The organism is Kitasatospora sp. NPDC001175, assembly GCF_053598215.1.
The window spans coordinates 38,233-85,403 of the sequence record NZ_JBSFJU010000035.1 but is presented as its reverse complement, the minus strand read 5'-3'; the positions used below and the strand labels follow the sequence as shown (position 1 = coordinate 85,403).

General features: G+C 70.3%; 45 protein-coding genes. 25 read left to right on the top strand and 20 right to left on the bottom strand.

Annotated elements, in window-relative coordinates; all coding sequences use genetic code 11:
• Both ACWDAK_RS24135 and ACWDAK_RS24130 read left to right on the top strand, forming a co-directional pair.
• Positions 1-361: glycosyltransferase (locus tag ACWDAK_RS24135; protein WP_427395525.1), on the top strand; the 361-nt coding region annotated here is incomplete at its 5' end.
• A 10-nt stretch (positions 362-371) separates the two neighbouring features.
• Positions 372-527 carry a hypothetical protein gene (locus ACWDAK_RS24130; protein ID WP_344640332.1) on the top strand — a complete coding sequence of 52 codons (156 nt, stop codon included), beginning with the start codon at positions 372-374 and terminating at the stop codon, positions 525-527.
• A 174-nt stretch (positions 528-701) separates the two neighbouring features.
• Here the strand turns inward: ACWDAK_RS24130 and ACWDAK_RS24125 are convergent, their stop codons facing one another.
• Together ACWDAK_RS24125 and ACWDAK_RS24120 are read right to left on the bottom strand one after the other, a co-directional pair.
• Positions 702-1,298: an acyl-CoA-like ligand-binding transcription factor gene (locus ACWDAK_RS24125; protein ID WP_427395524.1), complete on the bottom strand. Its 597-nt coding sequence runs from the start codon at positions 1,296-1,298 to the stop codon at positions 702-704.
• Positions 1,299-1,302: 4 nt separating this feature from the next.
• Positions 1,303-2,871 carry an MFS transporter gene (locus tag ACWDAK_RS24120; protein WP_427395523.1) on the bottom strand — a complete coding sequence of 523 codons (1,569 nt, stop codon included), beginning with the start codon at positions 2,869-2,871 and terminating at the stop codon, positions 1,303-1,305.
• 54 nt (positions 2,872-2,925) lie between these two features.
• Between ACWDAK_RS24120 and ACWDAK_RS24115 the strand changes: the two genes are divergently transcribed.
• The 5 genes from ACWDAK_RS24115 (at position 2,926) to ACWDAK_RS24095 (ending at position 7,332) form a co-directional block, all read left to right on the top strand.
• Positions 2,926-3,858, top strand: coding sequence for an acyltransferase domain-containing protein (locus tag ACWDAK_RS24115; RefSeq protein WP_427395522.1), 933 nt, complete (start codon positions 2,926-2,928; stop codon positions 3,856-3,858).
• A 323-nt stretch (positions 3,859-4,181) separates the two neighbouring features.
• Positions 4,182-5,309 (top strand): phosphatidylinositol-specific phospholipase C domain-containing protein, encoded by a 1,128-nt coding sequence (locus ACWDAK_RS24110; protein WP_427395521.1) that lies wholly within the window; start codon positions 4,182-4,184, stop codon positions 5,307-5,309.
• A 152-nt stretch (positions 5,310-5,461) separates the two neighbouring features.
• On the top strand, positions 5,462-6,121 hold the full coding sequence (locus tag ACWDAK_RS24105) for a TetR/AcrR family transcriptional regulator (RefSeq protein ID WP_344640337.1): 660 nt from the start codon (positions 5,462-5,464) through the stop codon (positions 6,119-6,121).
• 233 nt (positions 6,122-6,354) lie between these two features.
• Complete coding sequence (locus ACWDAK_RS24100) at positions 6,355-6,561, top strand: DUF1918 domain-containing protein (protein WP_344640338.1); 207 nt, start codon at positions 6,355-6,357, stop codon at positions 6,559-6,561.
• A gap of 39 nt (positions 6,562-6,600) precedes the next feature.
• Positions 6,601-7,332: a DedA family protein gene (locus tag ACWDAK_RS24095; RefSeq protein WP_427395520.1), complete on the top strand. Its 732-nt coding sequence runs from the start codon at positions 6,601-6,603 to the stop codon at positions 7,330-7,332.
• Here the strand turns inward: ACWDAK_RS24095 and ACWDAK_RS24090 are convergent.
• The 4 genes from ACWDAK_RS24090 to ACWDAK_RS24075 all read right to left on the bottom strand — a co-directional run bounded on the left by ACWDAK_RS24090 (position 7,293) and on the right by ACWDAK_RS24075 (position 11,022).
• Positions 7,293-8,036: a PIG-L deacetylase family protein gene (locus ACWDAK_RS24090; protein WP_344640340.1), complete on the bottom strand. Its 744-nt coding sequence runs from the start codon at positions 8,034-8,036 to the stop codon at positions 7,293-7,295. The two genes, ACWDAK_RS24095 and ACWDAK_RS24090, sit on opposite strands and share 40 nt — an antisense overlap.
• Before the next feature lie 13 nt (positions 8,037-8,049).
• Positions 8,050-8,706, bottom strand: coding sequence for an NADPH-dependent F420 reductase (locus tag ACWDAK_RS24085; protein ID WP_344640341.1), 657 nt, complete (start codon positions 8,704-8,706; stop codon positions 8,050-8,052).
• 165 nt (positions 8,707-8,871) lie between these two features.
• Positions 8,872-10,713 (bottom strand): glutamine--fructose-6-phosphate transaminase (isomerizing), encoded by a 1,842-nt coding sequence (gene glmS / locus ACWDAK_RS24080; protein WP_344640342.1) that lies wholly within the window; start codon positions 10,711-10,713, stop codon positions 8,872-8,874.
• 33 nt (positions 10,714-10,746) lie between these two features.
• On the bottom strand, positions 10,747-11,022 hold the full coding sequence (locus ACWDAK_RS24075) for a hypothetical protein (RefSeq protein ID WP_344640343.1): 276 nt from the start codon (positions 11,020-11,022) through the stop codon (positions 10,747-10,749).
• A gap of 175 nt (positions 11,023-11,197) precedes the next feature.
• Here ACWDAK_RS24075 and asnB point away from each other — a divergent pair, with 175 nt between their 5' ends.
• The 12 genes from asnB (at position 11,198) to ACWDAK_RS24015 (ending at position 26,926) form a co-directional block, all read left to right on the top strand.
• On the top strand, positions 11,198-13,054 hold the full coding sequence (asnB, locus tag ACWDAK_RS24070) for an asparagine synthase (glutamine-hydrolyzing) (RefSeq protein WP_344640344.1): 1,857 nt from the start codon (positions 11,198-11,200) through the stop codon (positions 13,052-13,054).
• A gap of 236 nt (positions 13,055-13,290) precedes the next feature.
• Entirely contained in the window at positions 13,291-14,370 is a 1,080-nt protein-coding gene (locus tag ACWDAK_RS24065) for a hypothetical protein (RefSeq protein ID WP_344640345.1), read from the top strand.
• 223 nt (positions 14,371-14,593) lie between these two features.
• On the top strand, positions 14,594-16,108 hold the full coding sequence (locus ACWDAK_RS24060; RefSeq protein ID WP_344640346.1) for a pyridoxal phosphate-dependent decarboxylase family protein: 1,515 nt from the start codon (positions 14,594-14,596) through the stop codon (positions 16,106-16,108).
• A 31-nt stretch (positions 16,109-16,139) separates the two neighbouring features.
• Positions 16,140-17,531 (top strand): GNAT family N-acetyltransferase, encoded by a 1,392-nt coding sequence (locus ACWDAK_RS24055; protein WP_344640347.1) that lies wholly within the window; start codon positions 16,140-16,142, stop codon positions 17,529-17,531.
• Positions 17,532-17,894: 363 nt separating this feature from the next.
• Positions 17,895-19,157, top strand: a complete 1,263-nt coding sequence (locus ACWDAK_RS24050; RefSeq protein ID WP_344640348.1) for a MurT ligase domain-containing protein — start codon at positions 17,895-17,897, stop codon at positions 19,155-19,157.
• 290 nt (positions 19,158-19,447) lie between these two features.
• Positions 19,448-20,176, top strand: coding sequence for a type 1 glutamine amidotransferase (locus ACWDAK_RS24045; RefSeq protein ID WP_344640395.1), 729 nt, complete (start codon positions 19,448-19,450; stop codon positions 20,174-20,176).
• A gap of 362 nt (positions 20,177-20,538) precedes the next feature.
• Positions 20,539-21,564 carry a 6-phosphofructokinase gene (locus tag ACWDAK_RS24040; protein ID WP_344640349.1) on the top strand — a complete coding sequence of 342 codons (1,026 nt, stop codon included), beginning with the start codon at positions 20,539-20,541 and terminating at the stop codon, positions 21,562-21,564.
• A 246-nt stretch (positions 21,565-21,810) separates the two neighbouring features.
• Positions 21,811-22,611 (top strand): thioesterase family protein, encoded by an 801-nt coding sequence (locus ACWDAK_RS24035; protein WP_427395519.1) that lies wholly within the window; start codon positions 21,811-21,813, stop codon positions 22,609-22,611.
• 209 nt (positions 22,612-22,820) lie between these two features.
• On the top strand, positions 22,821-23,555 hold the full coding sequence (locus ACWDAK_RS24030) for an ABC transporter ATP-binding protein (RefSeq protein ID WP_344640351.1): 735 nt from the start codon (positions 22,821-22,823) through the stop codon (positions 23,553-23,555).
• Positions 23,552-25,267, top strand: a complete 1,716-nt coding sequence (locus tag ACWDAK_RS24025) for a hypothetical protein (protein WP_344640352.1) — start codon at positions 23,552-23,554, stop codon at positions 25,265-25,267. Before ACWDAK_RS24030 ends, ACWDAK_RS24025 begins: the two co-directional genes overlap by 4 nt.
• 245 nt (positions 25,268-25,512) lie before the next feature.
• Positions 25,513-26,484, top strand: a complete 972-nt coding sequence (locus ACWDAK_RS24020) for a cytochrome c oxidase assembly protein (protein WP_427395526.1) — start codon at positions 25,513-25,515, stop codon at positions 26,482-26,484.
• A gap of 121 nt (positions 26,485-26,605) precedes the next feature.
• The gene (locus ACWDAK_RS24015; protein ID WP_427395518.1) at positions 26,606-26,926 is read left to right on the top strand and encodes a VOC family protein; all 321 of its coding nucleotides are present in this window, start codon (positions 26,606-26,608) and stop codon (positions 26,924-26,926) included.
• 91 nt (positions 26,927-27,017) lie between these two features.
• Here the strand turns inward: ACWDAK_RS24015 and ACWDAK_RS24010 are convergent, their stop codons facing one another.
• From ACWDAK_RS24010 to ACWDAK_RS24000, 3 genes are all read right to left on the bottom strand, one after another.
• Positions 27,018-27,563 (bottom strand): NUDIX hydrolase, encoded by a 546-nt coding sequence (locus ACWDAK_RS24010; protein WP_427395517.1) that lies wholly within the window; start codon positions 27,561-27,563, stop codon positions 27,018-27,020.
• Between the two features lie 4 nt (positions 27,564-27,567).
• Positions 27,568-28,689 (bottom strand): adenosylhomocysteinase, encoded by a 1,122-nt coding sequence (locus ACWDAK_RS24005; RefSeq protein ID WP_427395516.1) that lies wholly within the window; start codon positions 28,687-28,689, stop codon positions 27,568-27,570.
• Positions 28,690-29,121: 432 nt separating this feature from the next.
• Positions 29,122-29,361, bottom strand: coding sequence for a hypothetical protein (locus ACWDAK_RS24000; RefSeq protein ID WP_427395515.1), 240 nt, complete (start codon positions 29,359-29,361; stop codon positions 29,122-29,124).
• 556 nt (positions 29,362-29,917) lie between these two features.
• Between ACWDAK_RS24000 and ACWDAK_RS23995 the strand changes: the two genes are divergently transcribed.
• Positions 29,918-31,138, top strand: coding sequence for a helix-turn-helix transcriptional regulator (locus tag ACWDAK_RS23995; RefSeq protein WP_427395514.1), 1,221 nt, complete (start codon positions 29,918-29,920; stop codon positions 31,136-31,138).
• 221 nt (positions 31,139-31,359) lie between these two features.
• On the opposite strand, the gene ACWDAK_RS23990 is transcribed toward ACWDAK_RS23995, so the two are convergent.
• The 5 genes from ACWDAK_RS23990 to ACWDAK_RS23970 all read right to left on the bottom strand — a co-directional run bounded on the left by ACWDAK_RS23990 (position 31,360) and on the right by ACWDAK_RS23970 (position 36,208).
• Positions 31,360-31,515, bottom strand: coding sequence for a hypothetical protein (locus tag ACWDAK_RS23990; protein ID WP_427395513.1), 156 nt, complete (start codon positions 31,513-31,515; stop codon positions 31,360-31,362).
• 107 nt (positions 31,516-31,622) lie between these two features.
• On the bottom strand, positions 31,623-31,979 hold the full coding sequence (locus ACWDAK_RS23985) for a hypothetical protein (protein WP_427395512.1): 357 nt from the start codon (positions 31,977-31,979) through the stop codon (positions 31,623-31,625).
• A gap of 337 nt (positions 31,980-32,316) precedes the next feature.
• Positions 32,317-33,717 (bottom strand): phage major capsid protein, encoded by a 1,401-nt coding sequence (locus tag ACWDAK_RS23980; protein ID WP_427395511.1) that lies wholly within the window; start codon positions 33,715-33,717, stop codon positions 32,317-32,319.
• 3 nt (positions 33,718-33,720) lie between these two features.
• Entirely contained in the window at positions 33,721-33,966 is a 246-nt protein-coding gene (locus tag ACWDAK_RS23975) for a hypothetical protein (protein ID WP_427395510.1), read from the bottom strand.
• A gap of 637 nt (positions 33,967-34,603) precedes the next feature.
• Complete coding sequence (locus tag ACWDAK_RS23970; RefSeq protein WP_427395509.1) at positions 34,604-36,208, bottom strand: recombinase family protein; 1,605 nt, start codon at positions 36,206-36,208, stop codon at positions 34,604-34,606.
• A 313-nt stretch (positions 36,209-36,521) separates the two neighbouring features.
• Here ACWDAK_RS23970 and ACWDAK_RS23965 point away from each other — a divergent pair, with 313 nt between their 5' ends.
• Entirely contained in the window at positions 36,522-37,145 is a 624-nt protein-coding gene (locus ACWDAK_RS23965; protein ID WP_427395508.1) for a class I SAM-dependent methyltransferase, read from the top strand.
• Positions 37,146-37,169: 24 nt separating this feature from the next.
• A complete protein-coding gene (locus tag ACWDAK_RS23960; RefSeq protein ID WP_344640355.1) occupies positions 37,170-38,192 on the top strand; it encodes an alcohol dehydrogenase in 1,023 nt (340 codons plus the stop codon).
• A 142-nt stretch (positions 38,193-38,334) separates the two neighbouring features.
• On the opposite strand, the gene ACWDAK_RS23955 is transcribed toward ACWDAK_RS23960, so the two are convergent.
• On the bottom strand, positions 38,335-38,541 hold the full coding sequence (locus ACWDAK_RS23955) for a DUF1737 domain-containing protein (RefSeq protein ID WP_344640356.1): 207 nt from the start codon (positions 38,539-38,541) through the stop codon (positions 38,335-38,337).
• A gap of 142 nt (positions 38,542-38,683) precedes the next feature.
• Here ACWDAK_RS23955 and ACWDAK_RS23950 point away from each other — a divergent pair, with 142 nt between their 5' ends.
• Positions 38,684-39,013 carry a hypothetical protein gene (locus tag ACWDAK_RS23950; protein WP_344640357.1) on the top strand — a complete coding sequence of 110 codons (330 nt, stop codon included), beginning with the start codon at positions 38,684-38,686 and terminating at the stop codon, positions 39,011-39,013.
• A 97-nt stretch (positions 39,014-39,110) separates the two neighbouring features.
• On the opposite strand, the gene ACWDAK_RS23945 is transcribed toward ACWDAK_RS23950, so the two are convergent.
• Complete coding sequence (locus ACWDAK_RS23945; RefSeq protein WP_344640358.1) at positions 39,111-39,575, bottom strand: hypothetical protein; 465 nt, start codon at positions 39,573-39,575, stop codon at positions 39,111-39,113.
• Positions 39,576-39,754: 179 nt separating this feature from the next.
• Here ACWDAK_RS23945 and ACWDAK_RS23940 point away from each other — a divergent pair, with 179 nt between their 5' ends.
• Positions 39,755-40,387 (top strand): hypothetical protein, encoded by a 633-nt coding sequence (locus ACWDAK_RS23940; RefSeq protein WP_344640359.1) that lies wholly within the window; start codon positions 39,755-39,757, stop codon positions 40,385-40,387.
• 63 nt (positions 40,388-40,450) lie between these two features.
• Here the strand turns inward: ACWDAK_RS23940 and ACWDAK_RS23935 are convergent, their stop codons facing one another.
• The 3 genes from ACWDAK_RS23935 to ACWDAK_RS23925 form a co-directional block, all read right to left on the bottom strand.
• A complete protein-coding gene (locus ACWDAK_RS23935; RefSeq protein ID WP_344640360.1) occupies positions 40,451-40,825 on the bottom strand; it encodes a hypothetical protein in 375 nt (124 codons plus the stop codon).
• 253 nt (positions 40,826-41,078) lie between these two features.
• Positions 41,079-42,479 carry a S8 family serine peptidase gene (locus ACWDAK_RS23930; protein WP_427395507.1) on the bottom strand — a complete coding sequence of 467 codons (1,401 nt, stop codon included), beginning with the start codon at positions 42,477-42,479 and terminating at the stop codon, positions 41,079-41,081.
• A gap of 453 nt (positions 42,480-42,932) precedes the next feature.
• On the bottom strand, positions 42,933-43,736 hold the full coding sequence (locus ACWDAK_RS23925) for a DUF6424 family protein (protein WP_344640362.1): 804 nt from the start codon (positions 43,734-43,736) through the stop codon (positions 42,933-42,935).
• 308 nt (positions 43,737-44,044) lie between these two features.
• On the opposite strand from ACWDAK_RS23925, the gene ACWDAK_RS23920 reads away from it, so the two are divergent.
• The gene (locus tag ACWDAK_RS23920) at positions 44,045-45,046 is read left to right on the top strand and encodes a DUF2278 family protein (protein WP_344640363.1); all 1,002 of its coding nucleotides are present in this window, start codon (positions 44,045-44,047) and stop codon (positions 45,044-45,046) included.
• 199 nt (positions 45,047-45,245) lie between these two features.
• On the opposite strand, the gene ACWDAK_RS23915 is transcribed toward ACWDAK_RS23920, so the two are convergent.
• Positions 45,246-47,171: D-alanyl-D-alanine carboxypeptidase (locus tag ACWDAK_RS23915; RefSeq protein ID WP_449806499.1), on the bottom strand; the 1,926-nt coding region annotated here is incomplete at its 5' end.

Genomic DNA, 47,171 nt, shown 5'->3' with positions numbered 1-47,171 from the left:
GCTCCTGCCCGGCTGCGCCGCCATCATCCACCAAGGCGGCGCCGGAACCACCATGACCGCCATGAGCAACGGCACCCCCCAACTCGTCATGCCCTCGGCGGTTGATGCCATCGTCAACGCCCAGCAGGTCGAACGGACCGGCGCCGGACGCCACCTGTGGCCCGTCGACCTCGACGACACCACCCTGCAGCAGGCCCTCGACGCCTTCCTCGGCAACCTCCCCACCCACCAGCAGGCCGCCACCCGACTCCGACAACAACACCTCACCCAGCCCACCCCCGCCGAGGTGACCGCCCAACTCGCACGGGACATCGAACAGTTCACCGGCCCATGGGCCACCACCGTACGAACACGGGCGTGAGGAGGCAGCGATGCGCGCGCTTTTCCTGACCTGGCCATGGGGTTGCCACCTCTTCCCGATGGTGCCGTTCGAGTGGGCGCTGTCGGCTGCGGGGTACGACCTGCCGGGGTACTGGACGGCGGGGACCTCGATCGTCGGGGGCAGCAGCAGGGCGAACGGGAAGTAGCAGCTCGCGGATGCCCCGGTCGGCGGAGAACAGATCAGCGTGACCCTGCTCTCCAGGGCGGGTACGAAGCGCCGAAGCCAGAGTCCCGACTCCCAACGGGATGACACCGCCATGGTGTGGGGTCCGACCTCGAACTCCCGGCAGCCGGGCGGGCCTCACTGGCCGTCTCGGCCTTCAGCTCAGCTCGCTGCGGAGCACGTCGAACGCCTCGTTGATCAGGCCGGGCAGGTCCAGGGTGCCGTTGCTCTCGGTCCAGACGCTGATCGCCGTCATGGCCGCGGCCAGGCAGGCGGCCGCCACCACGCGGGTGTGCAGCGCGTTCTGCGCGTACCCCGAGTGTGCGGACAGCGCCCGGGCGATCAGCTCCTGGTCCGCAACCTGCCGCTCCCAGGTGCGCGCGCGCAGCGCGGGGGTCGACAGGACCAGCCGGTTGCGGGCGAGCAGCGCGTCGCGGTCGGTGGTGTAGACCCGCTTGAGGCCCTCGATGAGCGCGTGGCGGATCTTGTCTATGGCCGACTCGTCAGCCGGCCGCTCGGCGATGAGCTCGGCGATCACCGGGTCGTAGTCGTCCGCGAGGGCCGCATCCTCCTTGGTGGGGAAGTAGCGGAAGAACGTCATGTGGGAGACCCCGGCGGCGTTCGCGATCTCCTCCACTGTGGTCGCCTCATAGCCCTGCTCCCGGAACAGGCGCATGGCCTGCTCCTGGAGAGTGCGGCGGGTCTGGGCCTTCTTGCGCTCGCGCCAGTCCGGCGTCGCGTCACTGCTCTTCATGCGGTCATTCTCTGACAGTGGCGGCACCGAAGTCCGCCGCGTCGACCGTCTCCAGCACCACCGGATCCGGGGCCTGGATACGCCGGGGAAGGTAGATCAGGCAGGCGATGGTGCCGAGCACGGCGGCCCCGGCGCAGCTCAGCATGACCGCGGACATGCCGTCGATGTAGGCGAGGTCCGCGGCCTGGCGCAATCCCGCACCGCTCGGGCCGAGCTTGTCGGCGATCGCCGAGGCGGCGGCGACCGACTCGCGCGCCGGGTGGGCCACGGCAGCGGGCAGGCCGTGTAGCGCGGGGCCGACCTTGCGGGAGAAGACCGCGGACAGGATGCTGCCCAGTCCGGCCACCGCGAGGGCGCTGCCAACCTGGCGCAGGGTATTGACCACGGCCGAGCTGGCGCCGGCGTCGGTGCCGCCGGAGGCACTGATGGCGGCATCCAGGGCCGGCCCCATGACGGCGCCGATGCCGAAGCCGCAGCTGGCCAGACCCCCGGCGATCAAGCCGTAGCTGCTGCCGGTTTTCACCTGGGAGAGCGCCACGAGTCCGCCGGTCATCACGACCAGGCCAGTCACGACCACGGCCTTGATCCCGATCATCTTGTCCGCCCACGAGCCTGCCGCACCGGCCACCAGCAGCCCGCCCATCAGGGGGATGATCCGCAGGCCGGTGCCCAGTGAGTCGTAGCCGAGCACCACTTGGATGTACTGCGGGACCACGAAGACCACGCCGGCGAGGGCGAAGGCCACGATCATGATCGCCACGGTGTTCCAGGTGAAGACCCGGTTGCGGAACAGCTTGGTGTTCATCAGCGGGTGGTCGAAGCGGCGCTCCCAGAGGACGAAAACGGCCAGCAGCACCACCGCGGCGGCCAGCACGCCGATCGTCGCCCCGTTGGCCCAGCCGTGCTCGGGGCCGCGGATGACGCCGTAGACCAGGGCCACGATGCCGGTCACGGCGAGCACCGTGCCGAGCCAGTCCAGCTTGAGGGCGGCCGGGTCGCGCGACTCCTTGATCAGCAGCGCGCCGACCACCAGGGTGATCGCGACCACCGGCACATTGATCCAGAAGACCGAGTTCCAGGAGAAGTGCTGGAGCAACGCACCGCCGACGATCGGCCCCAGCGGCATGCCCGCGCCGATCGCAGCGGTGAACACCGCCATCGCCTTCGTCCGCTCGCGTCCGTCGAAGGTCGCGACCAGCATCGCCGGGGTCATCGGCAGGATGATCGCGGAGCCGATCCCGAGCAGCGCCCTGGCTCCGGTCAACTCCCCCGTGGTGTGGGCGAGTCCAGCCCAGAACGAGGCCCCGAAGAAGATCGCGAGGCCGATCAGCAGGACCCGCTTGCGGCCGAACTTGTCGCCGAAGGCCCCGGCGGGGAGCATCGCGCCGGCCACGGCGAGCGAGTAGGCATCGACGATCCACTGCAGGTCGGAGATGCTCGCGTGCAGGCTCGTGGAGATCGTTGGCAGGGCGACGTTCAGGACGGTGAAGTCCAGGCTGAGCACCAGTACCGACAGGCAGAGCGCTGCCAGCATCCACCACCGTCCGGGGACCGGTGGCCGTTCCTGTTCCATGAGAACCTCCCGTTAGCGACTAACATGTTAGAAACTAACTTTATGTCTCCCGGCATGCAAGTACCTTCGCCCGCAACGGTGATGGCGCGCCGACCCAACCGGTCCGGCCGCCCCGGCGGGACCGCATTCGCCGAGACCGCCGAGCGCATCCGGCAGGGCGTGCGCCCTTTAGGCGGAGCCATGCTCTCCGGCACCGGCGGCGCGGCCCTGCACGCCCAGGCCGACGCGCTGCGCGAGAACCTCGCGGCCCGGCCCGAGCTCGGCCTCGCCGACGTGGCGCACTCGCTGGCGACCGGCCGCACCGCCCTGGAGGACCGGGCCGTGGTGGTCGCCGACGACCGCGAGGCCCTGCTCGGCGGCCTGACCGCGCTCGGCGCCGGCGAGCCCGCCGCCCGGCTGGTGCGCGGCAGTGCCGCCGAGCCCGCCCGGGTCGCCTTCCTAGTCTCCCGCCAGGGCGGCCAGCTGTCCGGGATGGGCCGCGAACTCGCCGCCACCCAGCCGGTGTTCGCCGCCGCGCTGGACGAGGTCTGCGCGCACCTGGACGGCCCGCCGGACCGGCTGGTGCGCGACCTGATGTTCGCCCCCGCCGACTCCCCCGACGCCGACCTGCTCGACCGGACCGGGTGCACCCAGGCGGCGCTGTTCGCGTTCGAGGTCGCCCTCTACCGGCTGTGCGAACACTGGGGACTGGAGCCCGAGTTCGTCATGGGCCACTCGATCGACGAGCTGGCCGCCGCCACGTGGCCGGCGTCCTCTCGCGGCCCGACGCCTGCGCCCTGGCGACAGCCCGCGCCCGCCGGATGCAGGCGGTCACCGCCGACGGCGCGGTGCTGGCCGTCGAGGCCGCCGAGGAGGAACTCGCCCCGGAACTCCAACGCCGAACTGACGGACGATCAGGTCGACGCGGTGGAGACACACGGCACCGGAACCGCGCTCGGCGTCCCGATCGAGACCCAGGCCCTCATCACCCCCCGGTCGCGGCCTTGATCGCCGACCTCCGGCCATGCTCGCCTCGATTCCGCATGTCCAGCGCCCTCCCTCCTAACATGAGCATCACTCATATTAGAGATTCCCCGCGGAAACGTCAGATGCGGCGCAGCGTCTCTTGAACGCCTATGCGCGGACGACGCCGCCGGGCAACGCGCCGTGCAGGACGTCCAGTTGAGCGAATCACGGCTGCAGGGCGACACCGGTACGAGCACGCCGGTCGACACACACCCGAAGCGGCTTCGCTCCACCCGGCCACACAACATGACAAGGCGTCACGTTATCGTCGTGCCGAATTCACCTGACGCACGTTCAGGCAGGCGATGATTCGCCCGGCGGCCCGGCAGGGGCGGCCGAGACCAGCATTCGACCCGGGGGACAACACCTGTGACCGCACGCCGTACCATCGCCGGCTCTCTTGCAGCCGGTCTGTTCGCCGCCGCAGCCGCCCTGGTCCCGGCGCCCCGGCCAGCGCGACCGGGACGGGCGCTCTTCCGTTCGGCTCGGCCACCACCGTCGGCCTGCACAACACCTACGAACCGGCCGCCTACGAGTACCTCGCCCAGGGGCTGGACACCGGTACCGGCATGATCGAGCTGGACGTCTGGACGGACACCATCACCAAGGAGTGGAAGGTCAGTCACGCCAACCCGCTCGGAAACTCCAACAACTGCACCGCCGCGAGCGCCCCGGCGCAGCTCTACACCGGCGGCGCCAACAAGAACCTCGAGAACTGCCTGGACGACGTCCGGGTCTGGCTCGGCGCCCACCCGGGGGCCGGCCCACTGGTGGTCAAACTGGAGCTCAAGGCGGGCTTCTCGGCCAACCACGGCATGGGGCCCGCACAGCTGGACTCCCTGATCGCCGCCCACCTGGGCTCCGCCGTGCTCCGCCCGGCCGATCTGCTCGCCAAGCCCGGCGGCGGCTCGTACGCCACCGTCGACGATGCGGTCCGCGCCGGCAACTGGCCGAGCCGAGCGGCGCTCGCCGGTCGCGTCCTCCTGTACGCCATCCCGGGGACGGTCGAGGAGAGCAACCCCTTCGACACCCTGCACACCGACGTCGAGTACGGGCGGCACCTGCGCGACCTGGCCGCGGCCGGCCGCATCGGGGACGCCCAGCTGTTCCCCGCCGTGCACGGCGCCGCCGGCGGCGACCCGCGCAGCGCGTACACGGGCGCGGACGCCGGGATCAGGCCGTGGTTCGTGGTCTTCGACGGCGACGCCGCCACGTACACCGGCGGCATCGACACCGCCTGGTACGACAGTTCGCACTATCTGCTGGTGATGACGGACGCCCAGAACGTCACCCCGGCGATCAGCGCCACCGGTCCCACCGCCGACCAGGCCCGCGCCCGCACCGAGCAGCTCGCCCGGGCGCACGCGAGCATCGTCTCCAGCGACTGGCGCAAGCTCCCGGCCGTCCAGTCCCTGGTGCTGCCCCGGGGCTGACCCGCCCGCCGGTGTGCGGTACCGGCCCGCGAGGGGCGCCGGTACCGCACGGTCCACCGGGTGCCGCAGCCTGGGGGGACCGCTCTGCGAACATGAGCTCAACTCATGTCAGCGATTCGCACCCGGAATGCCGGATACGGCAGAGTAGTTGCATGACGGCGCGGACGGACGGCCAGCGGGCCGGGGCGGGCACGGCGGCGCGGCGCAGGCCGGTGCAGCGGCGCAGCCTGGAGCGGTACGAGCGACTGCTGGACAACTGTGCGGGTCTGCTGGACGAGGTCGGTGCCGGCGGGCTGACCACCAAGGAGGTGGCCCAGCGCGCCCGGGTGCCGATCGGCACGCTCTACCAGTTCTTCTCCGGTAAGGAGAGCCTGCTCGCCGCCCTCGCCGAACGGAACCTGGACCGCTATCTCAACCGCCTCGCCCGCCGGCTGGACGCCGAGGCCCCGCAGGGCGTGGCCGGTTTCGTGGATCTGGCCGTCGAGGAGTTCGTGGCCATGAAGCGCGCTGTCCCGGGCTTCTGCCATGTCGACTTCGGACTGGTCGAGCAGCGTCCCTCGGGCGTCCGCGACGATCTCCACCTGCTGGACGACGACCTCGACAACAACGCCGCCGTGGCCCTGCGGCTGCGGACCCTGGCGGGCGGACTGTTCGACACCCCGGATTTCGCGGTCGCCCTGCGGGTGGCCATGGAGTGCGCCGACGCAGTGCTCAAACTGGCCTTCCGCAACGACCCGGACGGTGACCCCGCCTTGATCGCCGAGGCCAAGCGCCTGCTGCGCTGCTACCTGGCCGACCACCTGCCCGTCTGACTCCGCCCGGCCGTACTCAGGGCCTCGCCCGGCCGCACTCCTCGGCCCCGGCCGCCCCCGACCCCGAGCCCCTCCCGGCCGTAGTCCCCGTCCCCGACCGGCCGTACCCGGCCCCCACGACATTGCGGCTGCCCGGTTCACGCCGCACAGTGGAAGAGCGGAACGGCCGCCTGCCTCGCTGGTGGCACAGTGGTCGCCCGCCGGTACAGCCCGTACTCCCCGAGGAGCAGATCATGCATGCGGCGGTAGGTGACCAGCTCCACATCCACAGCAGATCAGTCGGAATGGTGGATCAGAAGGGCGAGATCATCGAGGTGCGCGGAGTCGACGGCGAACCCCCTTACGTGGTCCGCTTCGAGGACGGCCACACCGGTCTGATCTACCCAGGCCCCGACTGCAACATCGAGACCAAGAAGCACTCCGGCAGCTCCAACCGGTAACCACCCCGAGCGATCGATCCGCGGCCAGGAGCACCGACCATGCCGGCGCCGCCCCTTCCGGGCCCCTTGGGCCACCTGGCTCCGCTGCTGGACGGCTACGGCTATCCGGCGGTCGGAGCCCTGGTCTTTCTGGACAACTGCGCCATCCCGGTGCCGGGCCAGACCATCCTGGTGCTGGCCGCCGTCTACGCGGGCACCGGCCGCCTGAACATCGTCGCGGTGGCCGCGGTGGCCGCGGTCGCCGCGGTCGCCGGCCACGGCGCCGGCTACCTGATCGGCCGGACCGGTGGGTTGGCGCTGCTCCACCGCTGGGGTCGGTACTTGCTGATCACCGAGGAACGGCTGGCCAAGGCCGACCGCTTCTTCGCCCGGCACGGCCCCAAGGTGGTCCTGGTGGCCCGCTTCATCGACGGCCTGCGGCAGACCGGCGGCATCATCTCGGGCGCGGCCGAACTGCGCCCGAGCCGCTTCATACCCGCCGACGTGATCGGCGCCCTGCTCTGGGTCGGCCTCTGGTCCTCGATCGGCTACGCCGCGGGCGCGGACATCGGCACCCTCTACGCCCAGGCGCTGCACTACCAGGTGGTCGCGCTGATCGTGCTCGTGGCGCTGGCGGTCGGCCTGGTGGCGGTACGGCTCCTGCGCCGCCGTCGCCGCTCCGGCCGGGACGAGCCGGCCGGCAGCGGCAGCGGCAGCGACGAACCGGAGCCCACCGGCGGTGCGGAGCCCGCTCAGGGGCGTAGCGGGATCACCTCGAACGGGGACGCGTAGCGGGTGCCGAGCCGGCTGCCGGCGGCCCGCCCGGCCGACTCCAGGAACTCCTCCGGGTCGGACATCTCCCCGCCGAGGGCTTCCAGGTAGGCCCGGTGGGCCATCAACGAGGCGACGCCCCGGTCGTGGAAGTCGGTGGTGTCCACGGCGTGCCGGGCCTCGGGCGAGGCGGCGGCCCAGACCTCGCGGACGCCGTTCCAGGGCGCCAGGCCCTCGTCGCCGAGCTCGGGGAAGATCCACCGGTTGCCCGCGTCCCGGACCGCGTCCAGGGCGGCCCGGCCGACCGCGATGTGGTCGGCCTGGTTGGGCACCACGCCACCGTAGGTGTCCCGGAAGTTGGTGGTTATCACGATGTCCGGGCGGTACTTGCGGACGGCCCGGGCGATGTCGCGGCGCAGCCCGATGCCGTACTCGACCACGCCGTCGGGGTGGCCGAGGAAGTCCACGTCGTCCACGCCGACCAGCGCGGCGGAGGCGATCTGCTCGGCCTCGCGGACCGGGCGGCACCGTTCGGGTGCTAGCGAGTCGATGCCCGCCTCGCCGCTGGTGACCATGACGTAGCCGATCCGCTTGCCCTGGGAGGTCCAGCGGGCGACGGCGGCGGCCGCGCCGTACTCCATGTCGTCGGGGTGCGCCACCACGGCGAGGGCGCTCTGCCAGTCCTCGCGGAGGTGCTGGTACGGGGTCGGTGGCTGATCACTCATGCTGCCTGCGGCCTCACTCGGCGATCTTGAAGGAGTAGTTGAAGTCGGTGTGGCCGACGTGGCGCATCATGTTCAGCCAGAACGGCATCAGCATCTCGGTGGAGCGGGCCGCGGCGATCCCGCCGAGGTCGACGATCACCTCGTCGGCCCAGCCGAACTGCTCCAGCAGCGACCTGACCCGGGCCTTGGCCTCGGGGTCCTCCCCTGCGATGAAGAGGTTGTGCGCTCCGGGGACCCGCCCGGGGTCGACCATCAGCGGCGCGCTTAGGGTGTTGAGCGCCTTCACCACCGCGGTGTACGGGAACTCCCGCTGGATCCGCTCACCGATGCTGTCGGTGTTGACGGGGTCGAGGCTGACCTCGCCGTCGGGCGCGAAGACCAGCGGGTTGGAGACGTCGATCAGGACCTTCCCGGCGAGCCGGTCGGCCCCGGCCAGGCGCAGGGCCTGGAGCGAGACCGTACCGGCGGTCGCGTTGATGACCAGTTCGCCGAAGTCGGCGGCGTCCGCGAAGGTCCCGGCGTGTCCGTAGGGGCCCGCTTGGCGGGCCCATTCAGCGGCCCCCGCGTTCTCCTTGGTGCGTGAACCGAGGGTGACCTCGTGGCCCAGCGACACCAGCTTGGCCGCGAGGGTGCGGCCGACGGTGCCGGTGCCGATGATGCCGATCCGCATGCTCCGTCTCCCGTTCCGGTGCTGGTCCGGGCCGATGCGCCCGCCGGCCCACGGTCGAACCATAGCCGTCGCGCACCTGAGGTGGCATCACCCTGCCGATATGTCGTCAGATCGGCCCGGACCGCTCCACGGTTGCGCTCGAACCACTCCACGATGATGCTCGGGCTACTCCACGGTGACGCTCTTGGCGAGGTTGCGCGGCCTGTCCACGTCCCGTTCCAGGGCCACGGCCGCGTGGTAGGCGAGCAGCTGGAGCGGGATGTTGAGCAGCAGCGGGTCCAACTCCGGCTCGCTCTTGGGGACCACGATGCAGTGGTCGGCGAGCTTGGCCTCGGGGGCGCGGTGGGCGATGGCCAGGACGCGGCCGGAACGGGCCTTGATCTCGCCGAGGGTGGTGAGGTTCTTGTCGAGCAGCTCGTCGTCGGGAACCAGTGCCACGGTGGGCAGTTCGGGGCTGATCAACGCGAGCGGGCCGTGCTTGAGCTCGCTGGCGGGGTAGGCCTCGGCGTGGATGTAGGAGATCTCCTTGAGCTTCTGCGCGCCCTCGCGGGCGACGGGGTAGCCGCGCACCCGGCCGATGAACATCATGCCCTCGGTGGGAGCGCCGGCCGTTCCGGCGAACTCGGCGGCCAGCTTGGCCACCTGCTCCTCCTGGTCGAGGATTTCGCGGATCTGGCCGGGCAGTGCCCTGAGCGCGTTCACGATCCGCCGGCCGTCGGCCGGGGAGAGGTCGTGGATCCGCCCGAAGTGCAGGGCGAGCAGCGCGAAGGCGATCACGGTGGAGGTGAAGGCCTTGGTGGAGGCGACGGAGATCTCCGGGCCGGCGTGCAGGTAGATACCGCCGTCGCACTCGCGGGCGATGGCGCTGCCGACTGTGTTCACCACCCCGAGCACCCGGCCGCCCTTGCGCTTGATCTCCTGGACTGCGGCCAGCGTGTCGTAGGTCTCGCCGGACTGGCTGACCGCGATGTAGAGGGTGTCGGCCTCGATGACGGGGTTGCGGTAGCGGAACTCGGAGGCGGGCTCGCTGTGGGCGGGGATGCGGGCGAGCTCCTCGATCAGCTGGGCGCCCATCTCGCCCGCGTAGTAGGCGGATCCGCAACCGAGGATCTTCACCCGGCGGATCTCGCGCAGCTCCCGGGCATCCAGGTTGAGGCCGCCGAGATGGGCGGTGGCGAAGCGCTCGTCGAGCCGGCCGGAGAGCGTGCGCTCGACGGCGGCCGGCTGCTCGTGGATCTCCTTGAGCAGGAAGTGCTGGTAGCCGGCGGTGTCGTAGGAGCCGATCTCCCAGTCGACGGTGGAGGGCTGACGGGTGGTCGGGCGGGCGTCGGAGGTGAAGGTGTTGAAGCCGCCGGCCCGGACGGTGGCCAGTTCGCCGTCCTCCAGGTGCACCACCTGCCGGGTGTAGCGGACCAGGGCGGCGACGTCGGAGGCGACGAACATCTCCTTCTCGCCGATGCCGAGCACGATCGGGCTGCCGTTGCGGGCGACGACGATCCGGTCCGGGCGGGCGGAGTCGAGGACGGCGATGCCGTAGGTGCCGACGACGTGGCCGAGCACGGCGCGGACCGCGTCCTCCAGCTCGCCGTCGTCGGTGAGGTGGGCCGCGACCAGGTGGGCGAGGACCTCGGTGTCGGTCTCGGAGGTGAAGGTGACGCCCTCGGCGGTCAGCTTGGCCCGCAGCTCGTCGGCGTTCTCGATGATGCCGTTGTGGACGACGGCGATCCGGCCCGCGTTGTCGACGTGCGGGTGCGCGTTGGCGTCGCTGGGCACGCCGTGGGTGGCCCAGCGGGTGTGGCCGATGCCGGTGGTGCCCTTGAAGCGGGCGGGCACGGCGGCGGCGAGGTCGGCGACCCGGCCCTTCACCTTGCAGACCTTCAGGCCGCCGGTCTTGCCTGCGACGGCCACCCCGGCAGAGTCGTAGCCGCGGTACTCCAGCCGCTGCAGGCCCTCCAGCAGGAAGGTGGTCGCGTCCTTCGGGCCGATGTAGGCCACGATTCCGCACATGGGTAACTCCTCAGGTTCGATGGGTGGTACGGCTCAGCCGTAGACGATCCGGCGCAGCTGACGGGTGGACAGCTCGGGCGCCGCCACGCGACGGGCGACCAGTTCCGCGCCGAGGCGGGCGAAGATCCGCTCGTTGGTCAGGCCGCGTGCCTGCAGCTCACCGTGGCGGCGGCGGACGTATTCCTCGGTGTTCTCGGAGAAGTACGCCAGCACCTCCGCGATCACTCGCGCGGCCTCGCCCGGACCGAGCGGCGTGGTGCGGGTGAGGTGGGCGAGCAGGTCTTCGTGGGGGTGTGGTGAGGCGGACACGAGTGGGGAGCCTATGCGGTCGCCCGGTCATGATCCAAGATTTCTGCCCGAAATCGGGCAGATCTCGGGGGACTCGGCGATCCACAGACCCTTGATGTGCTCAATATTTGAGCGTACCGTCATCCTGCGTACGCATATGAACACCTGTAGACCTACGGGAAACCTGGGAGTTCGCATGTGCGGGATTACGGGCTGGGTCGCGTTCGACCGGGACCTCACCACGGAACGGGCCGCTCTGGACGCGATGACCGCCACCATGGCCTGCCGGGGCCCGGACGCGGGCGGTGTCCACCTGGAGCGGCATGCGGCACTCGGCCACCGCAGGCTCTCGGTGATCGACCTCGAAGGCGGCGCGCAACCGATGACCGTCGAGGACGACGGCCGGCTGCTGGTCGCCCTCACCTACAGCGGCGAGGTCTACAACCACCTTGAGTTACGGGCCGAGTTGGAGGCCGCCGGTCACCGCTTCCGCACCCGCAGCGACACCGAGGTGGTGCTGCACGCCTACCTGAGGTGGGGCCACGACTTCGTCACCCGGCTGAACGGCATGTTCGCCTTCGCACTCTGGGACGCCCGCACCGAGGAACTGCTGCTGGTCCGCGACCGGATGGGGGTCAAGCCGCTCTACTACCAGCGCACCGCCGACGGCGTACTGTTCGGCTCCGAGCCCAAAGCCGTCTTCGCCCACCCCTCGGTGCGACCGGCGGTGGACCTCGACGGGCTGCGCGAACTGCTCGGCCTGACCAAGACCCCGGGCCACGCGGTCTACCGCGGCATGGCCGAGGTGGAGCCGGGCCATCTGATCCGGGTCCGCCGTCAGGGGCTGACCGTCCAGCGCTACTGGGCACTTGAGGCCAGGAAGCACACCGACGACCTGGACGCCACCGTCTCCACCGTCCGCGCGCTGCTGGACGACATCATCGAGCGGCAACTGATCTCCGACGTCCCGCTGTGCACCCTGCTCTCCGGCGGCCTGGACTCAAGCGCCGTCACCGCGCTCGCCGCGCGGGCGCTGCGGGCCGGCGGGCACGGCCCGGTGCACTCCTTCTCCGTCGACTTCGTCGGCCAGACCGAGAACTTCCGCCCCGACTCGTTCCGCGCCACCCCCGACAGCCCGTACGCGAAGATGGTCGCCGAGCACGTCGACGCCGACCACCGCACCATCGAGCTGGACAGCGCCTCCCTCACCGACCTGGCGCACCGCGACGCGGTGCTGCACGCCCGCGACCTGCCGGTCGGCTTCGGCGACATGGACACCTCGCTGCTGCTGCTCTTCCGGGCGATCCGCCGGCACTCCACCGTCGCGCTCTCCGGCGAGTCGGCGGACGAGCTCTTCGGCGGGTACCCCTGGTTCCACGACCCGGCGCTCATCGCGACCGACGCCTTCCCCTGGATCACCTCGATGGCCGAGATCTCCGGCCCCTCCACCCGGCCCGGCGACGGCCTGCTCTCCCCCGACCTGGTCGCCCGGCTGGACCTGCCCGGCTACCGGGCCCAGCGCTACCGCGAGGCCCTGGCCGAGGTGCCGCACCTGGACGGCACCGGCACCGACCCGTTCGAGCGGCGGATGCGGGAGATCAGCTACCTCAACCTGACCCGCTTCGTGCGCCTCCTGCTGGACCGCAAGGACCGGATGAGCATGGCCACCGGCCTGGAGGTCCGGGTGCCGTTCTGCGACCACCGACTGGTGCAGTACGTGTTCAACACCCCGTGGGCGATGAAGACCTTCGACGGCCGGGAGAAGAGCCTGCTGCGCGCCGCCGTCCGGGACACCCTGCCGGCCGCGGTGGCCGACCGGGTCAAGAGCCCGTATCCGAGCACCCAGGACCCCAACTACCCGCTCGGTCTGCGCGGCGAACTCGCCGAAGTCGCCGCCGACCCGAAGGCCCCCGTCCACGCACTGCTGGACCCGGTCGCGCTGGCCGACACCCTCCGCCCGGACAGCGACCCGCAGGCCAACCGGGCCGCCACCGAGCTCGCCCTGGGCCTGAACGCCTGGCTGCGCGACTACGAGGTCTCGCTGAGCCTCTGACCTGTCACCGAGCCCCTGACGTGTCGCTGCCCCTCTGACCTGTCGCTGCCCCTCCGACCGCCCGGGTGACCGGGTGCGGGCTCCGTCGTTGGACCGGGGAGCGGCCGTACCGCGGGCGATCTCGCCACCGGAGCCGCCGCTCCACCCGAACGGCTGTCAAACCCGGGTAGATTCTGGCCGATAGCTACAGGATGGGAACGAAACCGGTCAAAAGCTGTCGGCTAGAGGAGCAACGCATGCAGCCGCGAAGCTTCGCGATCGTCACCGCAGCCCTGCTCGGGGCGCTCGGCCTGGGCGCGGCCGCCGTCACCCAGTGGGTCCCCGCCGCGCCCGCCGCCGGCCCGGCCGTGGCGGGTGCCGCCGCGGCGGCCACGCCCACCGGCGACCCCGCGGTGTGGACCCGCAGCACACTGCGCAACAAGCTGATGGCCGAGATGGACGCCACCGACCCCGGAGTGGCCCTGGCGGACCTGGATCGGATCACCAAGAAGCTCCCGTACACCGTCCGGTTCTGCCACCCGATCGCGCACGAGCTCGGCCACGCCGCCGTCAAGCGCTACCACCAGGACTTCCAGAAGGTCCTCTCCTTCCCGCACGAGACCTGCGCGGCCGGCTATCTGCACGGCGCGGTGGAGGAGATGCTGGCCAACTCCGACAACCCGGAGGCGGACATCCTCACCCTGTGCGCCCCCGCCAACAAGGGCCCCTGCATCCACGGCGTGGGGCACGGGACCATGTTCGTCACCAAGCAGGACGTCCCCGCCGCCCGGGCGCTGTGCAGCAAGTTCCCCACCGACTCCAAGCGGATCACCTGCTCGGAGGGCCTGTTCATGCAGTTCTTCGCACCGGACGAGGAGGACGAGAACGCCAAGGCCAACCTCCCCGCCGACAGGCTCGCCGAGGAGCCGCTCTACCCCTGCCCGGAGCAGCCCGCGCTGTTCCGCTCCGCCTGCTACTTCTACGCGCCGACCTACTACCTCAGTTCGCACGACTGGCAGGACCACCCCGAGGTGTTCGCCGAGGCCCTCAAGTGGTGCCTCAACGCACAGGCCACCGGCGGCGGGGGCGACTGCAGCCGGGGCGTCGGCTCACGCACCATGAAGTACAACCTGGACCGCGAGGACTGGGCCGCCCAGCAGTGCGCCACCGCCGCCGATGCCTGGCAGCGCAAGGCCTGCACCGAGGGCCTGATGAGCTACTACACCGTCAACTACACCGACGCCGGGGCCCCCGCCCGCCTCTGCAAGAAGATCACCAACCCGGAGCTGGCCGGCTACTGCCGCAGCTCGGGCGGACTTTCCGGCACCCTGGACTGAGCGGCCGCCCAACGGCCCGGGCTCCGCGCGGTCCGGCGGGTCGGCCAGGACGGTGCGGGGAAGAGCCCGACCCGTCGGCGAGTCGCCGTCCGGGGCACGGGGAGGAGCCCGCCGGCCCACGGTTCCGCGCTCCCGGGTACGCGTCGCGCAGCCGGTCGTATGATCGGCTCGGTCAGGTGCGCCGAAGACGCCGCGCCCCAGTACCGCCCACTGGAGCAGCAGCATGAGCGACGCCACCGCCGACGACTTCCGCACTGCCGCCCGCGCCACCGCCGACCTGGTCGCCGACTACCTCGACGCGCTGCCCGGCCGCCCGGTCTGGCAGCCGATGGACCCGGCCGGACGGGCCGCCCTGTTGGACGCCCCGCTCCCCGCCCGGGGCCGCCCACTCGGCGCACTGCTGGAAGAGATCGAGAACCGGGTGATGCCCGCGCCGATGGGCAACGGCCACCCGCGCTTCTTCGGCTGGGTGAACTCCGCACCCGCACCGGCCGGCGTGCTCGCCACCCTGGCCGCGGCCGCGATGAACCCCAGCTCCGCCGGGGGTGACCACGCCGACGTGCACCTGGAGCGCGCCGTGGTCCGCTGGATGGCCGAGCTGGTCGGATTCCCGCACCCTCCCGGCGGCGGCATCCTCACCTCCGGTACCTCGATGGCCACCATCCTGTGCCTGGCCGCCGCCCGGAACCGCGCCGCCCGCCTGGCCGGGTGCGACCTGCGCGAACAGGGCCTGGCCGGGCTGCCCCCGCTGGTCGGCTACGCCACCGCCGAGAGCCACTCCTGCGTCCGCAAGGCCGTCGAACTGCTGGGCCTGGGCAGTCGCAACCTGCGCACCGTGGCCACCGACCCCGACGGACGGCTCGATGTGGCCGCGCTGCGCGCCGCCGTCGCAGAGGACCGCGCGGCCGGACGACTGCCCTTCCTGGTGGTCGCCTCCGCCGGAACCGTCGGCACCGGTGCCGTCGACCCCTTCGAGCCGATCGCCGACCTGTGCGCCGCCGAAGGGCTGTGGCTGCACGTGGACGGGGCGTACGGCGCCTTCGGCGTGCTCGACCCCGCCATCGCGCACCGCTACGCCGGGATGGCCCGCGCCGACTCGCTCGCGCTCGACCCGCACAAGTGGCTGGGCGTACCGGTGGACTGCGGCTGCGCCCTGGTCAGACACCCCGAGGAGCTGCGCGGCACGTTCAGCCTGGTGCCCTCGTATCTTCGGGACGAGGCGGCGGGCGAGCTCGGTTGGTTCTCCGAGTACGGGATGGAGCAGACCCGCCCGTTCCGCTCGCTCAAGGTCTGGGCCACCATCGCCCACCGGGGCCGGGCCGGGATCAGCGCCGACATCGCCCGCTGCACCGCGCTCGCCCGGCGCCTCGGCGAGCTGGTGGAGGCCGACCCGCGGCTGGAACTGCTCGCTCCGGTGGAGACCTCCATCGTCGCCTTCCGCTACCGCCCGGCGGGGGCGGACGAGCGGCTGCTGGACGCGGTCAACCGGGAGCTGCCGGCCGCCGTCCAGCGGCGCGGGCGGGCATTCGTCACCGGCGCGGTCCACCGGGGCCGCGAGATGCTGCGGGCCTGCCTGCTGAACTCCGCCACCACCGAGGCCGATCTGGTCGCCCTGTTGGATGAAGTACGCTCTGCGGCGGCTGACCTGACTGACCATCAGTTGCCTGCTCCGGGCCGGCCGGGGGCCACCCGGACCTCGGACGGAGACTTTTACCGACAGGTCACGGGGGATTCGTGATCGTGAAACACCGGCGGGACAGCATGACCGCATGGACTCCTCGACGCTCTCGGCCCGTCCCACCACGCCCGCCCGCGCCCAGCGCCGCGCCGCCCGCGGCCACCGCTGGCGCCGGGACACCACGGAACTCGCCGCGATCTTCGCCGCCTGCGCCGCCGCCGACCTGGTCGCCAACGTGGTGGTGCACGGCCACGACGGACCGGTGCTGCTCTTCGGCTCGGCCGCCGCACTGCTCGTCACCGCGGTCTGCCACGCCTGGTGGGCACACCGGCACCCGCACTCGCCACCGCCCCATCCCGATCACGGCGCACCGCCCGGGGAGGCGGCGATGACCGGACCGCTGGGGTATTTCGAGCAGACCGCCCTCTGGCGGCTCCGCGCCACCGTGCCCGACTCACCGGGCAGCCTGGCCCGGGTCGCGGCGGCGCTGGCCGGCCTCGGGGTGAACATCGTCTCGATGCAGGCCCACCCGCTGCCGGAGGCCACCGTGGACGAGTTCCTGCTCCGCGCGCCGGGCACGCTGGCCCGCGCCGAGCTGGTCGCAGCCGTCGCCGCCGCCGGGGGCCATGACATCTGGACCGACCCGGCCGACGCGCACGACCTGGTGGACGTGCCGGCCCACATCCTGGCACTGGCCACCCGGACGGCACTGGACGCCGCCGAACTGCCCGTCGCGCTGCGGCAGTTGTTCGGTCGCTGCACCATCCGGCAGTACCCGGGCGGCGGCGAGCGGGCGGCGGCCGGAGTGGACGGCCATGTGATGCGGCTTCCCGCACCCTCCGGTGACCTGATCGAGCTGACCAGGCCGCAACTGCCGTTCACCCCGACCGAGTTCGCCCGTGCCCAGGCGCTGGTCGAGCTGGACAGCCTGCTCGGACCGCGCGTCCCCAAGGTCGAGGCCCGCCTCAGCCTGCCCGCCGGGACCGACCTGACGGTCCGCCGGGCCGACGCCGGCGACAAGGCCGCCGCACTGGCGATGCACCACCGCTGCTCCAAGGAGTCCCTGCGCAGGCGTTACCACGGTCCGGTGGCCGACGCCGACCGCTACCTAGACCATCTGCTCGACCCACGGCACGGCCAGACCCTGGCTGTGGAGACCGCGGACGGCCGGATCGTCGCCCTGGCCCACCTGATGTGGGACGACGACAGCGCGGAGGTGGCCCTGCTGGTCGAGGACGACTGGCAGCAGCGCGGGCTCGGCGTGGACCTGCTGCGACGGATGGCGGCACTGGCCCTCGAAGGCGGAGTGCGAACGGTATACGCCGTCACGCACGCCTCCAACACCGGGCTGATCTCCACCATGCGCAGGCTGGCCGCACCGCTCGACTACCAGGTCGAGGACGGCACTCTGGTGATCACCGCTCACCTCGCCGAGGCCGCCGATCGGCTCCCCACCCCTTGGGCCACCGGCCCGGGCCGATAGGGCAAATCGGAACTCTTCCCATCAAATCGGGTAAATTCGCCGGACCGCGGGGAAGTTCGCGTACCCGAAGGCGGCCGGCCCGCCGGGCCCCGCGACCGGTCACGCCTCCCGACTCCCGGTGTGCGGCGGTGCTCGCCCGACAGAGCAAGTACCGTCGCACGCCGCCCGCTTCACATGGTTTTCCGCACTCTTGAGGACTTCCGGCGAGGCCATGTCAGGGCGCTGCCGGGGCGTCCTGGGCAGGCCAGGGAGGGTCCGGGACTCGGACGTGGGCCGCGGAGTGGGTAGGCTGGGCCCGTCCCCGCCGCCCGACGGTCCCCTGCACGACCCGGGCGGTGCCGCAGCAAGGAGGAACCACTGAGCATGCCAGGCACCGATTCGGAAGCCACGGCCGCACGCGAAGCCTCACTGCCCGCCCGCGCCAAGCTCGCCGTGACGGCAGGCAAGGTCGCCGCTGCCCTCTCCCAGAAGGCCGGCCGAGGCAGTGGCTCGGTGATCGGCGGCAAGGTCGCTCTCAAGCTCGACCCCGACCTGCTCGCCACCCTGGCCGAGCACCTCGACGTGGTCCTGGTCAGCGCGACCAACGGCAAGACCACCACCACCCGGCTGATCGCCGAGGCCCTGCGCGCCGCCGGCCCAGTGGTCTCCAACGCGCTGGGTGCCAACATGCCCGCGGGGATCACCGCCGCGCTGGCGGGTGGCTCGGACGCCAGGTTCGGCGTGATCGAGGTCGACGAGAAGTACCTTGCCGGGGTCGCCCGCGACACCCGCCCGAAGGCGATAGCGCTGCTGAACCTCTCGCGTGACCAGCTGGACCGGGCCGCCGAGACCCGGATGATGGCCGAAAAATGGCGCGAGGGCCTCAAGGACACCGACGCGGTGATCATCGCGAACGCGGACGACCCGCTGGTGACCTGGGCCGCCTCCTCCTGCCGCAAGGTGGTCTGGGTGGCCGCCGGCCAGGCGTGGAAGGAGGACGCCTGGTCCTGCCCGGCCTGCGGTGGTGTGATGCAGCGCCCCGGCGACGACTGGTTCTGCCAGGATTGCGGCTTCCGCCGTCCGCAGCCGCACTGGGCGCTCCAGGGCACCCATGTGATCGACCCGCAGCGCGGCGCCTGGCCGATCCAGCTCCAGCTCCCCGGCCGGGCCAACCTGGCCAACGCCACCAGCTCCGCCGCCGTCGCCGCCGTGTTCGGCGTGGCGCCGCAGGTCGCCCTGCAGCGGATGCAGTCGGTGGCGGCGGTCGCGGGCCGCTACGACGTGGTGTCCTACCAGGGCCGCGACATCCGCCTGCTACTGGCCAAGAACCCGGCCGGCTGGCTTGAGACCTTCTCGCTGATCGACGGCCCGCCCGCCCCGGTGATCCTCTCGGTGAACGCGCTGGACGCCGACGGCACCGACACCTCCTGGCTCTGGGACGTGGACTACGAGCGCCTGGCCGGCCACCCGATCTTCGTGATGGGCCAGCGCAAGCTGGACCTGGCCGTCCGCCTGGAGGTCGCGGGCCTGCAGTTCCAGGTGGTCGACTCGCTTGACCAGGCCGTCCAGGCGGCGCCGCCCGGACGGATCGAGGCGATCGCCAACTACACCGCGTTCCAGCAGCTGCGCAAGGCGGTGGCCAACTGATGTCGTACCCGACCGGAAACCCCCAGCAGTACAACCCGCAACAGGGCTACCCGCAGCAGGGCTACAACCCGCAGCAACCGGCCCAGCAGGGCTACCCGCAGCAGCCGGCGCAGCAGGGCTACCCGCAGCAGTCCGAGCAGCAGGGCTACCCGCAGCAGGGCTACGACCCGCAGCCCGCGCAGCAGGGATACAGCCCGCAGCAGCCCGCGCCGCAGCAGTACGACCAGCAGCCCGCGCAGCAGGGCTACGACCCGCAGCCCGCGCCGCAGCAGTACGGAAGGTCTCCCCGGATGAGTGAGAGCAGCCTGCGCCTGGTCTGGGTCTACCCCGACCTGCTCAGCACCTACGGCGACCGGGGCAACGCCCTGGTCGTGGAGCGCCGGGCCCGCCAGCGCGGACTCGGGGTGCAGCGCATCGACGTCCGCTCCGACCAGGCCGTGCCGACCAGCGGTGACATCTACCTGATCGGCGGCGGTGAGGACCGTCCGCAGCGACTGGCGGCCGAGCGGCTGCGCAACGACTCCGGGCTGGTCCGGGCCGCCGAGAACGGCGCGATCATCTTCGCGGTCTGCGCCGGGTACCAGATCCTCGGCCACGAGTTCATCAACGACCTCGGCGAGCGCGAGCCGGGCCTTGGCCTGCTGGACGTCCGGACCACCCGCGGCGAGGGCGCCCGTTGCGTCGGCGACGTGCTCGCCGAGGTGGACCCGCGCCTGGGCCTGCCGCAGCTGACCGGCTTCGAGAACCACCAGGGTGTCACCCACCTCGGCCAGGGCGTCTCCCCCTTCGCGAACGTCCAGGTCGGCCGCGGCAACGGCACCGGGGACGGCACCGAGGGTGCCTGGCGGGACACCGTCTTCGGCACCTACATGCACGGACCCGTGATGGCTCGCAACCCGCTGGTCGCCGACATGCTGATCAAGCTGGCGCTGGACGTGAGCGCCCTGCCGCCGGCCGACACCACCTGGTACGACGCGCTGCGCGCCGAGCGGATCGCCGCGGCCGGCCAGCCCGCCTGACCTCCTCACCTCGCAGGAGCGCAGCGATCTCGGCGCTTGGGCACCGGCTGACCGGATAGCGGTCAGCCGGTGCCCAAGCGCCGCCATATGTACGACAATGCAGCCGTACGACATCGAGCCCACGCTGTTCGGCTCTTCATACAGTCTTCTGGGCGCAACCCTCCTCGGTGCCCAGCGCAGTTCTCCGCGGGTGCGCCGACGGCGCCGCTCCCGCATCGGCGCCTGCCCGGCCGGACGCAGGAACCGTATGCTGCTCACTGACCCGATTCGACCGATTGTGTCCGATTCGGGTGGTAGTCCGGCCGTCCGGTTCTTCCCCCAGCCTGGCGGCTGGGAGATGCCCCCAGGGGAGTTGCAAAGCAATGCGTATTGGAGTGCTCACCAGCGGCGGTGACTGCCCCGGCCTGAACGCCGTGATCCGTTCCGTGGTCCACCGGGGGGTGGTCGACCACGGTGACGAGATCATCGGCTTCCAAGACGGCTGGCGCGGACTGCTCGAAGGAGTCCACCGCCCGCTGACCCTCGACTCGGTGAGCGGCATCCTCGCCCAGGGCGGCACCATCCTGGGCTCCTCGCGGGTCCAGCCGAGCCACCTGCGGGACGGCGTGGAACGCGCCAAGCGGCACTGCCGCGACCTCGGCATCGACGCGATCATCCCGATCGGCGGCGAGGGCACGCTGAAGGCCGCCAAGCTGATGAGCGACGCCGGTCTGCCCGTGGTCGGCGTGCCGAAGACCATCGACAACGACATCGCCTGCACCGACGTCACCTTCGGCTTCGACACCGCCGTCTCGGTCGCCACCGAGGCGCTGGACCGGCTGAAGACCACCGCCGAGTCGCACCAGCGCGTCATGGTGGTCGAGGTCATGGGCCGCCACACCGGCTGGATCGCGCTCAACGCCGGTATGGCCGCCGGAGCGCACGCCATCGTGGTCCCGGAGCGCCCGTTCCACATCGACAAGCTGACCGAGGTGGTGCGCGAACGCTTCGACCGGCAGAAGAAGTTCGCCATCGTGGTCTGCGCCGAGGGCGCCAAGCCCGAGCCCGGCACCATGCACTGGGAGGAGGGCTCCAAGGACATCTACGGCCACGAGCGCTTCACCGGCATCGCCACCCAGCTCTCCCGCGAGCTGGAGCACCGCCTGGGCAAGGAGGCCCGCCCGGTGATCCTCGGCCACACCCAGCGCGGCGGCACCCCGACCGCGTACGACCGGGTGCTCGCCACCCGCTTCGGCTGGCACGCCGTCGAGGCCGCACACAAGGGCGCCTTCGGGCACATCACCGCACTGCAGGGCACCGAGATCAGGCTGGTTCCGCTGGCCGACGCGGTCGCCGAGCTGAAGACCGTCCCGGCCGACCGCTACATCGAGGCCGAGACCGTCATCTGACCCGTACGGCAGCCGAAACGGCCGGCCACCCTCCCGAAACGGGGAGGGTGGCCGGCCGTCACCGCATTCGTGCGCGCAATTCGACACGATCAAGAGTCAATTGACGTGACGTCAGTTGTCGCCCGGCCACACGGCGGTCAGGTGATCGGCGCCTGCTAGGCTGCCCGCGCACGAGTACGCCACCGGTCCGGCGGCCGCACCGCGCCCGGCCCGGCGTACGGGACAAGCCGAACACGCTGGAGTCCGATGGCTGACGCCGACGCCTACTTCGAGCAGGTCGACACCCCGGACGGCACCGCCTACCGTCCGACCGGGCACGCCCAGGGGCCGTGGAACCCGGAGTTCCAGCACTTCGGGCCGCCCGGGGCGCTGCTCACCCGGGAGTTGGAGCGATGCGCGGGCGACGACCTGCCGCTGGCCCGGATCTCGTTCGACATACTCGGGCCGGTGCCGCTGCGGCCGCTGACGGTCCGCGCGGAAGTCGAGCGGCCGGGCCGGCGGGTACGCCTGGTGCGCGCCGAACTCCTCACCGAGGGACGGGTGGTGGCCCTCGCCGCCGGGTGGGGCGTACAGCCCGCCCCCGAGGACGTCCCGATCGACACCGGCAGTGCGCAGAAGCCGCCGTCACCCCGGCCGCAGGCTCCGGGGGCACCACCGGAAGTTCCGGACCACTGGCGGTGCGGCTTCCTGGAGTCGGTCGAATGGTCCTTCGTCCACGGCGGGTACGAAACGCTCGGTCCGGCGGCGGTCTGGCTGCGCCCCAGGATCCCACTGCTTCCCGACGAGCCGATGTCGCCGACCCAGCGGACCGTACTGTGCGCGGACTCGGCGAACGGCGTCAGCGCCGTGCTGGACATCCGCCAGTACGGCTTCGTACCACCGGAGTTGACGCTTCACCTGCTGCGCCCGCCGGCTGGCGAGTGGCTGTGCCTGGACGCGGACACCGAACTCGGTCCCGGTCACGCGGGCCTGACCTGCGCCATGCTCCAAGACGAGCACGGACCGGTCGCCCGCTCCGCGCAGAGCCTGCTGGTGCACCGTCGCTGAGCGGGCCCGCTCGGCTGCGGGCGGCGGTCACGGTCATGCGTCGGCAGCGGTCACGGTCATGCGTCGGCAGCAGTCCCCGGCCGTGTCCCGACGGCGGAACGCGGACGGATGGACGGTGCCGGAGCCGTCCCGAGGCGAGGTGGGCCTCCGGAGGGCGGACGGACGGCCGATACTGTGATCGGACGTTCACGTCGAAAGGCTGCGCCCCTATGGCCAAGATCCCCGCTGAACCGCGCGCCCGGGCGCGGAAGCCGCTGCTCCAACTGACCGGAGTGCGCCGTTCCTACGGCGAGCGGGAGGTACTGCACCCCGTCGACCTGGCGCTGGCGGCCGGCGAGTGCATCGCGCTGCTCGGCCACAACGGCTCGGGCAAGTCCACCCTGCTGCGGATCGCGGCCGGGCGCGACCTGCCGACAAAGGGCACGGTCCGCTTCGACGGGCTTGCGATGGACGAGAACGATCCCCGGATCCGGGCCCGGGTCGCCATGGTCGGCGACACGGTCGCCTGCTACCCGGACCTCACGGTGCGCGAGCACCTGCTGCTGGTCGCGGCCGCCCACGGGGTCGCCGACGCCCGGGAGTGGGTGGAGCAGGTACTGGCCGACCGACTGCTCACCGAGCGGGCCGACGCCCTGCCCTCGGCGCTCTCCTCCGGCCAGATGCAGGCGCTGCTGCTGGCCTGCGCCCTGGTCCGGCCGCGCGACCTGCTGCTGCTGGACGAACCGGAGCAGCGGCTGGACCCGGAGGCCCGCCGACGGCTCGCCGAACTGCTGCGGGCCGAGCTCGCGGACGGCGTGGCGGTACTGCTGGTCACCCACCACACCGACCTCGCGAGGGAGATCGCCGACCGGGTGGTGGTGCTCGAGGACGGTCGGATCGTCTCCCAGGGCCCGCCCGGCAAGGTCCTGGAGAGCCTCGGCACCGGCTCGGCGAGCGCCCGGTGAGCGGCGCCGACCTGGCCGCGGTGGAGCCGCTCGACGAACCGGCGGAGGACATCCCCGCCGAGTGGACCGCCGACGACGACTGGACCGACGAGACGCTGGCGCTGCTGCGCGAGATGCGTGCGCCGCACCGCCGCCGCCGGGCCGGCCAGATCGGCTACGCGCTCTACTGCGTACTGCTGGTCCTGGTCGTCTGGGGCGCCATCCCCAGCCTCGGCATGTTCATCCAGGCCTCGATGGGCACCGACTACACCGCCCACGGCCCCGCCCTGCTCGCCGCCATGCCCAGCGGCATCGCCGCGGTCGGACTCGCCACCGTCCTGCTGTTGGTCCGCGACGGGCTCTGGCGGGGGCCTGTCGTCCCGCCCCGGGCGACGGCCGACTGGCTGCTCGCCCACCCGGTCCGCCCCCACCCGGTGCTCCGGCCGTGGTTCTGGCTGTCCTGCGCCCTGGTGCTCTTCCCGGGCCTGGTGACGGCTTGCGGGGGCATGGTCGCGCTGGGACTGACCGCCCGGGTACCCCTGCCCGCCGCGCTCGGCTGGTGCCTGGCTGGCGGGGCCTGCCTGCCGCTGTTGGCCACCTGCGCCGGGCTGCTGGTGGAGCGCAGCGACCGGGCGGCGCGCTGGGTGCGGCGGCTCACTCCGTACGCGACGGTGCTGGTGGTGGCGCTCGGCACGCAGAGCGCGTTGGCCGCCGCCGGTCACCGGGTCGGCTGGCTGGAGCGGTTGGAGCTCTGGTCGGGCCCGTGGGGTTGGGCCGGAATCGCCGCGCTGGCGCCGACCCGAGCCGCGGTACCCGGCGCCTGGGTGGCCGCCGGGCTGCTGGTCGTACCCACGGTGGCCTGCCTGGTGCTCGCCGACCGGGCCGCCGCGAGCGTACCGCTGCACCGGCTGCGGGAGCGGGCCCGGGCCGCGGCCGGGGTGCTGGCCGCGCTGCGGACGGTCGAGCTGCGCGCCGCGCGGCTGGCGGTGACCGAGGCCTCGGGCGGCAGCCGGCGGCTTCGGGTCCGGCTACCCGTGCCGCGCCGCCCCTGGTTGGTGGTCCCCTGGCGGGACGCCCTCGCGCTGCTGCGCTCCCCCGCCCGGCTGGGCCGTGCCGTGGTGCTCACGGTGCCGGCGCTGCTGTGCGGCGTGCTCGCCCACGGGCTGCGCGGCATACCCTCCCTGGCGGCCACGGCGGCGGCCCTGGTTCTCGGCTACCTCGCCATAGCCCAGCTGCTCGAACCCGCCCGGGTCGAGACGGACGACATCCGCCGGGCCTCCTGGTCCCCGTACCCCGTGTCCGGGCTGATGCTGCGGCACGCGGTCGTGCCGACGCTGCTCGGCGTCCTGCTGGGGCTGGCCTGCTCGCTGGTACTGCTCCTGTCCGGTGGCGCAGCGACGGTCTGGCTGGCGCCCGCCGTGGTGCCGGCCCTGGTCGGGGCCGGGCTGGTGAACGCCTGCCGCGGCGCCAGCCGCCAGGACCTCATGTACTCGCCCAAGCAGGGGGCCGGCGGCGGGACGGGCCCGGCGGTCTTCGCGGCCTGGTACGCGGCCGGACCGGCGGTGGCGGTGCTGGTGCTGACCGTGCCGTTCGCGACGGCACTGCGCGGCACGGCTCCGGCCCAGGTCGGCATCGCGGTGCTGTGGGCACTGGTCCTGGCGGCGGGACTGCTGCGCTGGGCCTGGGGCCGGGCCCGGGCGCTGCCCGGGCAGGCGCGCCCGGCCGGCGGCTGAGCAGCTGCCGGGATGCGCCCGCGCCGGATGGGCGGCCCCTCCGACAGGCGATCGTCCCCGGTCGGTGGTCCGGCCCACACACCAGGTGGCCCGGACCTCCCGGACGGGGGTCGACTGCGGGCGGGGCGTAAGGCCCGCCTAGGCTAGAGGCCGAAGAAATCGGACGAACCGGACCTCGATCAGGCCGGCACGGCCGGACGGACGAGGGAAAGCGGGACGCGCCGATGGGCGACGGCATGGCAGGGATGCACCATCACCACGGGGGCATGGGCACGCCGGGGCCGTTCAACCTCGACAACGTGCTGAGCTGGTCGCCGGACTGGCCCTTCCTGATCGGCGGGCTGCTGGCGATCGCGCTGTACGTCGCAGGCGTGGTCCGGCTGGCCCGGCGCGGGGACCGCTGGCCGATCGGCCGCACCGTCGCCTGGACGGCCGGCATCGGCTCCATCCTGCTGGTCACCAGCACCGGGCTGAACGACTACGGCATGGTGCTGTTCAGTGCGCACATGATCCAGCACATGGTGCTCTCCATGCTCTCCCCCATCCTGCTGCTGCTGGGCGGGCCGATCACGCTGGCGCTCCGCTCACTGCGCCCGGCCCGCAAGGGCAGCGGGCGGGGGCCGCGCGAACTGCTGGTGGCGCTGCTGCACAGCCGGTACATCCGGGTGGTCTCGCACCCGGCGTTCACCATCCCGATGTTCATCGCCAGCCTCTACGGCCTGTACTTCACCCCGCTCTTCGACTATCTGATGCAGTACCGGCTCGGGCACATCGCGATGATGGTGCACTTCCTGGCGGTCGGGATGTTCTTCTTCTGGCCGATCATGGGCGTGGACCCGGGGCCGCACCGCCCCGGCTTCGTGATTCGGATCATCGAGCTGTTCATGGGGATGCCGTTCCACGCCTTCTTCGGCGTGGCGGTGATGATGGCCAGCCACCCGCTGGTGACCACCTTCACCGCCGAGGGCGCCCCGGCCGGCACCGACCTGCTCTCCGACCAGAAGCTCGCGGGCGGCATCACCTGGGCCTTCGGTGAGATCCCGACCGCGATCGTGCTGATCGCGCTGACCCTGCAGTGGGCCAAGTCCGAGGAGCGGCAGGCGCGCCGCCGTGACCGGGCCGCCGACCGCGACGGCGACGCCGAGCTGAACGCCTACAACGCCTACCTCGCTTCGCTGGAGAAGCGCGGCGCCAAGCCGGCCGCCGACGCCGGCTGAGCCGGCCCACATCCGGAGCCCCGTCCCTGGAAACCGCTGCCAGGGGCGGGGTTTCGTCGCACTCCAAGGGGTATTGCACCCTTGCCCTGACTGATGATCAGCTCTTCGGAGGTTTGCCGCGATGCCCGCCCGCTTCAAGGATCTGTGCCTGGACGCCAACGACCACCAGGCCCTCGCCGACTGGTGGTGCACCGCCATCGGCTACGTCCGCCGCCCCGGCAGCCACCAGCCCTCCGACTCCGTCCCGATCGAGGATCCGGCCGGCGCGGGCCCGCTGATCTGGGTCAACCCGGTCACGGAGCCCAAGGCCGTCAAGAACCGCATGCACCTGGACGTCTTCGGCGACACCGCCGAACTCCTCGCCCTCGGAGCCACGCTGATCCGCGAGCGCGGCGGCGACATCGAGTGGGACGTCCTGGCGGACCCCAACGCGTCTAACTAGCAGTTCTGGAAGATACCGCAGGTCGGCGGCAGCAAGAAGCCCCGCCCATGCGCCACGGGGGAAAGACGCACGGACGGGGCAGCTCAGCGGGTCAGGCCGTCAGAGCCTCTACGCGAGCCCTGAGCCGGTCATCGGCGATGCTCCCGACCGGCCGCCACGTGTAGCCACTGACCTCCTCCTCTTGGAGCGTCACAAGCTCGCTTCCCGCCGTGCGGAACACGAACCGGAAGTCCACGTGGAAGTGGTCTGGTTCGCCCTTGGCGGGGTTCTCCGGGATCGGGTGCACGTCGATGTGCACGGGGCCGTTCCCGGCCAGCGTGACCGCTCCGGCGGGGATGCCTGCCTCCTCGGTCAGCTCCCGCAGTGCGGCACCGCTCAGCGTGGCGTCCTCGGGTTCCAGGTGCCCGCCGGGGGTGAGCCATTTGTCGAGTGCCACGTGGTGGATGAACAGCACGTGCTTGTGCTCGTTGACCAGGACGGCCCCGGCCGTGGCGTGGCCCCGGAACTCTTTGCGGCTGGACAGCTCAGCGCCGGAGTCCAGCAGCGACAGCGGCAAGGCCAGGTCCGCCTTGTCCTCCGGGAACTCATCGACGTAGGCCGTCAGCGTGGCGCGGATGTGGTCGGCCGTGATGGTCATGGGATCACCTGTTGTAGTAGTTGAGCCAGGTAGCGGCGATGGTCGCGCGGTCGTCCGCCGGGACTTCATGCATGGTGGCGCCGAGATCCCGCCGCGCGAGCAAGCGCACACCTGCCAGGATCTCAGCCTGAACGAGGAAGATGAACGGCCCGACGCTGGCGCCGTGCAGGAAGTTGACGGCGTTTCCGTTGTTGAGCAGGTAGAAGTAGTGGCCCGTGGTGCTGTAGCGGGTCACGCTCTCACCCGAACTGCTGCGCGTGTAGCCGTCGGGCAGTCCGTCCAGCTCCAACTCGTCCTCGCTGCTGGTGACGGTGGCGATGTAGGCGCCGTTCCGCAACAGCGGGAAGTCCTCGCCACGCAGCGAAAGAGCACCGGTGGCGCAGAGCACGAGCCCCGCCCGGCTGATGGCTTGGTCACGATCCCGCGCCACGCTGAACCCCTGAGACAGCGCCTGTGCGCGTCGCACGGGGTCAATGTCGTACACGGTGACGTGAACTCCCTTGGCGTGCAGCAGCCTTGCGATGCTCGACCCTAGCTTGCCGAAGCCGATCACAAGGGCCGGACGGCCGTGCAGGATGTCCCCGCGCCCGCGCAACAGAGCTTCGGTCGAGAAGACGACGGACTGACCGACTAGGAAGTCTTCGGGGTCCTTCAGGGGCGAGCGAGCGACCGATACCACGGGACACGGCAGCTTGTCCCGGTCGGCGTAGCGCTTGTGCCCATTTTCGGTGTCCTCGACCACTCCGAGGATGCGCCCGGAGAACCGGTCACACAGCGCGTCGATCACTGGGGCGAAGTACCCTCCCACGTCCAACAGAACCACGTCGTCACCGGCCGTCCTGGTCTCCAGGTAGGTCACGGCGGTGTCGGCGTTGGCGAACAGATCACGCGACAACTCGTCACAGGGGACGGCCTGCTCGATCTCCCGCCGCGCTGCCGAGTCGATCGACTTGGGCTTGGGCAGCACCGCGCGGAGGTTCGTCACAGCGCCAACCGCCCGCACGAACGCCGGGCGCTCCGGCAGCAGGTGCGTCACCAGCAGGGACGACGGGAGTTCCGGCGGCGCAAAGTGCCCCGCGATCTTTCCGAAGTACGTGTCCAGCCGTGCGCGCTCCGAGGCTTCCACAGCTATACCCTCCTTGTCTTCGGCGTGAGTGAACCCGCCCCGACCGGCTCGACCTGTCCGGGGTTGGGGACGGCCGGGGCGGGGGTCTATGCGGGCCTGACAGCAGGCCGGGGGCTCCGGGGCCGCCTCCGGCTCCTCCGGCGCCGTCTGGGGCGGTCTGGGGTCTTCCCGGCGATCATGCGGCTCCACCCACGGTGCCGGGCACCGTCTCGTGCGCGTCGTGCATGGCGGCAACCAACTGCGCCCGCCGTACGTACCGGTTCGCCCGCTCGAATCCGTCAACGCAGTACGGCAGCGTCACCAGTCCGGCGTCAGTCGGGATCGTCGGCCCGGGGGCTACCAGGGTCGGACGGTCACAGCAAGCACAGCGGCCAAGCCTCCAGAGCTTTCGGGGCGGCAACGGCCAGGGCGGTGCGGGCAGGATCTCGTCAGTCATCGTTGCCTCGCTTTCCTGGCACGGCGCTGGGCAGCGCGGCGCATGAACGGCTCACTTGCCGACACCCCGACCATGAGCGCGAGGCAGGCGGTGAACATGAACAGCGCCGCCCTGGTCGAGAACGGGGCGCTCGCGCTGAGCGGCAGCGTGGCCAGAAAGCCCGCCCCCGGGCTTACCGAGATAGTTACAGCAACCGCAACCAACAGCGTTGCAGCGCCGCCAAGTTGAGGCTTCACGGGGCACCCCCACCCTGCGGCCGGCCGGGGGACTGCCGGGGGCCTAACTCCCTTGTAGGGATGATGGGTTGAATCTCACTGGCCGGAGTGTCCCACGCCACGCCCCCACCTACGGGCTTGAGCTCTACCGCGTGCTTGGTGGTGTAGCTGGGGCCGTCGTAGATCCCGTTCACGCCGTGTTTCGTGTCTCGGACCAGCTCCCCGATCTGGGGCTTGTACAGCGTCTGCGGGGGCCGTCTGCGCACGGTCACTGCCCCTCCGGAGTCCGGTCGTGAGTCTGCGCGGGCATGGCCGGTGCGGTCCGGATGACCTTCGCACTGCGCGTGATCACGTCCGGTCGATCTCCATAACGGTTGGCCGCGCGGCTGTCGATGGTGGAAGTCATGGTGTGTCCGTCCTGATCAACGCCAGCCGTTGTGTGAATCACCAGTACAGGGCGGCTTCTCGACCTTGAACAGCGCACGCATGCCGCATCCATGCCGCATCGATGCCGCAGAGTCGCTGCACCAGGTGCTCTGAGCTGGTAGAACAGCAAGTCAGAGACTGGGAGGCGGGAATGGCAGCGCGGCGCGAGGATTTCATTAAACGGCGCAAGCTTCTTGGATTTACTCAAGAATCATTGGCTCAGACCGTTGGCGTCGATCGCTCCACGGTGGGCCGGTGGGAAATGGGGCAGGTCGATCCCCAAGACTGGAACCGCCCTGCCCTCATGAAAGCTCTTCGGGTTACCGCCGATGAGCTCGATTCTCTCATCAATGCTTCGGCTGTCTCGGTGCCAGCAACACCGGTCACGATCGCGGAATCCAGCTATGACGACGAAATTGAAGCTCTGGAGCTTGTTCGTCGTGTCTCAGCGAGCGACGTTGGCAAAGCTACGCTTTCGCATCTAGAGCTAGCGTTTGATGGGCTCGCCACCAAGTACCCGACTGTCCCTCCGCATGAGCTGCTGGGGCAGGTGCGGAAATACTCCGGATACGTTGGTAGCCTCATGGACGCGAAGAAGACGCTGGCGGAGCACCGACAGCTGCTTGTCGTCGGCGGGTGGTTCTCCCTGCTAGGCGCGACTCTTCATATTGACCTCAATCAGCAGGATGCGGCAACAGCGAGGTTGCGAACGGCAATGACGCTGGCCCAGCACGCCGACTACCCAGAAATTCAAGCATGGTGCTACGAAACAGACGCCTGGCGGGTGCTTACAGATGGCGACTACTCCAAAGCTGTGGAATTGAGCGAAGCAGCCCAGCAGCTTGCCCCTAAGGGGAGCTCTGTGGAAATCCAAGCCACAGCCCAGAAAGGTCGAGCGTTTGCCCGGCTGGGCAATGCTGCCGAGACGTACGCCGCAATAAGTCGAGTGCAGTCCCTCTCTTCCTCGGCAGGTTTTCCCGATCAACCAGAGCATCACTTCCAGTACGATCCCGCAAAATCTGTTGCCTACACCGCTACAACGCTCGCATGGCTAGGGGACCCAGCAGCGGAGACCTACGCGCGAGAGGTAATTGCACGACTTGCGCCGCCGGACGATATCTCGAAATGGCCGCGTCGGGTCGCCTCGGCAAATATCGACCTCGCCCTATCGCTCGTAGCCACAGATAGGTTGGACGAAGCATGTAACGCTGCCCAGCGCGCCATGCTTTCCGGTCGAGTGGCACCCTCTAATCATTGGCGTGCGCTCGAAGTCGTCCGGGCAGTCGAAACCCGCAGGATTTCGGACGCCAGGGACCTGCGAGAAGTCTATGAGGGGATGCGGCTCGAAATAGAGCCCCCGAAAGCGAGCTAAATGGGCACAAGAAAGCCCCCTGCGCCGACGATGGTACAGGGGGCTTTGCGCTGCACGGGTGCCGGACCGCCACGGGTCCACCGGCTAAGTCGAGTTGACCACAGGCGCCGACAGCGAGATTCGCCAACTTGCCTGCGCTGGTGGCCAGTTGCCCCAGGCCGGCCCGAGGGTCCAGGGCCCCAACTCCACTTAACAAAACGGGCGATGCGGAGACTTCCCGTTTACTCAGCGGGCGGGATGTTGGCCAGCACAATGCTTGCTGTCTCGCGGGCCTTGAGTGGTGCGCGGGGCGGAGCCTGCCCGGCGGCGATGCGCTGAAGTAGGGCGATCTCGTCCGGCCGGAGGACCCCCAGCGCGGCGAGGCGAACGGCTCCCATGGGCGGGAAGTTGCCATAGTTCTCGATCCAGCGGTTAGGAACACCAAGTTCCCGCCATTCAGCGGGAGTTCGGACCAGAAAGGATGCGATTTCGTCGCTCTTCCGCTTCAGCGCGCACCGCCCATCGCATAGAAGCCTCGCACGCCCGCGCGGGCCTGCGGACGGGACTCTTCGTCGCCCTCCGGCAGGCGGAGGGCCGACACCAGCCGGGCAAGTGCGATGCGCTGCTGCCGGGCCTCTTGTAGCGCAGGGTGGACCTTCGGCGCTGCGCTGTAGCCCTGCGAGGGGACGGTCTCGCCTTCGGATCGGATGGTCTCGTTGAGAGCGTCCAGATTTTCGAGGCATTCGCATATCTCTGAGAGAAGTGCGATTTCGTGGGCGCCGAGGTCATATTCGCCGGTTACTTCGTCCCAGAGGGCGCGGGCGCGCTGCCCGCCCCACCGAGCGGCGGTGCTTTTTGCCATGGAGGTGCCTCCAATTGATCTTCTCTACTAGTTCGCCACAAACTTCGTAGCGTTTCAGGTGCCGCGCGTGCGCGTCGCCTTTGGGGCAGGGTCCCGAAGACGATCACGCATAGACATTCACCCACCCCCCTACCCCCGCATATATATGCAAGAGTCACGCTGCAATGCCGCGCGACCGCGCTGGCCGACAGCGAAGCCGGTCCGTCCGGCCGGCGAGCCGAATGCCTCGGCCAGGCTTGCTAGTTGGACCCCAGAGGGGCTTGCCGGGAAGGCACTACAGCGCCGCCCAGACCATGGTGAGAAGCATGGTCCGAGCGGCGCTGAGTAGGCCGTCACGCTAGAACGACGGGGTGACCGAGCCAGTTCCGGAAATGATGGCGATCGACTGCGGGTAGCGGGCTGCCTGGAACGAGATGTACGAGTACAGGCGGCAGAACAGGCTCATGTTCTGAGCGTAGGTCTGCGGGAATGCCTCGGCCCGAATGTGAGACTCCCACAGGAACAGATCAGAGGTCCGCGCGAGAATGATGGGGTCCTGGTTGGTACCGGCACCAAGATTGGTCGGCAGGTTGGCGTCAACGTAGACCGGAAGCCCCAAAATCTTGCCGACGTAGCCCTCAGCAACGACCTCGCCAGCCTGGACACCAGCGGCGTTCCACGGGCCGGAAGCGTCCGGAACGATGAGCGGACGGCCGTTCGCGTCGCTCTGCGCGGTGATCCATGCCCAGCGACGCGGGTGCATGAGGATGGCGTCCGGCGGGAGGTACCGGCTGGTGTGGATCGACTGGATAGCCTGCGCAATCTTGCTGTACAGACCACCAGCGCCACCCAGTGCCGGAGTTGCCTGCGTCCACGCCACGGAGGTGGTACCGGCGAGAGTGAGCAGTCCGGTGGCCGCGCCTCCCGTGCCGCTACCGCCGATGACCTGCTGGTCCAGCTTCATGGCGTAGTCGGCGGCGAGGTCCGACAGGATGACCTGATCCATGGCTACCGGCGACTGCTCGACCAGCTGTAGGGAGAGGGTCTGGCCACCAGCGATGGTCACGACGGGCGAACCGACCGACGTGGTCGTCATGTCGGTCTGCTGCACAGCGCTGTTCTGCGTGCCCTGCACGGCCTCAGCGGTACCGGTGTTGACCTTCGGCAGGTTGATCACGTCGGTACCGGCGGGCAGCGGCATGTAGGTGGCACGGTCAGCGATCACGCGACCGGGGCGCGCCAGCTTGACGAACTGAGTCTCAAGCCAGGCAGGCGGTACGAACTCGCCACCAGCACCGTTCGTGGTCGAGATAGCGCGCTTCTCGTACTGCCTCGCATTATTACGGCGGATACGGTCGGCAGCGTCGCCGTCGCCCTTGTGCTGCGAGGTAAAAAGGTCGCGGAAATATGAATTACCCCCGTCGGGGCGGTAAATCTCGGCCTCGCTGACCTGGAATCGCGAGTAGCCGGGCATGCGGGTTGCGGTGTTGCTCACGCTGGACCTGTCGTTGGTTGAGTTGCGGGGCGCGTACTTGCTCTGCATCGGCGCGGCGGCGTTGTCAGCGCGAAGCTGCTCGTCCAGCTCGTCAATTCGGTCATCAAATGCCCAGAGATCGGTCTCCAGCCGATTGAACTCGGCGACTTCGGCGGCATTGAGATTGCGCTTCTCGGCCTTGGGCTTGCTGAGAATCGCCCGCATCTCCTTTTGGGCCTCGCGCCGCTTGGTGCGCAGGTCGGCGAGCACTTCTCGCTTGTCCATAAATCAGTTGCCCTTCGGGTACGCCGGCAGCGGGAATTCGGCTTCCGCCCTATTGGTCTTCTCGGCCAGCGCACGGGCATGGGCCGTTTCCATCTCGGCAATCACGGCATCGTGGCGCGCAATAGCCACGTGCAGGTCCCGCGCGAGATCACGCAGTAGAGGCGTTTCCGCACTGCCCAGAACAGCCGCAAGGCGGCGGCGCTCGTTCTGCGACATGGCATCGACGGCGCGCTGTACATAGGTCGACACAGGAGACTCCTTCAGTCAGTGAGTTCGGATTCCGCCAGCTAGGCGGGAGCAGCGCGAAAGGAGCCAGAAAAACAAAATGGCCCCAAGTCGCTGTGCGGCGGTGGCAGACGCCTGCAACAGCTGGACCTGGGGCCAAGCAAAGGGGGCGACCTGCCACAGTCGCGGTGAGGAGCAGAAAGCTCGCTCGCCCTTAAAGGAGTGGGAAGGATTCCTGCCGGACGGCATGACGCCGGCCGGAGGGCCGGGCAGGGTCACGGCTCGGGCGGGATGCCCCCAGGGGGACCTAGAGGGCATCCCTGAGGGCCTTGTATGCCACGTTGGGTGCTGGAGGCCGTGAGGATTCACGCAGCCCTCAGGGGCCGTTCTGTGGCGTCTGGAGATTGGGCACCAGATGGCCGCCGACGCCAGCGAGAGCGGGCCGCCGGGGCTCCCATGACGGCACTGACAGTCGGCACCCCACTTCGGGTTGCCCAATGGAATCTCATTGGGATTACCGGAGGAGTAATAGAACTGTCATACCCGTCATGCAAGAGACACAAATACCCACCTCCTTGCGCTGGCGCTCCGCCCCGCCGGTCAGAAGGCACGCAAAAGCCCCCGCCGGGCCGGGGAGGGCCAGACGGGGGCTCAGAGGGGGCTACGCGGCGACAGGCTCACTGAGACGCAGTCGCGCGCCGGGGACACCGGGAACGAACGGTCGGTCCGTAAGCCCCTCTGCGAGTGCCATGTATTCATCGATCAACGGGTCCAGTTCTCCGCGCACCGTGAAAGTCACGCGGGACTCGTCCAGCCGTCGCCAGCCGCCGGGCGTACCACGCCTGACCGTCAGGCGGGCACCGGAGTCCAACAGCATCCCGCGCTTTCCTGCGGTGTCGGCATCCCGCCACTCGTCGGCGTAGGTGCGGCCCGTCTTGACGACCTCGCGGCGCGGCTCAATCTTCGGTGCTGCTTCCAGCTCGGCAAGCCGGGTGTCCAGCGCGTCAGCGCGCTTCTGCCATGCCTGCCGGGCGGCATTGGACTTCTGACGCCCCTCCTGCCGCTGGTGCTCCTCGAACTCCGCCAGCGTCGCAGCGATCTCCGGGGCGGGGTCGTATCCGGGGATGGTGCGAATATCAAGGACCTGTATCCCGCCGACAAGCCGCAGGAACTCACGTTCCACGAACTCATCAGCCCATTCGCTCTTGATGTTCGCTGGAGCCTTACAAGTCTCCCCCCGCGCATGGGAGTTGCACTTGTAGGACGCGCTGGCACTCCGGGACTTGGCGGACGGCACAGACTCGTACATCCGACCACCACAAGTGTCACAGTGGATCACGCGGAGCAGCAGAGCGTTGGTGTCCTTGCGCTCCCGGTTGTCCACGGCCCGTTCCTCGAACAGGGTGCCTATGGCGTCGTACTCGGACCGGGTCAGGATCGGCTTGGTCGTGGCCAGGATGGGGCGGCCGTCGCTGTCTCGGACCGGCTTGCCCTCGTGCAGCTTCCAGCCGATCAGGGCTACCGACGTGAGCACCTTCTTCACGATGCTCGGTCCCCACTTGAACTGGTCTCGCTGCTCGTATTCACCCCGGGTGCCACCCGTCTTGCCGCCGGTCTTCCTACCCTTCTTCAGTGCCCAGTGATCGCGGGGCGAAGGAACGCCGTCCGCGTTGAGGTCCGCCGCTACGACGCTTGCCGTCTTGCCAGACAACAGCTCACGGATCATGCGCTCAATGACCTTCACGGCATCTCGGTCAGGCACCAGCGTCCAGCCGCCACCGTCGAGCGGTGCGGGCTCGTAGCCGTAGTGCGGACGCGAGCCGCGCCAGCGCAGCGGCATCGTGCGCATGGCCGCCTGCGCACCCGTGACACGCTCGGCGATCGACTGGGCTTCCATCTGGGCCGCGAAGGCGAGAAGGGTGGCGATCAGCTCGCCCACGACGTTGCCCATGTCCAGTTCGAGGCGGGCACCGCCCGGCCCTTCGGCGAACACGAGCCGCTTGCCGTGCTTGCGTGCCCAGGAGACCAGCGCCGACATGTCCGCCATGGACCGGACGGCCCGGTCCAGGCGCCACCAGATGATCATGTCGAAGTCGTCGGGCCGCTGAAGCCAGGGACCGAGCTGCGGACGCTCGAACGGCGTCGTCTTGGACGCTGACACGTCCAGGTCTTCCGCTTCACCGACGATCACGGCACCGAGCGATGCGGCGGCGGACTCGTTGGCCTCACGCTGACGGCCCGGGGACGTGGTTTCGTCGGTCGTCACGCTGAGGCGGATGGCGGAGAGCGCACGGGGGCGAGGATCAGTTTTCACCCCTTTCAGGGAGTGGGGCGAATTCCTAACGGTGCTGACCTGCGAAGATGCAGCCATAGCGGGGCCCTCCCAGAACCGCGTGTCTCACGCGTTGGGAGACCCCGAGGGCAACGAGTTCTGCGTCTTCACCCCGCGCGGCTGAACGCCCCGCTCAGCCGAGGGCCGGATACCCGGGCAGCGGTGCCACCCGCCAGTCGTCCGCGAACCTCCCGAGCAGCAGCCGCACGGTCTCGGCGAAGGCCGGCAGTTCGGTCTCTCGGCCGCGATGATCTCGGCGGCGCGCGAGCACTGCGCCGGACTGGCCGATCTGACGTTCCGACAGGGCAGGGCGGAGGAGACCGGCCTGCCCGACGGCAGCGCTGACATCGTCTTCGAACGGGCCCTGGTGCACCACCTGGACGATCTGCCGACTGCCTTCCGGGAGGCCCGCCGGGTGCTCGCTCCGGGCGGGACGCTGATCGTGCAGGACCGGACGATCGAGGACGTCCGCCGCCCCGGGTCGGCCGACCACCTGCGCGGATGGTTCTTCGAGTTCTTCCCCGGCCTGCTGGAGCCGGGAGTACGCCGGCCCGGAGGAGGTCCGAGCCGACCTGCTGGCCCGCACCGGCCGGTCGATACTGCACGAGCTGACCGACGCCCAACTGACCGGGCTGGCCGACCGCATCACGGCCCGGCTGCCCCGGGGGCCGATCCGCGAGCGGGACCACTGGACCATCTGGGTGGCCACCTCCTGACCGGCCGGGCGGCATTCCTGTTCACGGACAACCACCTCATTCCTTCGTTCAGTGAGCAGCCGATGGCCTGGCATGCACGGAGACCCGGCTCTCTCCCGCCGACCGCAACGCGCGGGATCGGGCCGGGGCTGGTGTGCTGGTGCTGGGAGACGTAGTTCCAGCACCGGGAGTGAGCCAGCATGAGCACCTATCGAGCCGCGCAGGTGGCCGCCGTCGGCCAGGCGTTCGAGATCGTCGAGCGGGAGGTACCACAGCCCGGCCGTCACCAGGTACGGATCGCCGTGGAGGCCTGCGGGATCTGCCACAGCGATGCCATGTTCGTCAACGCGGCGCTGCCGGGCGTCCGGTTCCCACTGGTCCCCGGGCATGAGATCGCCGGGCGCATCGAGGAGCTGGGCGAGGGGACGCAGGAGCGCTGGCAGGTGGGCGACCGGGTCGCGGTGGGCTGGTTCGGCGGCAGCTGCCATCGCTGCACCCCCTGCCGCCAGGGCGACTTCATCGTGTGCGAGAACCTGAAGGTCCCCGGCTGGACCTACGACGGCGGCTTCGCGGAGAAGGTGATCGCCCCCGTGGACGCCCTGGCCCGGATTCCCGACGGGCTGGCGGCCACCGACGCCGGCCCCATGGCCTGTGCGGGCGTGACCACGTTCAACGGACTGCGCCGCAGCCCGGCCCGCCCGGGCGACCTGGTCGCGGTACTCGGCCTCGGCGGCCTGGGCCACCTGGGCGTACGGTTCGCGGTCGCCATGGGCTTCGAGACCGTGGCAATCGCGCGTGGCGCCGGCAAGGCCGACTTCGCCAAGCAGCTCGGCGCACACCACTACGTCGACAGCACCGCGGACACGTCCGTCGCGGACGCCCTGCAGTCCCTCGGCGGCGCCAAGGTCGTCCTGGCCACCGCCGCCAACTCCGACGCCATCACCGCGACCGTGGACGGACTGGCCCACCGCGGCGAGCTGGTGGTCATCGGCGCGACCGCCGACCCGCTGGGCATCAACCCGGCCCAGCTCATCATGCGGGCCAGGACCGTCCGCGGCCACGCCTCCGGCACCGCCCAGGACGTGCAGGACACCATGGCCTTCAGCGCCCTGCACGACATCCACCCGATGATCGAGACCAGACCGCTGGACCAGGCCGACGAGGCCTACCAGAAGATGCTCTCCGGCGCCGCCCGCTTCCGCATGGTGCTCACCACCGGTTGACAGCCGGGACGAACGGTGTCACGCCGAAGTGTGCGCGGGAGACCCCGGACAGGGCAGGACGGGAACAGGCCGCAAGGGCCCGGGTAAGCGCCACAACTCACCCAACCCGTACGGCCCTTCTCACGTCACGAGCCGATCGCGACTACTGCTGCTCACCACGTCCATGTGACCGCGCCGGCCAGACCAGCGCCTGGGCGACGATGACGCTCTCACCGTTGAAGGTGACGGCGGGGCCTTCGTGTAGTTCGTAGCCAAGAGCAATCATTTCGCTCACACGGTGGCAGAACGTGGCGTCGTCCGGTCCGGTCAAGATTCGGTAGACGGGCAGTCCGTCTGGCGGTGTGCTCATGAGGAGCAGGATCCCAGACGCATCCACCTACCGACCCAGCGGGCTGGCACCCGGCCTCAATCGCTCCCAAAGTCGTAGGCCCGTTCCGGGCTCAGTCCCACCCGAGCCGCTGCCCCCCTTGAAGGCGGCTATCAGGGCCGAGTTGACTGCACAACATCTCGTCGCCCGGCGAGCCCTCGCCACCGTCCTCGGAGACCCGGTGCCCAACTCCCGTGCCCATCTCGGCTCCCGTGCCCGCCGCATCTCGCGCATCGCCGCGGTCACCTTCGCCGCCGCCGCCGTGATCGGCCCGATCGCCATCTCCCCCGCCGCCCGGGCGGCCCGCCGAGACCGCGCCCGTCACGGCCGCGCCGCTGCACGTGCTGACCTGGCCGACGGTGACCAGTCGGGGCCACGGCTACACCTGCACCGATCTCTCGGACCACTACCCCGTGGTGTGCAGGTGATCTCCGCAATCCCGCAAAGGACTTGACTCTGCACCAGCACCTCGGGGCGGCTGACGAACGGTCGGCTGAAGGGTGAGGCCGTACTGAAGCCGGCCTGCATCGTCGAGCCGCGCGCTCGGTGGGCTACTTGGCGGACTGACTGTCCGGGTGCGTGACGTTGCTGGTGTCCAGGGAAAGGCCGCTGAACCCCGCGACAGCGGCGACCAGCACGGCTTGGGCAGTTGCCGGGGAAGGAGTCCGGAAGACCTCGATCGCGGCCCAGACGCCGATGCCGACGGGCGACACGAAGGTGAGGAACGAGAGCGTCGTCGTGAGAATCCTGCTGATGTCCTGGTCGAACTTCTTCGAGGCTGCACCCCAGAGCGGATTGACGACCGAGCCCAGTCCTCCGACGGCAAGGCCGGTGATGCCGCCGCCAAGTCCTGGTGCCCCGCTCGGCGGGTCGGTCAGCGAGAGCCCCAGGAAGGCCATGACCGCGAGAAACCCGAGGTGCTTGGCGACCAGAAGGGTCTTCCCGAGCGGGAGGGGGAGGTGTTCTACGGTGAACCAGGAGAATCCTCCGCGGCGTTGGGGCGGTCTCGTGCGCACAGTTCCACCTGTACACCTCACCGCACCATCGCGCACGCCTGCCTGCGCCTGGCGGATGAAACCTCGCTGCGACGCCTCCGGGACACGGTCTGCCGGTACCGCCGATCCACAGGATTTGATGCTCCCTCGCCGCAGCCGGACGATAGACCTATAGCGACCCCATCCGGGGAGGTAAGGCCATGACCAGGCGATGTACGACCACGGCGATAGCCGCTGCTGTCATGATCGGCGCCGGCGCGATCGCACCGCAGACCGCCGGCGCTCAGGACTACGGACCGAACACCTGCAGACAGGGATACGTCTGGCGCGTCGCACGGGCCAGTGACCTCGTGTGCGTCACACCGCAGACACGCGCCGACACCGCCACCGACAACAGTCTGGCGCCCGGCCGGACCCTCCCGAACGGCTACTGCAGGGAGGGCTACGTCTGGCGCGTGGGGTGGGGTGCCGACGACCTCACGTGCGTGACGGTGAAGGCGCGCGCGCAGGCGCAGTCGGACAACCAGCAGGCCGACGACCGGCGGCTGGCGGTACGGGTGTGGACGACCTCGGGGAACGGCACGCTCAAGATCAGCGGTGACCACTTCAATGTGAACGGCAAGGTCCGCATCGTGGTCACCGGCGCGACCCAGAGGTCCTGGACGGTCACGGCCACCGGGAACTCCGGATTCGCCGGCGGCAGCTTCGGCCTCGTCACCGGTTTCCCCGGACCGTGTGCTCCCGGAAGACCGAACTCCCAGGTCCGTGCGATCGACCTGACGTCGGGGCGGACCACGAGCAGCGTCCCGTTCGTCTACTGCGTCAACCTCTGAGTGGGCGAGTCGTCCCTGCTCAGCCTGGGGGGGGATCCACCTCCTCACGCCACGCCGGGCACCTCAGCGGTCCGCGCCCTTGAGCGCGCTGCCCACGCCGACCACCAGTGCCGTGCCGAGCGCCCAGCCGACGATGGTGAAGCCGGTGGAGCACCACATGGCCGCGCTGTGGGCGACCACCAAATCGCGCTGGTGCAGGTTCACGACGGGCAGCAGGAGGTCCAGGGTGTACAGCCAGGGCTGGAACACCTGGTGGGCCGAGGCCGCCGTGCTGGTGAGGTGGATGTCGTCCCGGAGCATGGAGAACAGGACGCCGCCCGCCACCTCCAGGAGGCCGAGCGCGAACAGCACCCGGATCGGGGAGAAGCCGTAGTTGACGGTCGCCCGCATGAAGGCGCCCTTGAGCAGGGCGTGCGCCTGGCCCAGGCGACCGCTCACGCTTCGCCTGCGCGGTCACACGATCGCCGCTCGCGACGGCGTCCCAGATCCGCAGGTTCAGGCCGTTCAAGCCGATTCGAACATACTGCATCACGCCAACTCCCGTGCCGACCCGTTCCGTTGGCGGCATCAGGCAGTGGGGTTCCTCATCGCCGGACCTGGGTGTGCCCACGAGTCGCCCCGGCTCCACTCGGCTACGGGGAGGCGACCCCACTGCATGTCGCCGCCCCTTTGGTGATCGCCGGGCGGCCGGTCAGAAGTGCGTCCGGACGTACTTCAGGGCCTCACCCACGTTCGCCAGTCCCGGACCGGTGGCCTCGTCGGGGCCGGGCCCGGCCGGATTGTTGAACCGCGGATGGTTGTGGCCGACGGTGACGTCGGTCGCCGTCTTGACCAGCGCCTCGGTGAGCTGTTGGACGGTGAGGCCCGGACGGCCGCCGGCACCCAGGAGCACCGCCGCGGCGCCGGCGATCTGCGGCGCGGCCGCCGAGGTGCCCGAGAACAGCGCCCAGCCGTCGTCCGACCTGGTGCCGTCGGGGGTGTCCGGGAACTGGCCGTCGCTCGGCTGGCTCTCCTCGACGTCGAGCTCGCAGCCGGGTGGGATCGGGAGCATCAGGTACTGCGCTCGCGGCAGCATTCCCACCAGGCCGCAGACGGTGGGCACGATCTCACCGTCGAACCACGGACTGGCGTATCCGCTCGCGTAGTCGGAGGCCTGCAGGACGAGCCCGGGACCGACGAACACGCCTCCGGCCGCGATGACCCCGGGGATCTGCGGCTCGATCGAGAAGTGGCCGTTTCCTGCGGAGAACACCACCACGATGCCCTGCTGCACGGCATCGGTGATCTCCAGGACCCAGACGCGGGAGGAGGCGGGCGGCATCGGATCCGGAGGAGGGTAGTCGAGGTCGCCGCCCCAGGAGTTGGTGAGCACCTGCGGGTGGTCGCCCTTCGCCCGGAGGAACCCGGCCATCGCGCTGGTCAGTTGACCACTGGAGTTGCTCGCGCGGTAGAACCGCAGCGTCGCACCCGGGGCGACGGCGAAGACGTTGGCCGACTCCCCGGTACCGTGCCCGATCGGATCCTCGGCCGGATTGGTCCCCGGCACCACGGTGACGACGGGGTCGATGCGGTAGCCCTGAAGGGCGAAGTAGGTGTGCGCGTAGTGTCCGGTGTCGACCATGGCGACCACGACACCTCCGCCCAGCGCGCCCTGCTGCTGTGCCGCCGTGGCGCCGAGCAGCATGGCCACATCGCCCGGGAGCCGGAGGTGGTACTTGCTCACGTTCGGCGCCTGGGCGGCCGGTGACAGCCGGTACGGCGAACGCGGCTGCTCCAGCACGACGGCCTCGATCGCGTCCGTGTCCCGCACTGCGCCCACGCCCAGATCCGCGGGCTGGCCGTCGCCCACGACGTCGAGGTGGGTCACGTAGCGCAGGCGCCCGTTCTGCACCCGCTGCAGCACCTCGTACGACTCGATCCGGCCACCGGTCAACTCCTCGTACGCGGCGGGCGGTCCGCAGACGGTGAAACCCAGCCGGCTCTCGGCGGTGACCGTGAGTCCGGCCGCCAGCGCGCGCTCCTTGGCGCGGGCGCGGGTGTTCTCGTCGGCGTGGAACGGCCTGGCCAAGTCGAACTCGGTTGCCTCGGTCATCGGAACGCCGCCCTGCGACTGTGCCGACACATAGCCGAACACCAGGTCAGGGGGAGGCTGCCCATTCCTCGTGATCTTGGGAAGCATCATGTCTCCTCATCGGATCGTCCCGGGCGCGGCTGCCCGGGGAACAGCGGTCGCGGATACGGAGTCTGGGACCGGCATCACGGCGACGGACCGCACGGCCCGCACGGAGGGATCCGGTACCAGCAGTACCCGGGGATGTGCGAGTGGTCTGCGACGGAGGTTCCCGAACGCCTCCCGGAACCACGCTGCCGGGCCGATGCGCACCGACGGCCACCGGCAGGACGTCGAGCCGGCACTCGCCGCACCACCGGAGCGGGGCATCCAGGTGTCGCCGGTCACCGTCCCGCAGCTCGACCGCGGCCTCGACGACGTCCGGCCCGGGGCCGCCCGCGGCTCGTCGGCCCGTGTACCTGATCACATGCCGGCTCACGCGGCCGTACGCGGCGGATCGGGTGTCCTGGCGGCCGCCTTGCCGTACTGCCGCGCGAACGCCGCCTGGGCGACCGGGTGGTCCGCGTCGAGCAGTAGGACGTCTCCGCGGCCCTGCGCCCGGTCCAACCGGGAACGCAGCGCGGACTGGTCCGGCGCGTAGAGCACCTGGACCCGGCCATCACCCGAACCGCGCTCGGCCACCGGGGCCACGGCCACGGCATGGCCCCCCTCGTCGGTGACCCACAGTTGGAAGTCGTCCTCCTTGAAGAACACGATCTCGGTGATCGGGCTCGGGTAGTGGTGGACCCCACCGCCCTGCGGCAGTTCGGCGGAGTGCACGTCGTGCGGCAGCGGCATGCTGGCGTTGCAGATCGAGTCGGTCCAGCGCTGGACTCCGGCGGCGTCGGTGATCTTCGTGTTCAGGAGGTCTTCGATTCCGAGTTCCTTCACGGCGTCCGGACAGAACGCGTAAAGGCGTTTGGCGTTCTGCCGCAGCAGATCGACCTTGGCCGGGTCGGCGCAGAATTGCGCGGACCACTCGATTCCGGCGAGGTTGCGGACGACGAACCAGCCGTCGTCGTCCTTGAGCCAGAGCCCCCCACCGTGGTGGTCCTCGACCGGTTCGGGCCCGTAGAACGGCTGCGCCAGGGTGCCGACCAGCTTGTGCAGCTCGGTGCGGGCGGCGTCGTACTCCGGGGAGTCCGTCCGGGGTGGATGCCCGGGGATGTTGATGGTCCAACCGAGCTTCTCGGCCTCGGTGTGGGACTGGGTCGGATCGCCCCTCGCAATGGGAGGCATGGGGCCCTCCCTCCCTTATAAATTTGTATACGTTCTACATAAGCGTACTAACTACGTTTACCTTGTATCTCCAGCCTGCGCCTGGTGTCGCGACGGGTCAAGGTGTGCCCGTCCGCGAAATGGCCCGCAGGGCGCCGGTACCGGGAACTCCGCTCGGGTGGGTGAACGTCGGCGATCCTCCGCTCCGGCGGGTGGCCGATCGGCGATAACGGGGAGCGAAGGCCGGGTCGCCGCGACGGAGTCGGATCCGTGTGCCACCCGTAGCGCGCCGGGCGGGGACCCGCTGATTCAGCCCGAGAGGACCACAGATGCCCCTGAACGACTACGGCGTGCTCGCTGCCAGAGCCATCGAACGGCGCCGCGAGGGAGATAGTGTCCCCACGCCTCACTACCAGATCCACCTGCGCGACGACAGCGGCGTCGACTATCGCGTCGCGGTGAACGTCAAGTCCCAGCAGACACCGTCTGACCTTCTGTACCTGGTTGATGCCGACTTCCGCCATCCGCTGACGCAGTTGCTGCCGGAAGCCGGCAGCGGATGGACCAGGGAGCCGTCGCAGCCCGGTACCGCGAGCCTCGACTTCATCCGCGGCAACCTCTTCGACCCCGCCCTCATGCGCACGCTCCCGCCCGACCTCCCAGGGGCCGACAACGACCTGGAGGACCTGATCGACCACTACGTCCAACGTGCGATCGACGAACCGGCCGCGTGCATCTACGCCTTCGGCCAGCGATGGCCCACCGAGCAGCTGTCTGACAAGGCGCTCGGCTTCGGCGCCAGGAGCGGTGTCCACGACATCCACATGAACCAGGGCAACAGTGGGCAGTGGGTCGCTGACGACGGGGTCTGGCAGGACGGCGGCCTCCTCATCCGCCTGCCCTCCGAGAATCGGTGGGTCGCCGTCTTCCTGGCCTTCCAGTCCCAGTCGTGGCACACCGACGACGGAACCGGCCACGCCCTCGCTCCGGTCCGGCCCATCACCCCTGGCCAGGAGCAGGTACGGATCGTGGCCGCCGTGCCCAACCCCGCCACCTCCGCGCCTGCCACCGTCACACTCCTCAACGCCTCCCCCGCGCCCGTCAACCTCCAGGGGTGGCGCCTCGGCGACCAGCACATGAACCTGCTTCCGCTCCCCGAGGAGCAGCTTCAGCCGGGCGAAACCCTCAGGATCTCCGCCGAGCAGGACGGGTTCAGGCTCGGCGCCGACGGCGGTGCGATCACCCTCCTCGATCCGTCGAACTTCAAGGTGCACGGCGTTGCGTACACCAAACGGCCGGCCAACAGCGCAGGGAGCAGCATCACCTTCTGAGCAGTCGTCCCCGGTCAGCGGTCGTCCGCGGTGCCGACACAGGAACGGTCCGGACCCGGGCGGGCGCCATCGGCGCCCGCCCGGGTCCGGTCTGCCGCGACGGCCGGGAGGCCGTGGTCCCGGCCGTCGCCGAACAGCTCGGCTGCCAAGCGGACTTGGGCCTCAACCCAGGTCTTCGAGGTACCGCCGTCCGGGCGCCTCAGCCGAGGCGGGACAGCTTCGCACCGAGGCCCGGTACGCTCAGGTCGTGCTGCAGGGCCACCGGCACCTGGGGGCCCGCCACCGCCCCGGACCGGAGGATGAGGACGCCCACCACGGTTCCCGCCTTCGCGCTGCGCGGCACGCCCTTGGCGTCTGCGGACAGCGTCAGCTGCGTCTTCATGCCGGGCCAGCCGACCATCGTCAGATCGGCGGCTGCGACCACCGGGGCCCTGCCGCCCAATCCGTCGTCGACATAGCCGACCGCCTCGCCCTTCTTGAGGACGGTGGCCGAGGTCAGGGCCTTCTGCACCTGGGTGATGAGCTTCTGGCTGACCGTCAGCGCCTTGTTGAGGCTCGCGTCGGGAGAGAAGCCGCTCTGCTGGCCCATCACAACGCCCAGGATCAGCTGCTTCCTGCCGTCCGCGGTCTGCTGCGCGGCCCACATCAGATTGCCGCCCGCCGCCGTGCTCGACCCGGTTTTGATACCGATGACACCCGGGTTGACCAGGTCGTTGTTGTTGTTGAAGAGCCGGTCCGGAACACCGTCGATGGTCGTGTTCGGTGTCGCGACCACCGCGCGGAACACCGGATCCTGCATCGCGGCACCGGCCAGCTTGAGCTGGTCGACGGCGGTGCTGCGGGTGCCGGCGTCCAGGCCGCTGGGGTCGGTGTACGTGGTGTCGTTCATGCCGAGCTGCCGGGCGGCGGCGTTCATCTTCTTCACGAACGCCTCATCGCTCCCCGCATCCCACCGGCCGAGCAGGCGGGCGATGTTGTTGCTCGACGGGATCAGCATCAGCTCCAGCATCTGATGCTCCGTGAAGTGCTGGCCCTCGCCGACCCCTGCCCTCGACTCGTCCTGGTTGTTGGACTCCTTGGTCGCCTGTGCGTCCACGGTGATGTCCGGGCCGGGGGCATCGCCCTTGAGCGGGTGGTCGCGCAGCACGACGTAGGCGGTCATCACCTTGGCCATGCTGGCGGTCGGCACCGGCTTCTGCTCGCCGTACGTCCCCAGGCTGCCCACGCCCTCGACCTCCACTGCCGCCTCGCCCTCGCTCGGCCAGGCAGGGGCCAACGGGCCGCCGGCGAACGTGTAGGACGGCGCGCCGCTCATCACCAGTACCGTCTTCGGCAGTGGGCGCAGCATCTGCACGGCGCAGAAGACGATCGCCAGCAGCACGACCAACGGGGTCCAGATCTTCACCCGGCGCAGGACGGTTCGCCAGAAGGTCTGCGGCGGCGGAGGCGTGTTCGTCAGCTCGGCGAGCACCTTCAGGGGCTCTTCCGCCGGAACGGGCGGCACCGGCTGCTCCCGGGTCCGCTCGGGCTCGGTGGGTCGCCCGGTGCCCGCTTCCCGGGCAGCGCCGGGCCTGCGGGGGACGGACAGCTTCATCGTGGTGTCGCTGCCGGAACCGGCGGACGCCTGGGCGGACTCGGTGCGATCCCTCGCCCCGGCCAGTGTCTCCTTGGCGGGCGTGTCTCCGGCAGACGCGCTCTTGGCGGGTGTGCTCTTGGCAGGCGTATCGGCGGGCTTCGGGGTGTCCGCCGGCCGGGTCGGGAGCCCGGCGGGCTTGGCGATCCGCACGGTGGCCTCGGCCGGCTCGTCCGGCGCTCCTGTGGGGCTCGCCTCGGGAGTGGCGGGCGCCGTTCGCTCGACCGAAGCGGCAGCGTCCGGGGAAGCCACCTCGGCGGCACCGTCCGTGTCTTCAGACGCGCCCGAGTCCTTGGCGTCGGCCGGGTCCTCGGCGGTAGCCGCATCTTCGGCATCAGCCGAGTCCTCGGCGGCAACCGCTTCTTCGGCATCAGCCGAGTCCTCGGCGGCAACCGCATCTTCGGCATCAGCCGAGTCCTCGGCGGCAACCGCATCTTCGGCATCAGCCGAGTCCTCGGCGGCAACCGCATCTTCGGCATCGGCCGAGTCCTC

Coding starts and splice junctions, on each gene's coding strand:
- ACWDAK_RS24130 (WP_344640332.1), top strand. CDS start 372: ATGCGCGCGCTTTTCCTGACCTGGCCATGGGGTTGCCACCTCTTCCCG.
- ACWDAK_RS24125 (WP_427395524.1), bottom strand. CDS start 1,298: ATGAAGAGCAGTGACGCGACGCCGGACTGGCGCGAGCGCAAGAAGGCC.
- ACWDAK_RS24120 (WP_427395523.1), bottom strand. CDS start 2,871: ATGGAACAGGAACGGCCACCGGTCCCCGGACGGTGGTGGATGCTGGCA.
- ACWDAK_RS24115 (WP_427395522.1), top strand. CDS start 2,926: ATGCAAGTACCTTCGCCCGCAACGGTGATGGCGCGCCGACCCAACCGG.
- ACWDAK_RS24110 (WP_427395521.1), top strand. CDS start 4,182: ATGATTCGCCCGGCGGCCCGGCAGGGGCGGCCGAGACCAGCATTCGAC.
- ACWDAK_RS24105 (WP_344640337.1), top strand. CDS start 5,462: ATGACGGCGCGGACGGACGGCCAGCGGGCCGGGGCGGGCACGGCGGCG.
- ACWDAK_RS24100 (WP_344640338.1), top strand. CDS start 6,355: ATGCATGCGGCGGTAGGTGACCAGCTCCACATCCACAGCAGATCAGTC.
- ACWDAK_RS24095 (WP_427395520.1), top strand. CDS start 6,601: ATGCCGGCGCCGCCCCTTCCGGGCCCCTTGGGCCACCTGGCTCCGCTG.
- ACWDAK_RS24090 (WP_344640340.1), bottom strand. CDS start 8,036: ATGAGTGATCAGCCACCGACCCCGTACCAGCACCTCCGCGAGGACTGG.
- ACWDAK_RS24085 (WP_344640341.1), bottom strand. CDS start 8,706: ATGCGGATCGGCATCATCGGCACCGGCACCGTCGGCCGCACCCTCGCG.
- glmS (WP_344640342.1), bottom strand. CDS start 10,713: ATGTGCGGAATCGTGGCCTACATCGGCCCGAAGGACGCGACCACCTTC.
- asnB (WP_344640344.1), top strand. CDS start 11,198: ATGTGCGGGATTACGGGCTGGGTCGCGTTCGACCGGGACCTCACCACG.
- ACWDAK_RS24065 (WP_344640345.1), top strand. CDS start 13,291: ATGCAGCCGCGAAGCTTCGCGATCGTCACCGCAGCCCTGCTCGGGGCG.
- ACWDAK_RS24060 (WP_344640346.1), top strand. CDS start 14,594: ATGAGCGACGCCACCGCCGACGACTTCCGCACTGCCGCCCGCGCCACC.
- ACWDAK_RS24055 (WP_344640347.1), top strand. CDS start 16,140: ATGGACTCCTCGACGCTCTCGGCCCGTCCCACCACGCCCGCCCGCGCC.
- ACWDAK_RS24050 (WP_344640348.1), top strand. CDS start 17,895: ATGCCAGGCACCGATTCGGAAGCCACGGCCGCACGCGAAGCCTCACTG.
- ACWDAK_RS24045 (WP_344640395.1), top strand. CDS start 19,448: ATGAGTGAGAGCAGCCTGCGCCTGGTCTGGGTCTACCCCGACCTGCTC.
- ACWDAK_RS24040 (WP_344640349.1), top strand. CDS start 20,539: ATGCGTATTGGAGTGCTCACCAGCGGCGGTGACTGCCCCGGCCTGAAC.
- ACWDAK_RS24035 (WP_427395519.1), top strand. CDS start 21,811: ATGGCTGACGCCGACGCCTACTTCGAGCAGGTCGACACCCCGGACGGC.
- ACWDAK_RS24030 (WP_344640351.1), top strand. CDS start 22,821: ATGGCCAAGATCCCCGCTGAACCGCGCGCCCGGGCGCGGAAGCCGCTG.
- ACWDAK_RS24020 (WP_427395526.1), top strand. CDS start 25,513: ATGCACCATCACCACGGGGGCATGGGCACGCCGGGGCCGTTCAACCTC.
- ACWDAK_RS24015 (WP_427395518.1), top strand. CDS start 26,606: ATGCCCGCCCGCTTCAAGGATCTGTGCCTGGACGCCAACGACCACCAG.
- ACWDAK_RS24010 (WP_427395517.1), bottom strand. CDS start 27,563: ATGACCATCACGGCCGACCACATCCGCGCCACGCTGACGGCCTACGTC.
- ACWDAK_RS23995 (WP_427395514.1), top strand. CDS start 29,918: ATGGCAGCGCGGCGCGAGGATTTCATTAAACGGCGCAAGCTTCTTGGA.
- ACWDAK_RS23990 (WP_427395513.1), bottom strand. CDS start 31,515: ATGGGAGCCGTTCGCCTCGCCGCGCTGGGGGTCCTCCGGCCGGACGAG.
- ACWDAK_RS23985 (WP_427395512.1), bottom strand. CDS start 31,979: ATGGCAAAAAGCACCGCCGCTCGGTGGGGCGGGCAGCGCGCCCGCGCC.
- ACWDAK_RS23980 (WP_427395511.1), bottom strand. CDS start 33,717: ATGGACAAGCGAGAAGTGCTCGCCGACCTGCGCACCAAGCGGCGCGAG.
- ACWDAK_RS23965 (WP_427395508.1), top strand. CDS start 36,522: ATGATCTCGGCGGCGCGCGAGCACTGCGCCGGACTGGCCGATCTGACG.
- ACWDAK_RS23960 (WP_344640355.1), top strand. CDS start 37,170: ATGAGCACCTATCGAGCCGCGCAGGTGGCCGCCGTCGGCCAGGCGTTC.
- ACWDAK_RS23955 (WP_344640356.1), bottom strand. CDS start 38,541: ATGAGCACACCGCCAGACGGACTGCCCGTCTACCGAATCTTGACCGGA.
- ACWDAK_RS23940 (WP_344640359.1), top strand. CDS start 39,755: ATGACCAGGCGATGTACGACCACGGCGATAGCCGCTGCTGTCATGATC.
- ACWDAK_RS23930 (WP_427395507.1), bottom strand. CDS start 42,479: ATGACCGAGGCAACCGAGTTCGACTTGGCCAGGCCGTTCCACGCCGAC.
- ACWDAK_RS23925 (WP_344640362.1), bottom strand. CDS start 43,736: ATGCCTCCCATTGCGAGGGGCGATCCGACCCAGTCCCACACCGAGGCC.
- ACWDAK_RS23920 (WP_344640363.1), top strand. CDS start 44,045: ATGCCCCTGAACGACTACGGCGTGCTCGCTGCCAGAGCCATCGAACGG.